Source organism: Actinokineospora sp. PR83 (genome assembly GCF_021056305.1).
In the GTDB taxonomy this organism is placed as follows: Bacteria; Actinomycetota; Actinomycetes; order Mycobacteriales; family Pseudonocardiaceae; genus Actinokineospora; species Actinokineospora spheciospongiae.
In genome coordinates this window covers 1-57,671 of sequence record NZ_JAJCXD010000044.1, presented here as the reverse complement: position 1 = coordinate 57,671, position 57,671 = coordinate 1, and the positions used below count along the sequence as shown (strand labels likewise).

At 68.3% G+C, this 57,671-nt stretch carries 44 protein-coding genes and 1 tRNA gene (1 of these 45 running past the window's edge); 14 read left to right on the top strand and 31 right to left on the bottom strand.

Annotated features, from left to right (window positions below):
- The 6 genes from urtC to L6E12_RS16590 all read right to left on the bottom strand — a co-directional run.
- On the bottom strand, nt 1-484 hold the beginning of the coding sequence (gene urtC, locus L6E12_RS16615) for an urea ABC transporter permease subunit UrtC (RefSeq protein ID WP_236228830.1). 608 nt of this gene lie to the left of the window's left edge; 484 of the gene's 1,092 nt are visible here — the first part of the coding sequence; the start codon lies at nt 482-484; the stop codon falls past the left edge of the window.
- Nucleotides 481-1,365 carry an urea ABC transporter permease subunit UrtB gene (gene urtB / locus L6E12_RS16610; RefSeq protein ID WP_236228829.1) on the bottom strand — a complete coding sequence of 295 codons (885 nt, stop codon included), beginning with the start codon at nt 1,363-1,365 and terminating at the stop codon, nt 481-483. The genes urtC and urtB overlap by 4 nt, the downstream gene beginning before the upstream one ends.
- 69 nt (nt 1,366-1,434) lie before the next feature.
- The gene (gene urtA / locus L6E12_RS16605) at nt 1,435-2,688 is read right to left on the bottom strand and encodes an urea ABC transporter substrate-binding protein (protein ID WP_236228828.1); all 1,254 of its coding nucleotides are present in this window, start codon (nt 2,686-2,688) and stop codon (nt 1,435-1,437) included.
- A 350-nt stretch (nt 2,689-3,038) separates the two neighbouring features.
- Nucleotides 3,039-5,036 (bottom strand): NADPH-dependent 2,4-dienoyl-CoA reductase, encoded by a 1,998-nt coding sequence (locus tag L6E12_RS16600; protein ID WP_236228827.1) that lies wholly within the window; start codon nt 5,034-5,036, stop codon nt 3,039-3,041.
- A complete protein-coding gene (locus L6E12_RS16595) occupies nt 5,033-5,575 on the bottom strand; it encodes a PadR family transcriptional regulator (RefSeq protein ID WP_236228826.1) in 543 nt (180 codons plus the stop codon). Before L6E12_RS16595 ends, L6E12_RS16600 begins: the two co-directional genes overlap by 4 nt.
- A gap of 37 nt (nt 5,576-5,612) precedes the next feature.
- Nucleotides 5,613-6,644 carry a DNA cytosine methyltransferase gene (locus L6E12_RS16590; RefSeq protein WP_236228825.1) on the bottom strand — a complete coding sequence of 344 codons (1,032 nt, stop codon included), beginning with the start codon at nt 6,642-6,644 and terminating at the stop codon, nt 5,613-5,615.
- Between the two features lie 103 nt (nt 6,645-6,747).
- On the opposite strand from L6E12_RS16590, the gene L6E12_RS16585 reads away from it, so the two are divergent.
- From L6E12_RS16585 to L6E12_RS16565, 5 genes are all read left to right on the top strand, one after another.
- Nucleotides 6,748-7,935 (top strand): Bcr/CflA family efflux MFS transporter, encoded by a 1,188-nt coding sequence (locus L6E12_RS16585; protein WP_236228824.1) that lies wholly within the window; start codon nt 6,748-6,750, stop codon nt 7,933-7,935.
- A complete protein-coding gene (locus L6E12_RS16580; protein WP_236228823.1) occupies nt 7,932-8,369 on the top strand; it encodes a YbaB/EbfC family nucleoid-associated protein in 438 nt (145 codons plus the stop codon). The genes L6E12_RS16585 and L6E12_RS16580 overlap by 4 nt, the downstream gene beginning before the upstream one ends.
- A gap of 18 nt (nt 8,370-8,387) precedes the next feature.
- The gene (locus L6E12_RS16575) at nt 8,388-9,227 is read left to right on the top strand and encodes a hypothetical protein (protein ID WP_236228822.1); all 840 of its coding nucleotides are present in this window, start codon (nt 8,388-8,390) and stop codon (nt 9,225-9,227) included.
- A complete protein-coding gene (locus tag L6E12_RS16570) occupies nt 9,227-12,853 on the top strand; it encodes a hypothetical protein (RefSeq protein ID WP_236228821.1) in 3,627 nt (1,208 codons plus the stop codon). Before L6E12_RS16575 ends, L6E12_RS16570 begins: the two co-directional genes overlap by 1 nt.
- 88 nt (nt 12,854-12,941) lie before the next feature.
- Complete coding sequence (locus L6E12_RS16565; protein WP_236228820.1) at nt 12,942-16,937, top strand: bifunctional nitrate reductase/sulfite reductase flavoprotein subunit alpha; 3,996 nt, start codon at nt 12,942-12,944, stop codon at nt 16,935-16,937.
- A gap of 340 nt (nt 16,938-17,277) precedes the next feature.
- Here the strand turns inward: L6E12_RS16565 and L6E12_RS35425 are convergent, their stop codons facing one another.
- The 5 genes from L6E12_RS35425 to queC form a co-directional block, all read right to left on the bottom strand.
- Entirely contained in the window at nt 17,278-17,802 is a 525-nt protein-coding gene (locus tag L6E12_RS35425; protein ID WP_236228819.1) for a VUT family protein, read from the bottom strand.
- Nucleotides 17,803-17,889: 87 nt separating this feature from the next.
- Complete coding sequence (locus L6E12_RS16555) at nt 17,890-18,657, bottom strand: GTP cyclohydrolase I FolE2 (protein WP_236228818.1); 768 nt, start codon at nt 18,655-18,657, stop codon at nt 17,890-17,892.
- A gap of 1 nt (nt 18,658) precedes the next feature.
- On the bottom strand, nt 18,659-19,015 hold the full coding sequence (gene queD / locus L6E12_RS16550) for a 6-carboxytetrahydropterin synthase QueD (protein ID WP_236228817.1): 357 nt from the start codon (nt 19,013-19,015) through the stop codon (nt 18,659-18,661).
- On the bottom strand, nt 19,015-19,650 hold the full coding sequence (queE, locus tag L6E12_RS16545; protein ID WP_236228816.1) for a 7-carboxy-7-deazaguanine synthase: 636 nt from the start codon (nt 19,648-19,650) through the stop codon (nt 19,015-19,017). Before queE ends, queD begins: the two co-directional genes overlap by 1 nt.
- The gene (queC, locus tag L6E12_RS16540; RefSeq protein WP_240013046.1) at nt 19,647-20,348 is read right to left on the bottom strand and encodes a 7-cyano-7-deazaguanine synthase QueC; all 702 of its coding nucleotides are present in this window, start codon (nt 20,346-20,348) and stop codon (nt 19,647-19,649) included. The genes queE and queC overlap by 4 nt, the downstream gene beginning before the upstream one ends.
- A gap of 307 nt (nt 20,349-20,655) precedes the next feature.
- Between queC and L6E12_RS16535 the strand changes: the two genes are divergently transcribed.
- The 4 genes from L6E12_RS16535 to dbpB (L6E12_RS16520) are packed head-to-tail and all read left to right on the top strand — an operon-like array spanning nt 20,656 to nt 24,844.
- Nucleotides 20,656-21,348, top strand: coding sequence for a hypothetical protein (locus L6E12_RS16535; protein WP_236228814.1), 693 nt, complete (start codon nt 20,656-20,658; stop codon nt 21,346-21,348).
- Nucleotides 21,345-22,469 (top strand): DGQHR domain-containing protein DpdB, encoded by a 1,125-nt coding sequence (dbpB, locus tag L6E12_RS16530; protein ID WP_236228813.1) that lies wholly within the window; start codon nt 21,345-21,347, stop codon nt 22,467-22,469. Before L6E12_RS16535 ends, dbpB (L6E12_RS16530) begins: the two co-directional genes overlap by 4 nt.
- Nucleotides 22,466-23,692 (top strand): tRNA-guanine transglycosylase DpdA, encoded by a 1,227-nt coding sequence (dpdA, locus tag L6E12_RS16525; protein WP_236228812.1) that lies wholly within the window; start codon nt 22,466-22,468, stop codon nt 23,690-23,692. The genes dbpB (L6E12_RS16530) and dpdA overlap by 4 nt, the downstream gene beginning before the upstream one ends.
- Nucleotides 23,693-23,731: 39 nt before the next feature.
- Nucleotides 23,732-24,844, top strand: coding sequence for a DGQHR domain-containing protein DpdB (dbpB, locus tag L6E12_RS16520; protein ID WP_236228811.1), 1,113 nt, complete (start codon nt 23,732-23,734; stop codon nt 24,842-24,844).
- 215 nt (nt 24,845-25,059) lie between these two features.
- On the opposite strand, the gene L6E12_RS16515 is transcribed toward dbpB (L6E12_RS16520), so the two are convergent.
- The 8 genes from L6E12_RS16515 to dpdE are packed head-to-tail and all read right to left on the bottom strand — an operon-like array spanning nt 25,060 to nt 42,455.
- Nucleotides 25,060-27,036 carry a DUF2325 domain-containing protein gene (locus L6E12_RS16515; RefSeq protein WP_236228810.1) on the bottom strand — a complete coding sequence of 659 codons (1,977 nt, stop codon included), beginning with the start codon at nt 27,034-27,036 and terminating at the stop codon, nt 25,060-25,062.
- Complete coding sequence (gene dpdK / locus L6E12_RS16510) at nt 27,033-27,557, bottom strand: phospholipase D-like domain-containing protein DpdK (protein WP_236228809.1); 525 nt, start codon at nt 27,555-27,557, stop codon at nt 27,033-27,035. The genes L6E12_RS16515 and dpdK overlap by 4 nt, the downstream gene beginning before the upstream one ends.
- Nucleotides 27,554-32,035, bottom strand: coding sequence for a protein DpdJ (gene dpdJ / locus L6E12_RS16505; protein ID WP_236228808.1), 4,482 nt, complete (start codon nt 32,033-32,035; stop codon nt 27,554-27,556). The genes dpdK and dpdJ overlap by 4 nt, the downstream gene beginning before the upstream one ends.
- A complete protein-coding gene (locus tag L6E12_RS16500) occupies nt 32,032-32,715 on the bottom strand; it encodes a hypothetical protein (protein ID WP_236228807.1) in 684 nt (227 codons plus the stop codon). The genes dpdJ and L6E12_RS16500 overlap by 4 nt, the downstream gene beginning before the upstream one ends.
- Nucleotides 32,712-35,720, bottom strand: coding sequence for a protein DpdH (dpdH, locus tag L6E12_RS16495; RefSeq protein WP_236228806.1), 3,009 nt, complete (start codon nt 35,718-35,720; stop codon nt 32,712-32,714). Before dpdH ends, L6E12_RS16500 begins: the two co-directional genes overlap by 4 nt.
- Nucleotides 35,713-36,594 carry a protein DpdG gene (gene dpdG, locus L6E12_RS16490; RefSeq protein ID WP_236228805.1) on the bottom strand — a complete coding sequence of 294 codons (882 nt, stop codon included), beginning with the start codon at nt 36,592-36,594 and terminating at the stop codon, nt 35,713-35,715. Before dpdG ends, dpdH begins: the two co-directional genes overlap by 8 nt.
- Before the next feature lies 1 nt (nt 36,595).
- Nucleotides 36,596-39,172: a protein DpdF gene (gene dpdF / locus L6E12_RS16485; protein ID WP_236228804.1), complete on the bottom strand. Its 2,577-nt coding sequence runs from the start codon at nt 39,170-39,172 to the stop codon at nt 36,596-36,598.
- Nucleotides 39,162-42,455, bottom strand: a complete 3,294-nt coding sequence (gene dpdE / locus L6E12_RS16480) for a protein DpdE (protein WP_236228803.1) — start codon at nt 42,453-42,455, stop codon at nt 39,162-39,164. Before dpdE ends, dpdF begins: the two co-directional genes overlap by 11 nt.
- Before the next feature lie 997 nt (nt 42,456-43,452).
- Here dpdE and L6E12_RS35420 point away from each other — a divergent pair.
- Nucleotides 43,453-44,046, top strand: coding sequence for an NUDIX hydrolase (locus tag L6E12_RS35420; protein ID WP_236228802.1), 594 nt, complete (start codon nt 43,453-43,455; stop codon nt 44,044-44,046).
- Here the strand turns inward: L6E12_RS35420 and L6E12_RS16470 are convergent.
- The 3 genes from L6E12_RS16470 to L6E12_RS16460 all read right to left on the bottom strand — a co-directional run bounded on the left by L6E12_RS16470 (nt 44,030) and on the right by L6E12_RS16460 (nt 45,805).
- Nucleotides 44,030-44,884 carry a tyrosine-type recombinase/integrase gene (locus L6E12_RS16470; protein ID WP_236228801.1) on the bottom strand — a complete coding sequence of 285 codons (855 nt, stop codon included), beginning with the start codon at nt 44,882-44,884 and terminating at the stop codon, nt 44,030-44,032. The two genes, L6E12_RS35420 and L6E12_RS16470, sit on opposite strands and share 17 nt — an antisense overlap.
- A gap of 15 nt (nt 44,885-44,899) precedes the next feature.
- Nucleotides 44,900-45,595, bottom strand: a complete 696-nt coding sequence (locus tag L6E12_RS16465) for a hypothetical protein (RefSeq protein ID WP_236228800.1) — start codon at nt 45,593-45,595, stop codon at nt 44,900-44,902.
- Between the two features lie 134 nt (nt 45,596-45,729).
- Nucleotides 45,730-45,805: transfer RNA gene (locus L6E12_RS16460), tRNA-Arg, on the bottom strand.
- Nucleotides 45,806-45,986: 181 nt separating this feature from the next.
- Between L6E12_RS16460 and L6E12_RS16455 the strand changes: the two genes are divergently transcribed.
- The 3 genes from L6E12_RS16455 to L6E12_RS16445 all read left to right on the top strand — a co-directional run bounded on the left by L6E12_RS16455 (nt 45,987) and on the right by L6E12_RS16445 (nt 48,995).
- On the top strand, nt 45,987-46,898 hold the full coding sequence (locus L6E12_RS16455; RefSeq protein WP_236228799.1) for an ABC transporter ATP-binding protein: 912 nt from the start codon (nt 45,987-45,989) through the stop codon (nt 46,896-46,898).
- 17 nt (nt 46,899-46,915) lie between these two features.
- The gene (locus L6E12_RS16450) at nt 46,916-48,103 is read left to right on the top strand and encodes an ABC transporter permease (protein WP_236228871.1); all 1,188 of its coding nucleotides are present in this window, start codon (nt 46,916-46,918) and stop codon (nt 48,101-48,103) included.
- 244 nt (nt 48,104-48,347) lie between these two features.
- A complete protein-coding gene (locus L6E12_RS16445; RefSeq protein WP_236228798.1) occupies nt 48,348-48,995 on the top strand; it encodes a response regulator transcription factor in 648 nt (215 codons plus the stop codon).
- 144 nt (nt 48,996-49,139) lie between these two features.
- Here the strand turns inward: L6E12_RS16445 and L6E12_RS16440 are convergent, their stop codons facing one another.
- The 6 genes from L6E12_RS16440 to L6E12_RS16415 all read right to left on the bottom strand — a co-directional run bounded on the left by L6E12_RS16440 (nt 49,140) and on the right by L6E12_RS16415 (nt 55,953).
- Nucleotides 49,140-50,630, bottom strand: a complete 1,491-nt coding sequence (locus L6E12_RS16440) for a trypsin-like peptidase domain-containing protein (protein ID WP_236228797.1) — start codon at nt 50,628-50,630, stop codon at nt 49,140-49,142.
- Nucleotides 50,631-50,694: 64 nt separating this feature from the next.
- Nucleotides 50,695-51,783: a galactose-1-phosphate uridylyltransferase gene (gene galT, locus L6E12_RS16435; protein WP_236228796.1), complete on the bottom strand. Its 1,089-nt coding sequence runs from the start codon at nt 51,781-51,783 to the stop codon at nt 50,695-50,697.
- Nucleotides 51,784-51,802: 19 nt separating this feature from the next.
- Entirely contained in the window at nt 51,803-53,215 is a 1,413-nt protein-coding gene (locus L6E12_RS16430; RefSeq protein WP_236228795.1) for a HAMP domain-containing sensor histidine kinase, read from the bottom strand.
- Entirely contained in the window at nt 53,212-53,913 is a 702-nt protein-coding gene (locus L6E12_RS16425) for a response regulator transcription factor (protein ID WP_236228794.1), read from the bottom strand. The genes L6E12_RS16430 and L6E12_RS16425 overlap by 4 nt, the downstream gene beginning before the upstream one ends.
- Nucleotides 53,914-53,956: 43 nt before the next feature.
- Nucleotides 53,957-55,105 carry an enhanced intracellular survival protein Eis gene (gene eis, locus L6E12_RS35415; protein ID WP_236228793.1) on the bottom strand — a complete coding sequence of 383 codons (1,149 nt, stop codon included), beginning with the start codon at nt 55,103-55,105 and terminating at the stop codon, nt 53,957-53,959.
- Nucleotides 55,102-55,953 carry a 3-hydroxyacyl-CoA dehydrogenase family protein gene (locus tag L6E12_RS16415; RefSeq protein ID WP_308074923.1) on the bottom strand — a complete coding sequence of 284 codons (852 nt, stop codon included), beginning with the start codon at nt 55,951-55,953 and terminating at the stop codon, nt 55,102-55,104. The genes eis and L6E12_RS16415 overlap by 4 nt, the downstream gene beginning before the upstream one ends.
- Before the next feature lie 66 nt (nt 55,954-56,019).
- Between L6E12_RS16415 and L6E12_RS16410 the strand changes: the two genes are divergently transcribed.
- A complete protein-coding gene (locus tag L6E12_RS16410) occupies nt 56,020-56,664 on the top strand; it encodes a histidine phosphatase family protein (protein ID WP_236228792.1) in 645 nt (214 codons plus the stop codon).
- A 36-nt stretch (nt 56,665-56,700) separates the two neighbouring features.
- Here L6E12_RS16410 and rpmF read toward each other — a convergent pair whose 3' ends face one another.
- From rpmF to L6E12_RS35410, 3 genes are all read right to left on the bottom strand, one after another.
- A complete protein-coding gene (gene rpmF, locus L6E12_RS16405; RefSeq protein WP_236228791.1) occupies nt 56,701-56,862 on the bottom strand; it encodes a 50S ribosomal protein L32 in 162 nt (53 codons plus the stop codon).
- Nucleotides 56,862-57,107 carry a type B 50S ribosomal protein L31 gene (locus L6E12_RS16400; protein ID WP_236228790.1) on the bottom strand — a complete coding sequence of 82 codons (246 nt, stop codon included), beginning with the start codon at nt 57,105-57,107 and terminating at the stop codon, nt 56,862-56,864. The genes rpmF and L6E12_RS16400 overlap by 1 nt, the downstream gene beginning before the upstream one ends.
- Nucleotides 57,104-57,671: GTP-binding protein (locus L6E12_RS35410; protein WP_236228789.1), on the bottom strand; the 568-nt coding region annotated here is incomplete at its 5' end. The genes L6E12_RS35410 and L6E12_RS16400, both read right to left, overlap by 4 nt.

The window sequence follows — 57,671 nt, the reverse complement described above, 5'->3', positions numbered from 1 at the left end:
ACAGGATCGCGAAGTACGCCCCGCGCACCCGGCGTCGGAAGATCGCCGCACCCAGGCCGAACGCGACCAGCGCCGGGATGGCCACGATGGCGACGACGGTGAAGACCGGCGAGCGGAACGGTTCCCACCAGCCGGGGACCTCGCCGCTGCCGTAGAGCTTCATGAAGTCCGGCACCCCACCCGCCCCCGCGTCGGCGAGCTTGAGGTGCATGGCCATCACGTACGCGCCGAGGCCGAAGAACACGCCCTGCCCCAGCGTCAGCATCCCGCCGCGGCCCCAGGCCAGGCCGATGCCCACGGCCACGATCGCGTAGCAGACGAACCGGCCCAGCAGCGCCAGCCGGAAGTCCGACAGCACCGCCGGGGCCAGCACCAGCAGCGCCAGGCCCAGGGCGATGAACCCGATGGCCGTGGGCAGCTCGCTCTTGCGCTTCGCCCTGGCGGGCGGGGGAGCGGTCTCGGTCTTGTCCTCGATCGTTGTCATGCCAGGCTCCTCGTCCGGATGCTGAAGATGCCCTGCGGCCGGATCTGCAAGAACACGACGATGACCGCGAAGACGGCCACCTTCGCGATGCTCGCCGTGGTGGAGTACTCGAACGTCGCCTGCAGGATGCCCAGGCCGAACGCGGCGATCACGGTGCCCTTGATCTGCCCGATGCCGCCCGCGACGACCACCAGGAACGCGTCGACGATGTAGTTGGTGCCCAGGGTCGGGCCGGTGGAACCGAGCAGGGTCAGCGCCACCCCGGCGATCCCGGCGAGCCCGGAGCCGATGAAGAAGGTGAGCCGGTCGGTGCCGCGGGTGGAGATGCCCGCGGTCTCGGCCAGGTCGCGGTTCTGCACGACACCGCGGATGCGCCTGCCCAGCGGGGTCTTGGTGAGCACCAGCGCCAGCCCGCCGACCGCCACCACCGACAGCACCAGGATGAACAGCCGCGACGCGGGCACCTCCGCCACGCCCAGGTCGACGCTGCCGGAGAGCCACGACGGCGAGCGGACGTCGACGTTCGGGGCGCCGAACACGTCGCGGGCGACCTGTTGCAGGATCAGCGCCACGCCCCAGGTGACCAGGAGCGTGTCCAGCGGCCGGTTGTACATGCGGTGGATGAGGGTCAGTTCCAGCAGCAGCCCGAGCAGGCCGCCGATGAGGAACCCGAGGGGGATCGACACCACGAGCGCGATCCCGGCGTCGGCGATGACGCCCTGCACGACGAACGCGGTGTAGGCGCCCGCCATCATGAACTCGCCGTGGGCCATGTTGATCACGCCCATCTGGCCGAAGGTGAGCGCGAGCCCGAGTGCCGCGAGCAGCAGCACCGACCCGAGCGACAGACCCGCGAAGAGCTGTCCGAACAGGGCTTCCATTGCCGGTGTTTCCCTTCTGGTGCAGGGGTTGCGCCGGGTCGCGCCCGGGAGCGCGACCCGGCGGCGGGATCAGCTCGACAGGCCCGCGGCCCAGGGGTAGCCCTTGAGGAAGGGGTCCGGCTCGATCGGCTGCGGCGAACTCCACTCGGTGTGGATCAGGCCGTCGGCGCCCACCTTGCCGATCAGCGCCGTCTTGGCGATGTGGTGGTTCTCGCCGTTGACGGTCACCTTGCCCTCGGGGGCGTCGTAGGCGGTCCCGCCCGCGGCCTTCTTGACGTCGTCGGGGGCGAAGGACTTGGCCTTGTCGACCATCGCCGCCCACAGGAACAGCGAGGTGTAGGAAGCCTCCATCGGGTCGGAGGTGACCCGGTTGGTGCCGTACTTGGCCTTGAACGCCTCGACGAACGACTTGTTCACCGGCGAGTCGACGGTCTGGTAGTAGTTCCACGCGGTGAGCTGGCCGACGAGGTTGTCGACACCGACGCCGCCGACCTCCTCCTCCGCGATCGACACCGACACCACGGGCATGGCGTCGGCGGTCAGGCCCGCGTTCTTGTACTCCTTGAAGAACGCCACGTTGGAGTCGCCGTTGAGGGTGTTGAACACCGCCCCGGCGCCCGCGCCCTTGACCTTGTTGACGATCGTGGCGAAGTCGGTGTGCCCGAGCGGGGCGTACTCCTCGCCCTTGACCTCGATGCCGTTGGCCTTGGCGTAGGCGTTGATGATCTTGTTGGCGGTGCGCGGGAAGACGTAGTCCGACCCGACCAGGAAGAGGGACTTGACGCCCTTCTCCTTGAGGTAGTCCAGCGCCGGGACGATCTGCTGGTTGGTGGTGGCGCCGGTGTAGAAGATGTTCGGCGAGGACTCCAGGCCCTCGTACTGCACCGGGTAGAACAACAGGGCGTTGGCGCCCTCGAACACCGGCAGCATCGCCTTGCGCGACGAGGACGTCCAGCCGCCGAACACCGCGGCCACGCAGTCCGAGCTGATGAGCTTGTTGGCCTTCTCGGCGAAGACAGTCGGTTCCGAGGCCCCGTCCTCGGTCACGATCTGGAGCTTCTTGCCGTTGACCCCGCCCTTGGCGTTGATCTGCTCCGCGGCCAGGTTCAGCGAGTCGTTGACCGTCTTCTCGCTGATGGCCATGGTGCCCGACAGCGAGTTCAGGAAACCGATCTTGACCGTGTCACCTGAGGTGTCCACGCAGGACGCGCCGGAGCCACCGGATGCGGTGTCGCCGGTGCGGCTGCCGCAGGCGGAGGCGCCCAGCGCCGCGATGGACAGCAGGGCGGCGAAGCGGACGAGGCGTCTGGGGGGTGTGCGCACGGGGAGCCTTTCGGGGAGTTCTTGCGTCTCGGGACGATCCGCGGACCGGGGTTCCGGGTGGCTGCGGGACGGCGTGGCCGGACGGTCCTGGTCGCGTGCGCCCCGATCGGCGACGAGCACGGTGTCGAACACCCCGCACCTCCCGCGTGACCTGCTGTATCCAGGACTGTCGACCGGTCTGTGTGCGACCGGTGCCAGCGGGAAAGCTAAGGAAGTGGTGTTTCCGGTCCGGCCTCGGTTGATGACGCGGACGTGTCCCGGTGTAACGGGGACGGCTGGTCTCCCGTAACACGACACGCCGGTGCCCGGGGCGCCCCCGTTGTCAAGGGTCCCCGGGCACCGGAAGGTCCTCAGATGGCCGCGGCCAGCCGGGTCCCCTGGTCGATGGCGCGCTTGGCGTCCAGCTCGCCCGCGTGGTCCGCGCCGCCGATGAGGTGGGTGGTGGTGCCCGCCGCGCGCAGGGCCTCGGCGAGGTCGCGCACCGGCTCCTGCCCCGCGCACACCACCACCGTGTCCACGGCCAGGGTGCGCGCCCCGCCGCGGTCCTTGCCGAAGGTGATGTGCAGGCCGTTGTCGTCGATGCGCTCGTAGTTGACCCCGCTGAGCTGCTCGACGCCCTTGGCCTTGAGCGCGGCCCGGTGGACCCAGCCGGTGGTCTTGCCCAGGGTCACCCCGATCCGGCCCTCCTTGCGCTGCAACAGGTAGACCTGGCGGGCGGGCGCGGCGGGGGTGGCTTCCACCAGGCTGCCGGACTCGCCGACACCCCACTCCGCCGCCCACGGGGTGTCGGTGTGCGTCAGGAACTCGCTGACGTCGACGCCGATGCCGCCCGCACCGATCACCGCCACCCGCGCCCCGACCGGCCTGCCGTGCCGCACGACGTCCACGTAGGACAGCACCGAGGGGTGGTCGATGCCCGGGATCGCGGGCACCCGCGGCGCCACGCCGGTCGCCAGCACCACCTCGTCGTACCCGCCGCCGACCAGCCGCTGCGCGTCCACCCGCGTCGACAGGTGCACCTTCACCCCGGTCAGCTCCAACTGGCGGGTGTAGTAGCGGATGGTCTCGGCGAACTCCTCCTTGCCCGGGATGCGCCGGGCGATGTCGAACTGCCCGCCCACCTCCGCCGCCGCCTCGAACAGGTCGACGTCGTGCCCGCGCCCGCCCAGCGCCACCGCCGCCGACAACCCCGCCGGACCGGCGCCCACCACCGCCACCCGCTTGGCGCGGCGGGTGGGCGACAGCGTCAGCACGGTCTCGCGGGCCGCCCGCGGGTTGACCATGCAGCTCGCCTTGCGGTTGGCGAAGACGTGGTCGAGGCAGGCCTGGTTGCAGGCGATGCAGGTGTTGATCTCGTCGTCGCGGCCCTCGGCGGCCTTGCGCACCCACTCCGGGTCGGCCAGGAACGGCCGCGCCATCGACACCAGGTCGGCGTCCCCGCGGGCCAGCACCTCCTCGGCGACCTGCGGCATGTTGATCCGGTTCGAGGTCACCACCGGGATCGACACGTGCGGCCGGAACGCGGCGGTGACCGAGGTGAACGCCGCGCGCGGCACCGAGGTCACGATGGTCGGCACCCGGGCCTCGTGCCAGCCGATACCGGTGTTGATGATCGTCGCCCCCGCCGCCTCGACCTCCTGGCCCAGGGCGACGATCTCCTCCCAGGTCTGCCCCTCGGGCACGAACTCGGCCATCGACAGCCGGTAGACGATGATGAAGTCCGGTCCCACCGCCGCCCGCGCCCGCCGCACGACCTCCACCGCCAGCCGCCGCCGGTTCTCCGGCGACCCGCCCCACCGGTCGGTCCGCCTGTTGGTGCGCGGGGCGAGGAACTGGTTGATGAAGTACCCCTCCGACCCCATGATCTCGACCCCGTCGTACCCGGCCTCGCGGGCGAGCACGGTGCAGCGCACGAACGCGTCGACCTGCGCCCGCACGCCCCGGTCGGACAGCGCGCGCGGGGTGAACGGGTTGATCGGCGCCTTGATCGCCGACGCGGAGACGCTGAACGGGTGGTAGGCGTAGCGGCCCGCGTGCAGCACCTGCAACGCGATCTTGCCGCCCGCCTCGTGCACGGCCCCGGTGACCTCCCGGTGCCGGACCGCCTCCGCGGGGGTGGTCAGCTTCGAGGCGAACGGCGAGAGCCACCCGGCCCGGTTCGGCGCGAACCCGCCGGTCACCATCAGGCCGACCCCGCCGCGCGCCCGCTCGGCGAAGTACGCGGCGAGCTTGGGGATGTCCCTGGCCCGGTCCTCCAGGCCGGTGTGCATGGAGCCCATCACGACCCGGTTGCGCAGGGTGGTGAAGCCCAGGTCGAGCGGGGACAGCAGGGTGGGGTACTCGCTCATCGCGCGCCTCTCTCCAGGGCTTGCAACACTTCCGTGCACCACGAGACGAACCCGTGCTCGGCGCTGATCCCCCCGCGCAGCACCAGGTACTGGTGCAGAGCCGGGCCGCGCAGCGCGTCGGCGTCGGGGAAGTCGCGGGCCTCGATCCCCCGGTAGACCGCCAGCCGCTCGGCGTGCCGGTCCCGGTGCCGCGCCACCTCTTTCAGCAGCGCGTCCAGGTCGCCGTGCGCGGCGCCGCGGATCTTCACCGCGAGGTCGTCGCGCATCTCCGAGGGTTCGCCGGGCTCGGCCAGCCACCGGGCCAGCTCGGCCCGCCCGGTGTCGCTGACGGTGTAGACCTTCTTGTCCGGCTTCCCGTCCTGCGGCACGTGCTCGACGGTGACCCAACCGGCGTCGTCCATCCGCTTGAGCACCCGGTAGATCTGCTGGTGGGTGGCCCGCCAGAAGAACCCGATCGACTTGTCGAAGCGCCGGGTCAGCTCGTAGCCGGAGCCGACCCGCTCCCCGAGCGACACCAGGATCGCGTGCTCCAACGCCATGCGCCCGAGGCTACTTATGCAACGAAGTGCAATGCAACTAGTTGCCTAGGTGATCCGCGACGCGCTCCGCGACCGCCCGCGCCAGCACCGGCGGCACCGCGTTCCCGATCTGCCGGGCGATCTCGATCTTCGTCCCGCACCACCGGAAGTCGTCCGGGAACGTCTGCAACCGCGCCGCCTCCCGGTGCGTGATCGGCCGGTGGTGCTCCGGGTGCAGGTACCGCCCCTTCTCCGGCTTGTAGAACTCGGTGCGGATGGTCAACGAGGGCTCGTCCCACCGCATCCGCCCCATGACGTCGGTCGTCCCGGTCTTCTTCTCCCGCCAACACCGGGGCAGCAACTCGTCCGGCAGGTCGAACCGCCCACCCCCGGGCGGGACCGCCCGGTACCGCGCCAGCGACAGCGCCGTCGGGTTGCGGCCCAGGTGCAACTCGTCCGCGCGGAAGCACCCGGGCACCCGCCTGCCGAACACCTCGGTCACCCGCTCCGGCAGCGAGGTCGACACGGGCACCTCGGGCAGGTCCGCGATGGCCGTCTTGACCCCGTTCCAGTGCCCCTTCGGGTGCGTGGGCTCCGGCAGCGCGACCGCCCCCACCCGCGACCCGACCACGAACGCCCGCTTCCGCCGCTGCGGCACCCCGAAGTCCGCGGCGAGCAACAACCCCCAGGTCAGGGTGTACCCGCTGGCCGCGGCCTCCCGGGCCAGCAACCCGAACTCGGCGGACCCCAGGAACCGGTCGACGTTCTCGATCACGAACACCCGGGGCCGCGCCCGGTGCACGAACCGGAAGTACTCCTTCCACAGCGCGTTCCGCGGATCGTCCACGTCCCGCGACCCCAGGCTGGAGAACCCCTGGCACGGCGGCCCGCCGATGATCACATCCGCCTCCGGGACCTCCCCGACCCCGGCGATGTCCCCCCAGTGCACGTGCCCGGCCCCGAAGTTCGCCGCGTAGGTGGCCGCCGCCGCCAGGTCGTGCTCGACCGCCAACACCGGCTCGAAGCCCGAGCGGAACCCCTCGCTCAGCCCACCGCAGCCCGCGAACAGGTCGATCACCGAATACCCCACACCCGTCAGGCTAGCCGGCCCCACCCCCACCACCCCGGCTCGCTCACCGACGACACGATTCCCGTTGGACCCCGCCCACCCCGGTCGCCCAGACTGGCCGGTCGTGCGCACCCCGTCGACCACCGCGCTGGTCCTCGTCACCGGCATCGGGCCGTTCGCCACCGACGCCTACATCGCCGGGTTGCCCGGGCTGCGCGCCGACCTGGGCACCAGCGCCACCGTCGCCCAGTTGACCCTGACCGCGTTCATCGTCGGTGTCGCCGTGGGGCAGTTGGTGCTCGGGCCGGTCAGCGACGCCACCGGCAGGCGGCGGGTCCTGCTCGGCGGCGCCGCCGTGTTCACCGCGCTCTCCCTGGTCTGCGCCGTCGCGCCCAGTGGGCCCGTGCTGGTGGCCGTGCGGTTGGTGCAGGGGGTCGCGGCGGGTGGGGGAGTGGTGGTCGGGCGGGCGGTGGTGACCGACGCGTACCGGGGGGACGCGGCGGCGCGGGTGTTCGGGACGCTGGCCTCGATCACCTTCCTGGGGCCGGTCGTGGCGCCGGTGGCCGGTGGGGTGCTGCTGGGGTTCGGCGGGTGGCGGGTGGTGTTCCTCGCCCTCGCCGGGCTGGGCGCCGCCATGACCGCCGCGGTGGCACTGGGGGTGCGCGAGACGCTGCCGGTCGAGCGCAGGCAGCCGCCCGGGTTCGCCGAGGTGGGGCGGCGGATGGCCGACCTGGTGGCGGACTGGGCGTTCCTGCGGCACGTGCTGGTCTACGCCGTGTCCGCCGCCGGGTTCTTCACCTACATCGGCGGCTCCGCGTTCGTCCTGCAGACGACCTTCGGCATCGGCCCCGACCGGTACTCGCTGGTCTTCGCCTCCAACGCCGCCGCGATGGCGGTGACCGGGCTCGCCTTCCGGCTCCTGATCACCCGGGTCGGCGCGAGCGGGCTGCGCGCGGTGGGGCTCACCGCCTCCACCCTCGCCGCGGCGGGGCTGCTGGTCGCCGACGGGCTGCCCGCCACCTGGGCGCTGCTGTGCGTCGTGGTCGGCGGGACCGGGCTGACCGTGCCCGCCACCACCGTCCTCGCCCAGGAAGCCGGGCGCCGCTCGGCGGGCGCGGCTGCCGCGGTGCAGGGCGGGCTCGGGTTCCTCGTCGGCGCCCTGGTCACCCCGCTCACCGGGTTCATCGGGTACGGCTCGACCCGGCCCATGGCGGTGGCGATGACCTGTTTCTACGGAGTCGCGTTCGTCCTGATGGCGGTCGCGGTACGCTCGCGCGGTATGGCTTCCGGGGGGAGGAACGGGCCGCGATGAAGACGCCCGACGAGTGGCTGCGCGATTTCGAGACGCGGGTGGCCGACGCGCGCGAGCGGTCGGTCCGGTTGCAGGAGGGGCTGGCCCAGGCCGACGGCGCGGCGTCCTCGGCGGATGGTGCGATCGCCGTGCGGGTGTCGCCGAACGGCGCGTTGCAGGACATCCGGCTCGGCCAGGCGTGCGCCGGGCGCTCCCCGGAGCGGCTGGCCGCGGAGATCATGGCCGTCGCCCGCCAGGCCCAGCGCGCCGCCGCGGCCAAGGTCGTCGAGGCGTTCGAGGCCGTCGGCGAGGGCGGGTCCGACACCCTCCGGGTGATCACCGACTACCTGCCGCCGCCCGAGGGCGACGACGACACCACCACCCCGCCGCCGTCCCCGCTGGACGACGACGGGGACTTCAGCGACGACTCCATCCTGCGTCGCGGCCGTCGCTGACCGGGGGGTCCGCACATCGTGAGTGAAGAACAGTCCACGACCACCTGGTCCACCGGGGCGGGCGCCGTCGACAGCGTGGCGGGGTTCGTCGACTCGCTGACCGCCGACGCCGAGGGGGAGGGGCCCGACGTCATCGACGTGGCCCTGGGCGGCGCGGGCGCCGTGGTCGACGTGGTGTCGTCGCTGGCCAACCCGCTGTCGGCGGTCGCCTCCGCGGGCGTGGGCTGGCTGCTCGAACACGTCGACTTCCTGCGCGAGCCGCTCGACGCCCTGCTGGGCGACCCCGACGAGATCAACGCCAACGTCGACCAGCTCAAGCAGGCGGCGCTGGAGATGAAGGTGATCGCCCAGGAGCACCGCGAGGACCTCGGCTCCGCCGCGGACTGGGGCGGCGAGTCCGGCGAGGCGTTCCACGGCAGCATGGACCGGTTGGCCGCCGAGTTCGAGGCCCTGGGCAAGACGATGGACGGCACGGCCTCGATCTACGCGCTGTCGGGGATGCTGGTGTGCGAACTGCGCTCGCTGGTGTTCGGCTGGATCTCCGACCTCATCGGCGAACTGGTCGCGGGCGCCCTCATCGCCGCCGCCTCCGCCGCCCCGACCTTCGGCGGCTCGATCGCCGCGTACGCCGGGTACGCGGGCGTCCGCGGCGCCACCATGGCCACGAAGATCGCGGGCAGGCTGGGCAAGCTCGGCTCGGCCATGGGCCGGATGGGCGGCAGGCTCACCGAGCTGGGCGCCAAGATGGACGAGCTGGCCAAGGGCCTGGAGCGCTTCGGCACGGTCGTCGAGGTGGGCGGCTACGCCAAGGGCGCCTACGACGCCGCCCAGCCGTACGACGTGCCGCCCCGGTCCTGATGCCGGAACCCGAGGTCCACCACGTGCCGCCGGTGGACGAGGAGCGGATCGAGACGGCCGCGGTGCCCCGCGGGAGGGACACGGGGCAGCCGCACGGCAGGCAGCGCGTGGTCGGCCTGTACGCCGGGTTCGCCGCCGGTGAGGCCGCCGCGGGCGGCGACGGCACGCTCACCGCCGCCCTGCTGCACGCCACCGACGCACTGGTCCGCGCCGCCGCCGACCGGTCGGACGCCGTCCGCGAGGCCGCCGTCGTGCGCCCGCCGGGCTGGCTGGACCCGTTGGCGCCCAAGGCGAACGCGGGCACCGAGGTCGCCGCGGTGCTGGCGGGTGTGGCCGCGGGCGTCGAGCGGGACCTGCGCGACGACCTGTGGGTCGGCTGGATCAGCGAGGTCGTCGACCGGGTGCTGGCCCGCCAGGACCAAGCCCTGCACACCGCCATCGGCGACCTGCACCCGACGATCGTCGAACTGCGCGGAACCCCGTTGCAGCAGCAGCTCGCCGAGGTGTCGACGACCTGGGAGCGGGCGCTGCTGATCGCGGCCCAGCTCGACCACGACCCGGCCGCCGCCCTCGCCGCACCCGGCGACCCGCTCACCGGTGCGCTCGTCGGTGCCCTGGTCGGCGCCCGGCACGGCGCACCCGCGATGCCGCCGACCCCGACCCGCGACCTGCTGGAGTGCGTGGCGGACACCGCGCACACCGCGTTCGACCCCGCGCTCGCGCCCACCCCCGACGTTCCCGGGGCGCCGTGGTGGCAGCCGGTCGCGGACCCCGAGTGGGACTTGGCGGCGTTCCCGGACTTGCCCGAGGCCGCTGTCCTCGGGTACGTCACGAACCAGGGCTTCCAGTGGAACGCCGCCCACCTGCCCGGTCCACAGTGGATCGGGCTGCCGCGGCCGGAGACGCCCGCGGAGAAGGCCATCGCCTACCACCGCTGCGGCTGGTTCCCCACCACCGAACCATTGCTGGACACCACCGTCCTGGTCGTCGAGGCGAGCGACCCGGCGCAGCCGTGGATCCGCGCGTTCAGCGCGTGGCGGCAACTGCCACCGGACACCCGCGCCTGGCGGGAGCTGCGCCTGCGCGACCTGCAAACGATCGCGGACCGGGAGGTCCTGGTCGACGACACGTACTCCTTCACCCCGGAACACGGGCTCGCGCACGACGGCCCACCCGGCGTGGAGGTCGTCTCCCCCGAGGTCGACGACGCCAACCGCGACGCCCTCGCGGAGCGGCTGACCGCGTTCGGCGCCACCGACCCGGTCCACGCCGCCGACCTGGCCGGGGAACAGGTCGGACAGTGGCTCGACGGCGTGCGCGCCAACGGGTTCTCGGTCACCCACGGCGAGTTCACCCGGGTGTGGACCGTGCTCGGCTGGGTCGCCGCCGACCGCCCCGGCTCACCGCCCCCGGGCGCGCGGGCGTGGTGGGACGCGACCGGCGAGCGGGTGTGGGAGGCGCCGACGTTCGGCAAGCACCCGCCCCGGCAGCACCCGGACGCGGCGCACGCCTGGCACCGGGTGGTGGGCGCCTACCTGGGGTTCGCCGCGGGCGAGGTCGCCGCGGGCGGCGACGGCACGCTCACCGCCGGGCTGCTGCACGCCACCGACGCCCTGCTGCGCGAACTGGCCGGGAACAACCCCGAACTGAGCCCGTCCGGCGACGGGACGACCCGCCCGGCCGGGTGGCTGGACCGCTGGGTCGCCCCGGTCGAGCCGGTGGCCGAGGCCCGCGCGCTGGTCGCCGCCGTCGCCTCCGACCTGGGCGCGGTCCTGCTCGGGGACCGGTGGGCACCCGACCTGAGCCCGGTCCTGGAGCGCGCGCTGCACCGGCACGCCCCGGCTACGCACCTGCTGCTGGCCGAGTCCGGCGGGTTCGGGCACCTGCTGGACCTGCGCGACCAGCGGCACGTGCCGGTCCACGCGCACCTGCCCGACCTGGCACCGCGCGAGCAGGCGCTGCTGATCGCGGCCGTGCTCGGCCACGACCAGGGCGCCGCCCTCGCCGCCGCACCCGACCCGGTCGTCGGGGCGGTCGTCGGCGCGCTGGTCGGCGCCCGCCACGGCGCCCCCGGCCTGCCCCCGGTCGCTTCCGCCGACCTGCTGGAGTGCCTGGCCACCGAGGTCCACGCGGTGCTCGCCCTGGCGCAGCCGTGGACGCCGGGCGTGCCCCGGTCCTGGCCGGACCCGCTGCCGGACGGCACGGTGGTCGACCAGGAGTGGGACAGCGCGGTGTTCGGACCGGCGCCGGAGGCCGCGGTGCTCGGGTGGCGGCGCGGCGACGACGTCAAGCGCAACCCGCGGTACCTCCCCGGCCCGTCGTGGCACGGCGCCCCGCCCCCGGACACCCTCGGCGACACGGTGCTCGCCCTCCTGGACTGCGGCTGGCTGTCGGACCCCGGCGCGTTCACCGACTTCCCGGTGCTGGTGACCTCGGAGTACCTGTTCGAGGAACTCGGCGGCGCCCGCACCTGGCAGGCCGCCTACACCTCGCCCCGGCACTTCCCGCTCGCGGACCGCGCGTGGCGGGAGGTGACCATGCGCGACCTGCTGGCCACCACCGGGGCGGACGGGGTCAAGCTCAACCCGGTCCACGGCGGCCGGTGGTTCGAGGCCACCGGCGGGGGTGGCCGGGCGGAGTTCGTCGAGCACCTGCCGTTCCACGACCGGCCGGAGCAGATCGCCGAGATCACCCGCGCCTGCCGCGACCTCGACGCCCCCGACGACGCGCCCGAGGCGATCCGCGCCCAGCTCCGCGCCTTCACCGTCGCCGCCAGGGCCCTGGGCCACGACGTCACCGGCGTCGAGTACTGGCAGCTCGCCACGGTCCTGCCCTGGACGCACAGCACCCGCACCAAGGCCCCGCCCGTGGGCACCCGGACCACCTGGTCCGCCGACGGCGAGCCCGTGCCGGAGGCCCCGACCTTCGGCAAGGTGCCGCGGGTCGACGCGGGCGCGCACCCCCACGCCTGGGACCGGGTACTCGGCGCGGTGGCGGGCTTCGCGCTCGGGGAGGCGAGCGCCGGGGGCGACGGCACGCTGATCGCGGGGCTGCTGCACGGCCTGGACACCCTCCGCGCCGCCGCGGCCGGACCGCTGCGCCCGGACGGCTGGCTCGGCTCGCTCATCCCGTACGCCGAACCGCTCGGCGAGGCGCGGGGCATCGCGGGTGCCGTGGCCGCCACCGCTGACCCGCAATGGTGGTCCGACGGGGTCACCCAGGTCTTCGGGGCGTTGTTCGCCAAGCGCCTGCCCGCGCCCGCCCTGCACCGGGTCCTCGCCGAACAGGGCCTGTACGGCCACCTCCTGGTCCTCCGCGGTCACCGCGAGACGCCGGTCGCCGAGCAGGTGGGGTGGCAGGGGCTGTGCTGGCACGGCGCGCTGCTGGTCGTCCTGCGCCTCGGCCACGACCCGGCCGCCGCGCTCGCCGCCGCGGGCGACCCGATCACCGCCGCCCTCGCCGGTGCCCTGCTCGGCGCCCGCCACGGCCTGCCCGGCCTGCCAGGTGAACCGCCGCACCGGGACCTCCTGGAGCAGGTCACCCTCGACGCGTACACCGCGTTCGGACCTGTGAACTCCGACTCAGTCGCGCACAGTGTGAAGCCCGGCAGCGCGAGCGCCATGTAACGCGCCCCCGGGGTGAAAGTCATCCGGGCGTAACGCGAAGTCCTTAACTTTCGGTGACAGGCGGTCGTGACCGAAGGGGGAAGGCGCGGTGGGCGGGACGTCGGTGCGCACGGTGTGCTCGTACTGCGGTGTGGGCTGCGGCATCGTGCTCGACATCGGGATCGGACCCGACGGCACCCGCACGGCGCTCAAGGCCGTCGGCGACAAGCAGCACCCCACCAACGCGGGCAGGCTCTGCACCAAGGGCGCCACCAGCGCCGACATGCTCGCCGCCGCCGACCGCCTCGACACCGCCCTGGTCCGCCCCGAGCGCGGCGCCGAACCCGTGCGCACCCCCGTCGACCAGGCCATCACCGACACCGCCCGCAGGCTGCGCGCCCTCCTCGACGAGCACGGCCCGGACGCGCTGTCGTTCTACGTGTCCGGGCAGATGACCCTGGAGGCGCAGTACCTGGCCAACAAGCTGGCCAAGGGGTTCATCGGCACCAACCAGATCGAGTCCAACTCGCGGCTGTGCATGGCCAGCGCGGGCACCGGCTACAAGCTGTCCCTGGGCGCCGACGGCCCCCCCGGCTCCTACGACGACTTCGACCGCGCCGACGTCTTCCTGGTCACCGGCGCCAACATGGCCGACTGCCACCCCATCCTGTTCCTGCGGATGATGGACCGGGTCAAGGCGGGCGCCAAGCTCATCGTGGTCGACCCGCGCCGCAGCGCCACCGCCGACAAGGCCGACCTGTTCCTGCGGATCGAACCCGGCACCGACCTGGCACTGCTCAACGGCCTGCTGCACCTGCTCGTGGAGAACGGCCACACCGACCCCGAGTTCATCGCCGCGCACACCGAGGGCTGGGAGGCCCTCCCCGACTTCCTCGCCGACTACACCCCCGCCGCCGTCGCCGAGACCACCGGCATCCCCGAGGCCGACCTGCGCCGCGCCGCCGAGCTGATCGGCACCGCCGGGGAGTGGATGAGCTGCTGGACCATGGGCCTCAACCAGAGCACCCACGGCACCTGGAACACCAACGCCCTGGTCAACCTGCACCTGGCCACCGGGGCGATCTGCCGCCCCGGCAGCGGCCCGTTCTCCCTCACCGGCCAGCCCAACGCCATGGGCGGCCGGGAGATGGGCTACATGGGCCCCGGGCTCCCCGGGCAGCGCAGCGTCCTCGCCGCCGCCGACCGCGCGTTCACCGAGGACGTGTGGGGCCTGCCGGAGGGGACCCTGCGCACCGAGGCGGGCACCGGCACCGTCGACATGTTCGCCAGGATGGCAGCGGGGGAGATCAAGGCCTGCTGGATCATCTGCACCAACCCGGTCGCGTCGGTGGCCAACCGCAGGACCGTGCTGGAGGGCCTGGAGCGGGCCGAGCTGGTCATCACCCAGGACGTGTTCGCCGCCACCGAGACCAACGCCTACGCCGACGTGGTGCTGCCCGCGGCGATGTGGGTCGAGGGGGAGGGGGTGATGATCAACTCCGAGCGGAACCTGACCCTGGTGCCGAAGTCGGTGAGCCCGCCGGGGGAGGCCCTGCCGGACTGGCTGATCATCGCCAGGGTCGCCCGCGAGATGGGCTTCGCCGACGCGTTCGACTACGACAGCGCCGAGGACGTGTTCGCCGAGATCACGCGCTTCCACAACCCGAAGACCGGCTACGACCTGCGCGGGGTCACCTACGACCGGCTCCGCGAGACCCCGGTGCAGTGGCCCAGCGCCCCGGCGGGCCCCGCGCGCAACCCCATCCGCTACCGCGACCTGGTCTTCCCCACCCCCAGCGGCAAGGCCCAGTTCTTCGCCCGCCCGCACCTGCCCGCCAGCGAGATGCCGGACGAGGACTACCCGTTCGTCCTCAACACCGGCCGGGTCCAGCACCACTGGCACACCCTGACCAAGACGGGCAAGGTCGCCAAGCTCACCAAGCTCAACCCGGGCCCGTTCGTGGAGCTGAACCCGGCGGACGCGGCGGCGCTGGGGGTCGTGGACGGCGACTCGGTGGAGGTGGCCTCCCGCCGCGGCCGGGCCGTGCTGCCCGCGGTGGTCACCGACCGGGTGCGGCCGGGCGCCCTGTTCGCCCCGTTCCACTGGAACGACCTGTTCGGCGAGTACCTGAGCATCAACGCGGTGACCAACGACGCGGTGGACCCGCTGTCGTTCCAGCCGGAGCTGAAGGTGTGCGCGGTGGCCCTGACCAAGGTCGCCTCGGTGACCCCGGCGCCCGACCCCGACTCCACCCTGGTCGCCGCCGCCCCCGAGGGCGGCCCCGCCACCCTCCTGGCCCAGGCCCTCGGCCTGCCCGCGCTCACCCCGCCCCCGCTGGGCGAGGCGGAGAAGACCTACCTGGCGGGCTTCCTGTCCGGGGTCGACGCGGCCACGAGCGCCCCCGGTGTGCCGGTGCTGCCCCCGGGGTCCCCGCTGTCGACCGAGCAGCAGCACTGGGTCAACGGCCTCCTGGCGGGTCTGTTCTCCCGCTCCACGCCGGGCCGCGAGGTCCTGGTCCTGTGGGCGTCGCAGACCGGCAACGCCGAGGAGGTCGCCGCGGCCGTCGCCGAGGCGGTGGCCGGGGCCGGGCACCGGGCCCGCGTCCTGTGCATGTCCGACGTCACCCCCCGCTCCCTGCCGAGGGAGTCGGACCTCCTGCTCATCAGCAGCACCTTCGGCGACGGCGACGCACCCGACAACGGCACCGACTTCTGGTCGGAGTTATCCACAGTGGACGCGACAGCGCTGACGGGCGTCCGCTACGCCGTCCTGGCCCTGGGCGACTCGAACTACGACAACTTCTGCGGCCACGGCAAGCGGCTCGACCAGCGCCTCGGCGAACTGGGCGCCCACCGCCTGGCCCCCAGGACCGACTGCGAACCCGACTACGAAACCCCAGCCCACCAGTGGCTCGACCGGGTCTTGGCCGCACTGGCGGGGTCGCCCGCCACCACCGCCGAGCGCACCGCCCCCGCCCCCACCGGCCGCGCCAAGCCCGACGTCCGCACGGTCACCCTCATCGGCAACCGCCTCCTGAGCCTCCCCGGCGCGCAGAAGGAAGTCCGCCAGTTCACCTTCGACCTCACCGACACCGACCTCACCTACGACGTGGGCGACGCCCTGGGCATCTGGCCCGACAACGACCCCCTCCTGGTCCAGGAGTGGCTCACCGTCACCGGCCTGGACCCCGACTCCACGGTGGACGTCAAGGGCATCGGCGAGGTCGCACTGGTGGAAGCCCTGACCCAACACCTGGAAATCGCCAAGGTCACCCCCAACCTCCTGCGCTTCCTGGCCGACCACACCCAGGACAAGGACCTCAAGATCCTCCTCCGCCAGGACGACCGCGACGCCCTGTCCAAGTGGGCCTGGGGAAGGCAGGCGGTGGACATCGCCGCCGAGTACCCCCTCCGAGCGAGCGCCCAGGACTGGGCCGACACCTTCAAGCGCCTGCAACCCCGCCAGTACTCGATCTCGTCGAGCCCCCTCACCGACCCCACCCGGGTCAGCCTCACGGTGTCGGTGGTCCGCTACGGAAACCCCCACGGCCGCCCCAGGACAGGCGTCTGCTCCGCCTACCTGGCCGACGCCGCCCCCGACACCAGGGTCCCCGTCTTCATCCAGCGATCCCCCCACTTCCGCCCCCCGGCCGACCCCACCACCCCCGCCATCATGGTCGGCCCCGGCACCGGCATAGCCCCCTTCAAGGGCTTCCTCGACCACCGCCAGGCCAGGGGCGACAAAGCCCCCAACTGGCTCTTCTTCGGTGAACAGAGGCAGTCCACGGACTTCTACTACCGCGAAGAACTGACCCACCACCACACCACAGGCACCCTCACCCGCCTCGACACGGCCTTCTCCCGAGACCAGAGGAACAAGGTCTACGTCCAAGACCGAATGCGAGAACAAGCCCCCACCCTCTGGACCTGGCTGGAACAAGGCGCCCACCTCTACATCTGCGGCGACGCCACCAGAATGGCCAAGGACGTCGACAAGGCCCTGCACGAGGTCATAGCCCACCAGGGCCACCTCACCCCAGAGGAGACCACGGCCTACGTCAAACGCCTCACCACCGAAAAACGCTACGTCCGCGACGTCTACTGACCCCCGGAACCACTGTCGTCCAAGGGTGAAGTAGCCGGGACTGGCCGCGGTGACGGCCAAGCCCTCACCGGTGTCGCCGATACCCTTGGCCGGGCCCGCACCGTTCGTTCGGCCAGCGGGACCGGCCAGGCCACCCCACTCCCCGCCTCCCGGCCATCCGGCGCTGGGCCTCGACGGGAACGCAAACTCATCGAAGACGCCGACCGCCTGCCGCTCCAGCGCCGAGCCAAGGCCTGGCGAATCCTGGACACCGGCTGTCGCAGACCGCTCACAACGTTGGTTTCGCCGCTTCGACCACTCTCGCGCTTGCCCGGCCGGTGGGGTCACCCCGTCGGGTTGGTCACTTGTCGCTGTGGACCAAATTCTTCCTACGGCCGAGCAACGCGAGGACGGCCACAGCGGCGACGGTCATCCACACCTTGCCGATGATTTGCCCTGGTAGGAATTCGAAGGAATCGAAGGCTATCTTGAGGAAGATCAGGCTGTCTGCCAGCAGGCCGACGATGTTCGAGCCGACCACGGCGACGATGAGTCCGCGCTTCCGCAACGGTTCGTACACCGCGAAGTCCAAGAGTTCCGCCACGATGAACGCAACGGTCGATGCGGTGGCGAGCGCTGGGTCGGCCAAGAGGTAAGACAAGGCGGTACCTACCACGATGACACCCAGGACGGCGCTGCGGCCGGCAACCTCACGTGCCAGGTCCCGGAGGACCAGAGCCAACCCGGCGAAGTAGACGGCAGCAGGAGCGCGGAAGCCGAACCCCACCGGAACAACGCCGAGATGGGTCACGACGAGGTTCGCCAACGGGATGGTGGCGATGTATGCGGCGAGCAGAATCACCCCGCTCGGAGTGAGCTTCTTCACGGATCCTCACTTCGGATCAGGTCGACTGGCTGACTTCGGAGAACGGCTTTGCGGACCGGTCGTGCGGAAGCGCTTGAGGGTATGCCGTCACCCGGTGATCAGAGCCACCGCGTCGTGGCTGTGAATGCTCTCGAGGTTGCGCACCCTGACCTCGTGGGTCAACTCTCGGACGCGGCACGTGAGCGAGATGTCGCGCGCCATGTCCTCGACGAACACGGGGTGGTCGTAGGCCTGCATCGTGAGCGTGCGCTCATCGATGCGTTTGACCAGCGGAACCACCGGAGCCGATCCGCTGTCGCGGATGATTCTGACCGCGTCCAGCACCGGTAGGGGATACAAGCGGTCTCCGTGGCCCGTGACCGCCAAGGTGACCTTGCTGCGCTGGTTGTGGGCACCGTAGTCGGAGATGCTCTTTGAACAGGGACACAAGCTCGTGACCTCGGACGTCACTGCCACGGTCACCCGGCAAGAGCCGTCCTGCCAGGTACCGGTCACTTCTACGTCGTGGACCGACACGGATTCCAACCCGCTCGTGGGCGCGGACGTCAGCTCCGAGATCGGCATGTTGAGGACTACCGAAATGCCAGGGGCGTCCAGTTCAGCCGCACCAGCTTTTAGCACTTGGGCCATCTCGCGGGGGTCGAATTCCTGTAAGCGTTCGTGGACGAGGGCGACCATCCGACTCATGTGCGTGCCACGGCGGTCCGCCTGCAGTTGGACGGTGACCGAGATCTCGGCGATGCTCCGCTGGTTGGTGACGCCATCCTCGAACACCACCGGGTACCGCAGCCCGGCAATGCCGACCTGGTCGACCTCGATGCCCCGAGGATCCACTTCTGCCTGGATGTCGTGCACGTCACCGTCCTCGATAAGTGCAACCGGAAGTGCAGGTCTCTCGGACCGTTACAGCGGATACCTCAGGCAATCGCGGCACCAAGCGGTCCCAGATCCACACGGCCAGGTTTTCGCTGGTGGGGTTCTCCAAACCCTCGACCTCGTTGAGGTACCGGTGGTCGAGCTGCTCTTCAAGGGGCTTGAACGCGGCCTTCACGTCGCCGAAGTCCATCACCCAGCCGGCGCGGCGGTCGACAAGCCCCTCCACGTGCACCGTCACGCGGTAGGAGTGGCCGTGCAGGCGGGCGCACTTGTGTCCCTCCGGCACCTCGGGAAGCCGATGAGCAGCCTCGAAGGTGAACTCTCGGAAGATCTCCATCAGCGGATCCCCAAGTACTTGTGCGTTTGCAAGGACAGCGACCAGCGCGGGTTCTTCATGCAATATTCCAGCGCGGCCTCTGTGTGGCTCTCCCTCTCCTGGTCATCGAGAGGCTGGAGCCGGAATGAGTGGAAGTCCAAGTGCTCGAACTGCGCCGGATCGCCGCCCGCTTGGGGGTAGACCAACTTCAACTCGTCACCGGAGGTCACCACGAGGTCAGCTCCGATCTTCGGGCTGACGCAGAGCCAGTCCACTCCCTCGGGGGGCACGCGGGTGCCGTTCGTTTCCACAGCAACTTCAAACCCGCGGTGGTGGAAAGCCGCGATAGCCGCTGTGTCCAACTGCAGCAGTGGTTCCCCGCCAGTGCACACCACGAAGCGGTTGAGCCTGGCCTCCGACGGCCATGCTCCTTCGACGGCGTCAGCGAGTTCATCGGGCGTGGCAAATCGCCCACCCCCGGTGCCATCGGTGCCGACGAAGTCCGTGTCGCAGAACTTGCAGATGGCTCGATACCGGTCCTTCTCCAGACCCGTCCAGAGGTTGCACCGGGAAAAGCGGCAAAAGACGGCCGGCCGGCCGGCTTGGCTGCCCTCACCCTGCAGGGTGTAGAAGATCTCTTTGATCAGGTAGGTCATGTGCTCGCGTTTCGGTACGTCACGGGATCGGTGACACCGGCCTCGGAGAAGCCCTTGAGCCGCAGCAGGCAGGTGTCGCAACGACCACACGCCAACCCCTGGTCGTCGGGGTCGTAGCAACTCGATGTGATCGAGTAGTCGACCCCGAGGCGAAGGCCTTGGCGGATGATGTCGGCCTTGGACATCTCGATGAGCGGTGAGTGGAGGCGGAGCGGGGTTCCTCCCTCGACACCGGCCCTGGTGGCGAGGTTGGCCATCCGCTCGTATGCCGCCATGTACTCCGGCCGGCAATCCGGGTAGCCGCTGTAGTCGACCGCGGTCACACCGGTGAAGATGTCCGTCGCCCCGACCACCTCGGCGTACGCTAGCGCGAACGACAGGAAGATGGTGTTGCGCGCCGGCACGTAGGTCACCGGGATGCTGCTCGCGTCGACCTCGTCGAGGCTGTCGTGCTTGGGCACCGAGATGTCCGACGTGAGCGCCGAACCGCCGAAGACGCGGAGGTCGATGTCGGCGGTCACATGCCCGGCTGCGCCCAGCGCCTTGGCGACACGTTCAGCCGCCTCCAGTTCGATGCTGTGGCGCTGCCCGTACCGAAAACTGAGCGCGTGTGGGGCAAAGCCCTGGTCCTTCGCCACGGCCAGTACCGTCGTTGAGTCAAGACCGCCGCTGAGCAGTACGATCGCCGGTCGTCCCATCGGCGTCACCCCTTCAACTGGTGGACAACTAGGTGAGATCATCGATCTAACTAGGCTGTAGAGTAAACCCCATCTGATGCGAGTTAGGGTCCAAGGGAGCCGGCGAGGCGTGAAGAAACTATCCGTGATAGTGACCTGCACGGACCGTAAGATGTTCACCCCGCCTTCAACTCTCCGTGTGGGCTCACTTCCGGCGGGCACGGTTGGCAGTCGGCTCGGAACGTGGACGGACCGGATACGTGACGAGACTTGCCGCGCTCCCCTGAAGGACCTGTACAAGGGCGAGCACTGGCTCCAGGCGCACGCCGTGGTCGATGCGGCCGTTCGAGCGGGGTTCACGGCCGAGTTGTGGGTTGTGTCCGCGGGACTGGGTCTGCAGCCTGCGACCGCTTCGTTCCCGGCGTACGCGGCCACGTTCAACACCGCTCACGAGGACAGTGTCGCATCGACCCGTGTGGACCGGCGGCTGTGGTGGAAAGGCCTTCAGGACCGCATGGGCGCGTCGACCTTGGTCGAACTAGGCTCCCGTGGCCCTGTCCTTCTGGTGCTGTCCGAGCTCTACGGGAGTGCTCTGACAGCGGAACTACGCGAACTCGGCAACGCGGGAACCGATGTCCTGCTCGTCGGAGGTGCCGAAGAAATTTCGGGTGTGTATCGCGTGCCGGCCAACGGATCGCTTCGCAAAGTGCTGGGCGGTACGCTTACCGGGCTGAACGCGCGGATGGCCGTTTCCTGGTTGGCGCACTGCGAGGATGGTGTGCTGACGTCACCTGCCACGACGGAGTCGTGGGCACGTTGGGTCGAGCGTTCAGCACATCGTGAGACCTACAACCGCACGTCCATGACGGATGCGGAGATTAAGAAGTTCATCCGAGTTTCGGTAGCCGAGCAACACGACATCTCACGGACCAGGTTGCACCGGTTGCTCAGAGACAGCGGCAGGGCGTGCGAGCAGAAGAGGTTCGCCAACCTGTACTCCGAGACGATGGGGGAGCGGTGAGCCTCAAGCGCAGGGCGTTGAAGGTGCACCAGCACCCGACGATCCCCCTCTACGTCTTCACGCTCGCGGCAGAGGAAGTCGCCCTGATCTCGGACGTGGCGCGAATCTCCCGGGATGAGGCGGGCCGCCTCCTGGGGTACCAGCGCCCTGAGAAGAAGCAGCACGTCAACCAGATCCTCGAGTACCTCGACAGCGGCGAGGTGTTGTTCCCCAATGGCTTGATCATGGCACTGCCGGACTCGGTTCGCTTCCGTTCCAGTCCAGGTCCGTCGGCCTCCGATGGTCTGGCCACCAGCGGCACGATCGAGATCCCGCTCCCACAGACTCTGGACGAGCCGCGCCCGGCGTGGATCGTGGACGGCCAGCAGCGGAGCCTGGCCCTCGCGCGGACGAAGCGAACCCGCTTGCCCGTGACGGTCGCCGCTTTCGTGGCCGAGGACATCGCCACCCAGCGCGACCAGTTCCTGAGGGTGAACACGGTGTCCCCGTTGCCCGCCAACCTCGTGTCGGAACTGCTGCCCGAGGTGGGTACGGCACTGCCTGCGAAGCTGTCCGCGCGCAAGTTGCCATCCGCCCTGGTCACGATGCTCAACCAGGATTCGGATTCGCCCTTCCGCGGGCTGATCAAGCGACCGTCGACCAGCTTGGAACAGCGCGGTACCGCCGTCGTCACCGACAACAGCCTCACGGCTGCGGTCGAGGAGTCCCTCAACTCGTCCGCAGGCATCCTGTTCCTCTATCGCAACCTTTCGAACAGCACCATAGACACGGGCGCGATACGCAAGATCCTGGTCTCCTACTGGACCGCTGTGCAGCACACCTTTCCTGAAGCCTGGGGTCTGCCGCCGACCAAGAGCAGGTTGATGCACGGTGTCGGGATCAGGGCCATGGGGCGACTCATGGACAAGATCGTCCCGAACGTGGACCTGGAAGCGGCGGATGTCGTCGAGCAGATGAGGAAGGAGTTGACATTGATCGCGGACTACTGTCACTGGACCAAGGGACGGTGGGGTGAGTTGAACATAGCCTGGAACGAACTGCAGAACACCCCGCGACACATCAGTGTCCTGTCCAACTTCATCATCCGCGTCTACGTCAAGTCCCGGGTGAACCCGTCGTGAAGTTCTACTTCCCTGACAGCCAAGACCTGGTCAGCCCGACGTATGACTTTCTCAACGACGAGTACTTGCCCACACGGGTTCGTCAGCGCGACGACGTGTACGCGCACGAAGTGGTCACACCGTCCCCTTACGATGGTGTCCTCGTCAGCAAGGCGATCGTCGACGGTTCGGTGAAGGGGGCGGGCAAGTACGCCGCACCGCAGCGCGCCAGGCTATACCGCTTGGGAGTGCGCAAATTCTTCAGGCTGCCACCGGAAACCGTCAGCCTCGGCGACTGTGGCGCCTTCAACTACGCCGACGAGGAGTACCCGCCATACTCGGTCGACGAAGTCCTCGACTTCTACGACGAGTGCGGGTTCGACTCGGGCATCAGCATCGACCACGTCATCTTCGGGTACCTCCCGGAGGCCGGCGAGGACGACGTGGACCCGGCCTGGGTGAAGCGGCGGCGCATCTCCCTGGACCTGGCCGAGAAGTTCCTCGCCGCCGTGGAGGCGCGGGAAAGCCCGGTTGAACCTGTCGGCGCGGCGCAGGGGTGGAGTCCCGCCAGTTACGTGGATAGCGTGGCCCACTTGCAGGAGATGGGGTACCGGAGAATTGCGCTCGGCGGCATGGTGCCGCTCAAGACTCATGAGATCCTGGCGTGTCTCGAGCAGATCTTCGTCATCCTGCGGTCGGATACGCAACTGCACCTGCTGGGGATCACCCGGGTGGAGAGCATGGAGCGCTTCGCCGAACTCGGGGTGACCAGCTTCGACAGCACATCGGCTTTCCGGCAGTCATTCATGGACGACCGGAACAACTACCACACCGCCGATGGCGCCTACACGGCTGTGCGCGTTCCCCAAGTCGATGGCAACCCCGCGCTGAAGCGGTCGATCCTGTCGGGAGCAGTGTCCCAACGCGATGCCGTCCTTGCCGAACGAGAGTGCCTGAGTGCCCTGCGGGGTTACGACCAGGGCGCCGTCGACATCGAGGACGTCATGGCGGCCTTGGCCGCTTATGAGACGCTCGTCTTGGGTGACAACCAGGCGAAGAAGAAGAGTTACCTCGTGCAATACCGGAGAACGCTGGAAGCGTGTCCCTGGAAAACTTGTCCTTGCGCGTTGTGCAAGGAGCACGGTATCGAAATAGCGATCTTCCGCGGTACAGAGCGAAACAAGCGGCGAGGGTTTCACAATTTGACCGTTTTGGAGGCTAAAATGCGCAAGGTCGTCACGTGACCGGTCGCAGTGAGATCGTCCCCTCAACTAGGAGAGAAAGTGGCTGACAGGTACACCCTGCGACTCCCGGCCCTCGAGGTCCGGCAGGGTCGTCGACGGATCTACTGCTTCGCCGTCGACGGCAAGAAACTGCATAGCTTCGCAGCGGTGTCGCGCATCCGCCGTGACGATGGCGAGCAGTTGCACGGTTACCAGCGTCCGGAGGTGCTCAGTCACATCCGCGGTATTCGCAAGTACCTCGAGTCGGGCGGGGCGATGCTGCCCAACGCGATCGTCGTCGCCTTCGACGGGCGCGTGCAGTTCACCCCTTCGTTGATGATCTCGTCGGACACCGCCGACTACTCGGTCCCAGGGGAACTCATCATACCGGTGGACGAGAGTTTGTCCGAGGCCGAGAAGCCCGCCTGGCTCGTCGATGGTCAGCAGCGCAGCGCCGCGATCCGCGATGCCGACGTCGCCGAGTTCCCCGTTGCGGTCGTGGGCTTCATCACCGACTCCGAAGAGGAGCAACGTTCGCAGTTCATCCTGGTCAACTCCACCAGGGCGTTGCCCAAGGGCCTCATCCACGAGTTGCTGCCCGACACCATCGGCCACCTGCCTGACGCGTACGTGCGCCGCCGCCTGCCTGCGCAGTTGATGACGCGTTTGAATGGCAAGCGCGAAAGCCCATTCTTTCGCATCATCGCATCACCGACCGCACCTGATGGCTACATCAAGGACAACAGCGTCCTGAAGATGGTCGAGCACAGTCTCTTCGAGGGGGCGCTGTATCAATATCGCAACCCCGTTGACGGCACTGGTGACGTGGAGCGGATGCTCGCCCACCTGATCGGCTTCTGGTCGGTCGTGCGCGAGGTCTTCCCCGAGGAGTGGAGCAAGCCCCCGCGTAATTCGCGTCTCACTCACGGTGTCGGCATCCAGGCGCTCGGCTTCGTCATGGACACGCTGACAGAGGACCTGCCAGCCGAGGGCGTGAAAACCGTAAAACTCCGAGAGGCGCTGGAGAGTCTGCGTCCTCGCGTGGCCTGGACGTCCGGCACCTGGAAGTTCAGTGACGGTGAACGGCGTTGGAATAACCTGCAGAACACGCCGAACGATGTCCGTCAATTGACCACTTACCTTCTGAAGTTGTTGCGCAAGCAGGCGCGATAATTTATATCGAAAATGCGGCGCAAATGTTTGCGACAATTTTATTCGAGAAGTCGATCGAAGTGTTGTGTTCGTGCGTCGCGTAGACCTCAGGCACGTCGAGTCAACTGATTTGAAGGGTGGTGCTGGGATACCTCGAGAACACGTCCAATGATGTGTGGTAGTTGACGGCTCATTTGCTGTGCGTGCTCAAGAAGCGGTCGATCGTCCACTCCGGCTCACCGGGTGGCCTCCCTGACGCCCCGCACTGCCGCGCGGAGCAGGGAGGCCGACCCGCTGCCATCCGCGTACTCCACCCTCGTCGATCGCCTCTTGTTCTCGATGATGAAGCCCGTTGCGGCGTGCTTGGCGCATCGGGTGGCGAGGACGACGACATCGGCGTTGCGCGACTTCTGCTTCAGCGAGTCCGTCCCCACCTTGTCGTGTGACAGGAATACCTTGAGATCCTTCGCCTGCCGTGTCAGTTCGTCGGACACTCTGGCCAGTACAGCTTCATCCAGGGAGTAGAGCAGCACTGACAGAGCAGGCGCCTCGGCGAGTGTGAAGCCATGCTCCTCCGAATTGAGTTCAGGCCATTCGAGCGGCACGCCCAGTTCGCCGCATAACCGTTGAGCGAGGGCGGCGTCCTCCGATTCAAGCCGCCTGTGGTTGCGGTGCAGCGGCTCCAGCAGTGCGATCGCTGCTGCGGTTCTTGCCGTGTCATCGGGGCACGCGGCGACGACCAACCGGTCGGCGAAGTCCAAGGCGATGTCGCTCGTCAGCGCACCTGCCCACTGCCTAGCCGACGAACTAACGATGTCCAGCAGTTCGATGTACTTGGTCCTGCTCGGAGACGAACGCAAGAAGATCTCGGTCAGAGCGTAGAGCGACAGCAGGTCTCCGCGGCTGAGCCGGTCGACTGACAGAGCTGCCGCCAGCAATTCCTCGGTTGTCTGCGGTGCTTCACCATGGTCTTCCAGCGCTTCGATGAGCACGCCGACCACCTGCCACACCTCCATCCACTCCTGGTCGCTGAGGGTGGTGAGCAGTTCGCGAATCCTCGAGTCCTGGCTCCCGAGCGAGGGCCAGGAACGCCAGATCTCATCACGGATGACAACGGAGATGGCGCGGTCCTGGTTTGCTGCCGCCTGGAAGAAGCCGATCCAGTCCCCAGGCAGTGCGATCTCAGCGGGTAGGTTCTCGCCTGAGGCCGGGGTTGTCGCCGCAGGGGCGGCGCCCCCCACCGCGGCAGAGATAACCTTCCACAGGACTGCGGGCAATTCGTCTGCCCAGGGGGTGCCGCGGAGAGCCAGTGCGCGTCGCAGGGGCTCCGGGTCCTCTCGTCCGATGGCTGCCACCAGCAGCACACCGGCAGCTTGGGTGCCGTACAGATCGACTGCATCGTGCCAGGGGAGTGTCAGAGCCGGGTCGAGGTCCCGTAGGCGTTCGCAGGCGGTCTCGACATCGTTGCTCTCCAGGTGCGGTGCGAGCACGGTCTGGAAGACGGCTTTGAGAACCGATTCACGCACGCGGATCGGGGGGGACTGCGCAAGTACGCCCGGCAGTTCGCGCATCCTCAGCAGTTCGCCCCCCAGGCCGAGGCGGTCAAGGCGCTTGATCCGCAGGTGGATGAGATTACTGGCAGTCAACCCACCTCTGCGCACGATCTGGTTCAGCACCTCTGCTGAGGTCGCTTCCCCTCCTGTCGACAGCGCGGCCTCGAATTCACCCAGCAGGCGCCCGATGGGCTTGACGAGCCGCAGTTCGCGACGAGGACGCCTGGATACGGCACGTTGCATTCGCTCGAGCGCGTTGCGCAGCCTTCGCCTGTGAAGTGGGTTCTTGCCCGCACTCAACACGTAGACCGGGGTGTCCGGGCCATAGCGGGCAATGACCGCAGCCTCAACGGCGTCGTCTGGGCTCATCACCGATGGCACGATGTCGGCTGTCTTGCAATAAGTCGGACCCGCGAACGCGTTGATGAGCTCGGGGATGTGCGGGGCCAGGACAGGGTCATTGGCGATCACGTACATCGTCGCGTCCTGCGTGCGCGTGCTGAATCGCGGCAGCACGACCGGACTTTCTCCCCGTATCACGACCGGTTCGTAGCTCTGCAGGACGCCGGAGAACGATGCCGCGTCGTTTCCCGGCCCAAAGAACGCTTTGATGAACGCCGTGGCCCGGGCGAGTTCATCCTCGGTCGTCTCGGGGATCACCTGGGACCACCCCACCGTGCAGCGAAGTCGAGGCGGGCCTGAGCGACCTCCGCCACGTCGATCACGTAGCGCACGGACTCCTCGTTGTTGCCCAACCCGTTGGCTGTGAAGTTCATCGACCCGCTGATCATCCACCCGTTCCCGCACACCGTCTTCTCGTGCTCGATCGGATCGAAAATGACTGACAGCCCAGGGTGGGGTCCGAGGTTGGAGTTCAATTGGTTGATGAAGAGGTTGTTGTGCGGGGTCGGGCGGGTCGCGACCCACACCTTGCTACCTGACCGGGCCAACTTCGCGAGAATATCTGCGAGCCGGTACCTGCTGACGTTTTCTTCTCCGAAGAGCGCGTCAAACATGCCTTGGGTGTTGTCCAAAACCTCGACATCGCTGATCCACGCGGAGATCACCCATAATTCCGGTCCCGGGGACACAAGTTCGGAGAGCAGTGCGTCAGCGAGGATCGCATTGGCGGACAACCCCAACCGTGGGCCGGTCCGCACCGTTCGTTCAAGTGCGCTCATCGCCCGCTCTCCCGCAGTTCCACTCGAATCTGGAGGCTTCCCGCATCGCGGACCGCTTCGGTGACGGTTCCGTACACGCGCAGTACATCACGGTCGACTGGGAGGGCTGGGACCTTGCGAATCGCGGTCCCCAATTGGTGGCGTTCGCCCACCGGGCACGTGAGCCAAACCGCTCCGGACTTCGGCAGTTCAGCGGCGTAGCGGACCTCCCAGCCGCTTTCCACCACGGAGATGACCGGAAGATCCTCGCATTGGGCAGCGGCCACCAGCAGTCTGTCCAACACAGGAGGTCGGTCATACGGTAGGTAGGGCTGGTAGCTCATGAGGTGCTGGTTGCGAACTTGGCTCCCTCGGGGCCACAGCAGGCTGAAGATCTGGTCCGCTTGCAGCCTGGTTCCGCTTGCGGTGCTCACACGCCCTGAGCCGACCGCGTACGCCAAAACCCGGACATCGATCTCCACCCCTAATCTGGATTCGAAATCCGACCACAGGGCGATCAGTTCAGCCGCGTTGCGGTCTGTGTGGACCGAACTGCCGGGGCGGAGGAGGCGGACCGAGAGTGCCGCCACGACCGCGTGCGTGACAGGCCCGTCCAAGGCGGTCATCGCTTCTCGAAGAGTCGCCAGCGCCTTTTCGGTTTCGTGCGCTGATCGAGCCGTTCGCATGGCCTCAACAGCGCGGGCCACATCGCCGTTCGGTTGCTCGGACAAGTTCTCGACGAGCGCGGATAACGTCGTGTCGGTGCTCTCGAATTCATTGGGTCGGAGAGACGTGGTCACCTGAGCCCAGAAGCGCACCGGGTCTTGGGCGTAGACTTCAGCGAGCCGCTCGACGAGTCCTGTGCCCCCGATACCTGTCTCGGTCATCCACACGGTGGCAGGGGATTCATCGTTCTGACCGGGGACGACGTCGACTATCAGATCCTGCTCGTTCGCGTTTCCGCAGACCCGGAACGCCGTGTCGAGGACAGCAGCGGCCACCGTGTCGAAATATGCCCGACGTGCCAATCTGACTGTTCGCACGTCCACGTCGTCGGCGTGCAGGAGTTCGCCTGCTTCATTGAGCACCCGGATGACCACTTCGTCGCGGCTCAGAGCGGTCAGTTCCTGTTGGATCTGGCTGAGGCCCTGGGATTGTCCGCCAACCCCTAGCGGGTCGTCGCGGTAGAGGACAGCCAGCACGCGGCCCAGGTCATCGCGCCAGGAGCCGTCGCGGAGTTGCGTCCACAACTCCGTTGGCGATTGCTCCGTTTCCATGCCGGCGAGCGCATAACTGGTGAGGTAACCGAGGACCAGCCAGGTCCGCTGGAAGTATGTGGCCTTCTCCGCCAAGGCGGGGTGTTCTGTCACCGCTCGCTGGAAGGCAATCCACCGCCACTTCGGGGAAAGCAGGTGCTCGCGCACTGCGCTCGCGGTCACATCGAGGTGCGCGATTTCCAACCGCATCCCGTCGACATCGAGTTCGAACCCCAAGGCCGCAGGTTCGCCACCGTGTCGGTAGAGCACACGGTGACGTTCCGTTTCGTTGGACCTCCGCACTTCGCACTCAGCACCGTAGGTCATCCTCCGCAACAGGAGTGGGTTCCCCGCCACGTGCGACGCGAAGGCGACAGATAGCACCTGGTTGGCCCAAGGTCCGGTCTGCGGCGCATCCACTTCCGGCATCCCGTGAGTCGACGGCACCACCTGGGAGCCCCATAGGGGATAGCCCTGTGAACTGTTCTTCACGTCGACGTCAGGGAGGCTGAGAACGAGTCGGGTGGGGCGTAGAACGCGATAGCTCCCTTCGCCGGGCACCCAGGAGGTCCACGAACCCACCATTCCCGCATCCGGGGCGAAAGTGACGGGGTCGATCTCGGTCGCTCCACCCGCGGGTACCGGAACCCATGTGCGGTCGTCGTCGTTCTGGTAGCCGTACCGCAGGCTCACCCGGCCTGGCACGGCCTCACGCAGTGCCTTGGCAATGGGCAGGTGCTCGTCCTTGTCGGTGGCGAACGGCAGGGTGAACGTCACCTCGGGCAAGTTCAACGGCTCGAACAGCGCGCGGGTCACGAACTCGGGGAGGTAACTCCTGGGTTCTTTGCCCGGGTCTGTGCGCAGCGAGACCCACTTGCTCTCCAGCCTGCGCTGCACCGTAGGCACCACTGACAAGAGCAAAGACCGTGGTTGCTCCCACAGCAGCGCTTGGACCGATGCTTCGTCGATCTTCAACGCGTGCTTGAGGTGTTGGGCCAACCTGTCCTGCAGCTCATCATCGATCAGCAAGTTCTCCAAGTGTTCGGCGAGCCAGTTCCAGGCCGGCGCTCTGCTCTCCGCGGCGCGCTCCGAAGCCGGGGCCTCGAGAACTCGCCGAAGATCCCAGCGGGGAAATTTCTTCCGGAAGGAGCGACCCACCCAGTCGAACATCGCTTGCGTGGCTTGCACCTTCTGCACGTGCCGGTTGCCGAGGGGCAAGCCCCGGGCCGGGACGATGGGTGCAAAGAGCGTGTCATATGCCTGGTAAGCCAGTCGGTCCCTTCCGTACTCGGAGAGCACTACCACGGTGATTGGGCGAGTACCTCGTCGTCTCCCGGCCCGTCCGCGGCGTTGGATGAAGGATGAGGTGTCGTATGGAGCCTTGTGCTGGAGGACCAAGCCGACGCGCGGATCGTTGAAACCCACTTCGAGCGACGCGGTGGCGACAATCAGCGCCGCACGCGAGTCGACGCCCGTGTCCTGCGAAGTCGTGCGCGCGATCGTCAACGGACGTGTCGCACCGCTATCCTTGCCCAGCACGTGGCCGATGCTCTCCACCAGGTCCCACGACTGCGCCTCGGCGTACCTGGCGCTGTGCTGCGGGTAGTCCGCCGCGCGCAGACCCGCCAGCACCGGTTTGCGCCCTGCTGTGCCTGAGCGGTACTGCCCACCTTCCGCATCGCGGAGGTTGTTGTAGAAGCGGTTGGTGACATCCAGGTCATCGGTGAACAGGAATCCTGTGGACCCGAACGGTGATGGGCTGTTGTCGTCCGCCTCGAGTACTCGTCCGAAGAGCATTGCAGTCTGGATTGAGGTGGACAGGACGCTCACGCCGGAGGTCGGGTCGCTGCGCACCGCGATCGCGTACTCCCGTCCTTCCTCTTCCATGTCTTCAGAGCGCGGCTCGATGTGGGTGACGTGGTCGTCGGGCAGGCCCACCAGTTCCGCGAAGAACGCTCCCGCGTCGCGGAGGGTCGCGCTCAGCCCGACGAAGGTCGTCGCCGACCGGCTGGCGTGCTGCCAGCGCCGCAGCAGCAGGCCCACCTGGGCCCCGTGTGAACCGCTGTAAGTGTGCACCTCGTCCAGCAGGACCAGGTCGGGTCCGTTCCCCATCCACCCGAGCAGCGCGCCCATGTTGGGGTCAGCGCTGGTCCTGTTGAGCATCTCCGTGGTGGTGAACAGCAGGTCGGGTGGCTGCCGTTGTATCGACTGCCTGGTCAGGGCCAGCCGCCCGGGTGCGATTCGGTGAGGGCAGGATTGGCATTGCAACGCCTCGATTTGCTTCCTGCGGTCTTCGTCTGCCCACAGGAGCTTGCCGCGTTCGCAGGAAGGGCAGATCAGGAACGGGCAGATGCGACCTCTGGAAACGGTTCGCCAACTCTTCGTGTGGTGGCTTCGCAGATTGTCCAGGTCATCGGCTGCCTGTGGCGTTTCTCCGTAGAGCACACCGACACGCAACGCCCGCTTGGGCTGGACGCCGTGTTCGGCGGCATCAAGGCTGACGAGAGCGTCGCGCAGTTGGTCGCGCAGCAGTTCGGTCCTCGGGTACAGGGCCAGAGTGTGCACGCGCCGGTTGCTGCTGCCGGACGTCGACTGGCGGATCGCGGTGATCGCGGGCAAGTAGAAGGCGAGTGTCTTCCCGCTGCCAGTGCCCGCCCCGATGACGACGCCGCGAACCCTGCCGGATCGCAGGGCGGTCAGGACCGCTGATGTCGCGTCCACCTGGAAACGAGCGAGAGCACGGGAACCCACCTGGGACCTCGTGGTTGTTTCGGCGACAGCGTCCCACCCCGGGGTTTTCGACAGTTCCGCCATAGCCGAGTCGAGGTCGATGTCGCGCTTGGGGTAGCGGCGGTTGCTCACGTGCAGGCGGTAATCGGCCACCAGTGGCCTGCCTTGCTGCCACCACGGCGAGGAGTCGGCGTCGGTCTTCGCGCTGTGGAAGAGTTGGCGCAAGTGGGCCATCAGGCGCAATGCCTCGGCCATCCTGGTCCGGTAAGCAGGGGGATTGCTGCCCGGAATCAAGGTGAGGAGGCCTCGGGTAAGCATGTGTTGGAGGACCTGAGACCCGGGTAGATCGCCAGGGGATCGAGGGTGGGTGGCCAGGGCGGTCTCGATCGACTCGACCACTTCGTCCTGCGACAGCGCGCCATCGGTCACACCCCAGGACAGCAGTGGCAGTTCCCGGTTCTCCAACTCGTTGAGCAGGTCTCCGACGAACACGCCGCCGGGGTCGAGGTTCACCCCTGCACCCTCCTGATCTCGATCCCGCCATCCATGCCGTGCTCGCGGAGCAGGGCGATGTCAGAGTCGGTTATATCGCGAAGCGTGAGGACGCGGCTGTCGAACCTCGCCAACAGCGCCAGCAGTTCCTCCGGTGCGTCAGCCGCGGCCGCCAGGTGATCGAGCACAGTCCCGTGCTTCCCGCTGAACTCGTTGACATCGGTCGCTGAAGGCGTCGAGCGCTTGCGCAGCACGTTGAGTTCGGTCAATGCCGCTTGGACCGCTCGCTGCTTCGCTCGGTCGAGGCCCGCCATCCGATTCAGCGGGAGGCTGTCCACCGCCGATGCCGTCCAGGTCCGCCACGTCTGCTGCGCTCGCTGCGCCAAGTCCTCGGTTGCGGCGCGCACTTTTTTGCGCGCGGTGTTAAACGCCTGGTCAGCAGGCAGACCGGTGGACGCCTTGCGTCGCAGTTCGTCCAACCCACTGTGAACGTCGCCGAGCGGGAGCGGCACACCGGAGCAGCGTGCCAGAGCACGGGCCAGGCTCACCTGCGCCGTGAGGTCGGCCAGCGCCGACCTCAACTCCTGTATCCGTTGAGTGGCGCTGCGCGCGGCCTGCTCCGCAGAAGCGCCCTCGTCGATGCGCCGGACTTCGGCCCTGAACCGCTCAGCTTTTTCCAGCAGGGACCCGGCGTCGTTCATGATCCGCCCTCCTCGGCTCCGATGGTCGACCAGTCCGCGAGAACGTCCTGCACAGCTCTGGCTGTGGCATCGCCTTCCGTGGATTTCCTGTTGGTCGCCTCCGCCAGGCTGGGGGTCAGCCAGCGATCCGCCGCGATCAAGAACTCCAGAGCGACATCGAGGTGCTGCCCGCGATCGATCGCGGCGACCTTCAAGGTGGACATTCGATGCTTGTGCGGGTCAGCTTCCAACTCGTCGAGTTTGCGCAAGTCGGAAGCGAGGCTGGTGACCGATCGCCAGTCGACCTCCCCTACGGCGTCGAGCAGGTCGCGGAGTCGGGTGCCGTCCTCCCGGGTGGGGCTCAGGCCGACTCGCGGTGCCTCGTCCAACGCCGCGCGCACTGTGCTCACCGTGCCTGGACCGCTCACGGACTCCGGGAGGAACTTCCTGATCGCGTCGAGCCTGGAGCGCAGGCTAAACACCTGTGTTGTTGCCCAGTTGTCAAAGTTGCTGAAACCGAGGACCCCTCTGACCCACTTGGGTGTGGACTCGGGTTGCCAGCGCCAGTCCGAGGCGGCTCGGCGTACGAGGGGAAGCGCGCGCGCGGCGTCGATCAGCCGCACCTCGCCCGTCCCCTGGGCGACGCCCAGAGTGGTCATCATGACATGGACAAGGTCGGCCCTGGCTTCCAAATGGCGCTCAAGCGCTTCGCGCCACGCTTGTGTCCGTGATCTGGCATCTCGGCGCACCCAGTCTCGACCGCTGTCGAGGACCACCGGCAGCAAATCGGTTTCAGCCATGCCGGGCCATGCGCGCCCCGCAAGGGCGGTGCCGAGCAGGAGCGCCCGCATGCCAGTGATCAATTGCTCGTCGGAGGTCTCACTCTGGCGGGCGATGGCACTGGCGAAGTGGGTCGCGTTCGACTCGGCGATCGTGGCAAGTTTCCTGGCGTCCGTCGCGCGCAACCGGTCGCGCATCAACCCCTGAAAGAATTGGCTGTTCGCTGCCTTGCGCTCAAAGACGATCGGTGCCGACTCGCCGATCTTCTCGGAGGCTCCTTCGATCGAGATTACACGGGAGTTGACTGGCCATGGCCCCTTGAGTTCTCCCTTGGTCCACTCGCGCGTCGGCGGATCCAGCCACAAGTACCTGCGCAATACCGCTTCGTTGATGACGCTGCGAATCTTGCTGGCGACTCGTTGGTCGAGGACGTCCCCCCGTGCTGCCCATGCCTCGATCATCGCCGAATCCCTGGACGCCGGCGTCGATGCCTCTCGTCGAGCGACAGTTGCCTGCTGGGGCTGAACCTGCTTTTCCTGCCCCTTCTGCGATGCTGGGAATGAGTTGACTTGCTTGACGCTGATCGGGTTCAGGCCCAGTGTGCGCAGCAAGTTCTCGTCCACGGCGTGCAGTGAATTCGGTGCGTTGCCCCATTGTTCAACGACGAACTTGTACCTTTCGGGTTCTGCTTCGTCGTGCTGGTCGATCATCGTCACCACTTCGGTGCTCAAGGCTGCATCCAGAGGGGACAATTTGAAACGGGCGCGGGCCGTCGAATCTGGAAATTTGCATTCCCGCAGGGACTGTGCGTGGTCGATCAGGATCGGGCGAACGACCTTTCCCAGAACGGCGCGTGGGACGAATGCGCCTGGTTTGTCCGCAGTCGAGTGCACCATCCTGACCAGTGCTGATCTGTTGAACGGGTAAAGGCCGTATCCCTCGGGCGACGCCCCGAAGATGTCGTGGCACTGCGTCCGGAATTGACAGCCTTCGCACTGGTTCTTCGTCAACTCGGCCTTGGTGGGCGGTGCGTCCTCGGCCGGTACCCGGGCGACGTTGAGGTACCGCCCCGTGAACGACGCGATCTGGTTGGCCTCGTCGGTCTTCTCGTTGAAGGTCACGTCCAAGCGGAATACCCGACCACCGCTCGCGGCGCCGATGCGGGTCAATGCCGTCTCGGGGAGCATGTCGGTGAAGTAACCGGTGGTCACCGCCATCAGCGTCCTGATCGGTGCCAGCAGCGCCTCACCCTCGCGGACCGCGGGTTCGGTCAACGCGTCGAGCAGTTCGCGCTGCACCCCCTGGATGAGTGCGAAGTCCTCGATGAGCAGCAGTATCTCCCGGCCCTGTGCTGCGTAGACCTTGCGGACCTTGAGGAACGCATCGGAGAGTCTGCCCACCGCGAGGTTCGCCGCTGACCGCAGCGCGGATTCCAAGTGCTCGTTCAACAGGCCGATGGACAGTTCCTGCAACCGAGACTTAGAGTTGATCAAACCGACCAGGCGTTGGGCCTTGTGCGCAGCGTGCTGGACATCTCTGACCTTGAACGGCAGGTCGTCGGCGGTGAAGCCCGAGGACCGCTCGGAGAACTCGGGTCCGCTGTCTTGGAGCAGTTGCTGAGCGAGTTGCGAGATGAATCCGCCTGGCTTGAGCAGATAGCCCTGGAACAGCGGGTCTTGGAGGACGACAGCCAGTCCATCGGGTCCGACCAAGCCGCGGACCTCGGCCGGGGCGCTCGTCCTCGGGATTCCCGCGAGCGTCTCGTTGAGCGAGTTCACGATCCTGCGCGCGAGCATGGCAGCGTCGACCGAGGAACTGAAGACGGAAATTTCGCTTTTCAAGCTGTCCAGGGATGGGTCTTCGACATCCGAGAGCAGGCTTTCCAAGACTGCTTTGAGACTGGTTTTCGTCTTCTCGAGGTAGATGACCTTCTGGTGCGGTCCCGGGTTCAAGTGTTCGCGCACCCAGCGCACGAGGTGCGATTTCCCTGATCCCGACTCCCCAACCAACGGCATCATCAGCGCTCCGCTGTCGGTACGGCGCGTGATGAACTCCGCGAGCACCGCGTGCTCATCAACCGGGTCTTCGGAGTCGACCAGACTACGTTGCACCAGACGGGCTCGGCTGATCCGCAGCGGCGTGTGCGTGGCCAAGAACAGTGCGGAGGACGGGATCACCGCTTCGGTGCTGATGCGGGAGACAGCGGCCTCTGGGGTCCAGCACAGGTAGCCAGACAGGTCAGCCACGGGGCACCTCCAGAACGGTGATCGAGCTGAAAGTCCGGGGGAAATCGGGTTGATCCGGATCGTGCAGGTGCAGTAGGTGGCGCGCGTCGTCGTCCTGCTCGAGCCGCAACCACTTCTCGTCGTGCCCCCGCAGCAAGGCGAACGACAGCGATGGTCCCGCGTAGTTGGGGCCGGGCGATTCGATCCCAATCTCGGTCGAGTAGCGGCCACCGGGGAGCACGGGAAGCGCCTCGCGGAGTTCACCCAGAGCGGAAAGGGGTTCTACGGAGTCGCCTGCCCGCCAGAGGATTCGGACTGTTCTGCGCACCGCTGTGGTGCAGTCGGACATCAGCCTCGCTGCAGTCGAGCCGTCGCGGGCCATCAGCGCTGGTGTACAGAAGCCGAGTGCGCTCGACCACGAGCAGAAGGGGTTCCACCGCGTGTCGTTGACAATGGGATCCCCGAGACCGGACTTGATCGAACCGGGCTGGCGCTGCTGCACGTCCGACCAACCCAGGACATCGTTTACCGGGTCCAAGGTCAAGTACCAGCAGAGGGCTCTCACCAGGTCGCGTGGGCCGGTCTGCGCCGAGTTCTCGCCCAGGCCGGTGTTGTTCTCCGATGCGAGAACGGCCGACCGCAAGTTGTCGACTATCGAATCGGTGTCGGTGTTCGACTTCACCGCGAGACTGATGTCCGTGCCCGATCGTTGGGCCAAACCCAGTTCGACCAGCGTATCCACGCAAGAGTCGAACACCTTCTGGTCTTTCGTACCCGGAGGGCACAGCACGGCTCTGAACTGGTCGACGCCGATCGGCTTGCCGACGTGCGCGAGGTACCTCACCGCGACGAGCAGGTACTGGGGGTAGGAGTTCCCGGCGTTCAACAGGCTCACGTCACAGAGCCCTTCCTGCTACTTCGACCGAGATGCTGGCCGTGTGGATGTTCCGGAACGGGCTGGGTCTGTGGGGGTGCCGGAGTTCGACGGGATGGATTAGGTACGTCACGACGGAGCCGTCCAGTCGCGCCTCGACGGCTGGATCCCAGAGATCACTGCTGTCCGCCACCCAGACCAGAGGTACTTCGCCCGCGACCGCCAGAGTTCCGTCCGCATCGACGATGACCGGGTGGGGAGACGCGGCTTCCTGAATCCTGCGGGCTTCGTCGGAGGTTAGGCCCGGCCCGCCGATGATGGACATCCCGGCCCTGCACAGCTTGGCTATCAGGCCTGTTACGAGGTGCTTTCGCTCTTGGGCGTCGTTCCAGTAGATGCCCAGCAACGAGGTGCCCGCGGATCGGAACGTCTTCAGCGGCTCTGCGTGCGGTGGTGGCTGCCAGGCGAGGTCTGGCGCGGGGTCCCACGGCGTGCGGTAGAGACCGAACTCCGCAGGACCCTCTCGCCTGCAGTGGGGGCAACCCCTGCACGCTGCCGCCGTGTTCAACGTCTCCTCGCCGAAGGAGGCCGTGTAGTAATCTGCCAAGTCCTCGCCGATGCAACTCTGGCCTGTCATCGACCGCCGCAACCTGCTCAGGGCATTCCACTGGGCATTGATCATGACTGTTCGCGTCGCCTCGATCCGCTCCCGGAAGTGGTTCGGATCGTTGGTCCTGGGTTCCAACGAAACACGAACGTGGGTGGTGATCCAGGCATAGTAGTCACCGAGGCGCCGGAACCACTGCTCGTTCGTCTCCGCTTCCTCTCTGACGAGGGGAGCAGCAGGGTGAATCCGCGCCAGTCCCGCACGGACCATGAGGTTGAGGGTGCGCAGGTTCCAGAGGCGGTTCTTTGCGCCTGTCTCCGGCAACCTGGGAGGTCGGGCATCAAGGTCGAGGTCGTAGTGGGCGGGGTCGTCGCGAGGACTCCCGCGGAACATGGTTGTCCACCGTTCCCACGCCTTGGGGGAGCCGATGATGGCCTGGCTGTTCAACTTCTGCGCGATCGGATCGTCGATGACGCCTGCTGTGGCGAGGTAGGCCAGCGACGGCCTTCCATCCCGTCCACCCCGGCCGACTTCCTGGTAGTAGCGGTCCACTGTCTCGGGCAGACAGGCGTGCACGACGCTCCGCACATCGGGTAGGTCCACGCCCAGTCCGAACGCCGAGGTACCTACGATCACGTCATAGGTGGTGCTTCGCGGCCCGGAGGCGGTTTGCCCACTCCACCCCTCCAGTGCCTCACGACGACCGCTCGGGGTCGAATCCCCCGTGACGGAGGAAACACGCTGGAACCCCGACTTGCGCAGTTCGGCGGTCCACCTCCGCGCGTCATCGATCTTCGAGACGTACAGGGCCAGCGGGCGCGGAAGCATGGTCACTGCGCGGGACACCGCCGCGTCGCGTTCGGCCGCCGAGTGGAACCGGTCGACGTAGAGGCTCGGTTCGGTCCGGATCTGCGCCGCCCAGACGATCTTGGTTGAGTCCGACTCCCCGAACAGTTGCGCGATGGTCTCCAGTTGGAGGCCGGTGAGCGTCGCGCTCATGGCGAGCACTCGCGGCTCGGTGCCGGTGGGTGCCGTTCGCCGCCAATTCCGCAATTGGCTGGCAATCGTCTGGTACTCAGGTCGGAAGTTGTTCCCCCACTGTTCGATCAAGTGCGCCTCGTCGAGGACGAGGCTGCGCAGCAGTCCAGCCTCAGCTGCCTGTTGCAGCGGCTGCGCCAGGCTGGCGGCGACTGCCTCCGGTGAGGTGAACACCACGCGCTGGCGGCCGAAGCGGATGGCGTCGACGATCTCGCGCCGGGATTCTTCGCGGCCGTCTTCGGGGCTGGTGTACGCGAACCAGGAGTCGCTGTTTGTCATGGACCGCAGGCGCCGCTCCATGTCGATGGCCAAGACCACCGTCGGGACCACGACGAGGGTCAGACCTCGACCTCCCAAAAGACTTGCGGCAAGGGCGGTCTCGGTCTTGCCATGGCCGGTGGGTAGGCAGATGATGGTTGTGCTCTTGGCGGGGGCGAGCACCACGGACCGCGCTGCTTGCTGTTGTCCCCACGACCGGTAGTGGGTGTACTGCTCTCCCAGTGCGGCTGTCCAGAACGGATCTGCCGGGATGTAGTGGAGTTGCCTGCACAACGCGGATTCCAACCCCAGGTGGACCTCCTGCAGATCAGCGCGGGCTGCCTCGCGTTCCGCCTCCGTGCTGTCGCTCCCGATCGGGGCCCACGACACGGGCCAGACCCGCAACTTCTTCCCGGACACAGGTAGGGTTGCGCACCCTCCCACCTCCCAGTGAATCCGTCCTGGGAGTCGCTCGTCGACCGGAACGACGAGCGCGCCGGCGTTGCCCCGCGCTTCCGCTTCGAGAAGAACCTGCCTGGTCAGTGCGACGACGTCGAGCAGTCCGGCGGATCCGTTCGAAAGACCGGCGAGGGCGTCTGCGAGCCGCCGCGCCGTTGCAGTGGTGCTGTCGTTCTTGAATGGTTCCGGCCAGGAGTCGAACAGCCGTTGTGCGGCACTCCACTGCTCATCGGACACGAGTCGTCCCCGGCACCCGCACCAGGCAGATCGCAGCCACCAACCGCGCGCTGGGGCTCGACAACCCGCTGATGAGGGCATTGGTGACGTCGGTGTCAAGAAGGTAACTCTGTGCGTCACCGACGAGGTGCCCTGCCGCACTACGCGCTCGGGCTTGAGCGCGTGCGATCGCCAACCGCTGCTCAGCGACCTCTCGTGCTTCGTCGCACAGACGCTGGAGGTCAGTAACGGCTCTCATGTGTTCCCTGCTCGCTGCTTCCGCTCTTGCTGTGGCTGATTGGAACTTGTCAGCCCCGCCGAACAGCGCGAAGAGTTCATCCACGCGCTTGTCGCTGTAGTTGCGGTCATGGAGCCGCACCTTGTCGTACGGCTGGTCCAACCACTGCTTCTGCGCCGGGTGGGTCACGGGCGTCTCGCTCAACGCGGGCATCCACACGCGGACTGTGAAAGGAACCAGAATCCTGTCCGCCTGTCGACGCAGAGCCCGTTCCGCCTCGACCTGTTCTGAGACGAGTGAGATGGCTTCCTTCGTGTCCGCTTCGATCAGGTAGTCGAAGCCGAAGTACGGTTCAGCACCCCCGACTTGATGGACATAGGGCCTGCTGAAGGCGGTTGCCTGTCCGCGGTCGTCGTTCCATGCCCAGTTCGCGAGTGCGTCGGTCAGGGGGTTTCCCGGTCGGAACAGGCGGGTGCCGACTGACCTCAGCGAGTACGAACGGTTGAAGGCCGCTTTTGCCGCCGGAGGGGCGACCTTGGTGACCGTACGCATCCACTGCCTCGGATCGACCAGGGGCCGGGACCTCGCGATGTCGAAATGAACCACGCGGTCCGATTCAGATGGCTTGCGCTTGAGGTGGATTCCTCCCTCGCTTTCCGAAGCGAAAGCCAGCAGCGCCTCTTGCCACCCCTTCCATCTCTCCTCGAACCGGTTCAACTCTGGGGCGATGCTCCTCGTTCGGGACACGGTGTGATGGATGGATTCGAGCATGTCCATCTTCTCGATCGCTTCACGTGCATCGACGAGCTTCGACCTGACGAAAGCGGTCTTCGCCCGGATGCCCGCAGGACCCGTTGTGGCGGCCTGCGCCCACACACTCTCGGTTGCCTCGGCAATGGCGTCCTGCAGCGTCGAGACTGAGTCGTCGAAAAGACCATAACCGCTGACCAGCAGTTCGGTCCACGCGTCATTGAGTGTTTCATCACCCTCGGTGGACGAAACCCGGTACTGCGCGGCAGGCATTGACTGGCCGATCGCGTCGACGCTCCGGTAGCGGTCCAACCTACCCATGCGCTGTTCCAGTTGATTGGGGGACCAAGGGAATCGGAGATGGAAAGCCGCTTCTGCGACCTGCAGGTTCAAGCCGTCCTCGCCTGTGCCGTCCATGATCAGGATACGGCGACCTTGCCCCGGTTTCGCCCACTCGCGTACCGCGTCGTGCGACGCCTGCTGATCGACTGTGTTCGTGTGCTCTCCCACCCTGACATTGGGGAACTTCGCACGGAAGTGCTGGACCAGTAGCGAGGCCAACTGCCCGGGGCCGCAGAAGATCACCGAGCGCTGATACTTCTTCAACTCGGATACTAGTGCCGAGGTGAGTGAATGCAAGGCCGAGAACTTGTCCTGTGTGGAGAGGTGGTTCGTCTCGAGGTCCGACAGCAGTCCTGCCTCGAACGCCATGACCGGAGCGGTGGTGAGCGCACGTCGTTCATGCTCGGAGAGTTGAGCCCGATTGGCGGCTGCGCTGTCTGATCGAACCCGCCACCGGAGAGCATCGACGAGGTCGTCGACGATGACCCCACTGCGCGTCGCCAGAACCTTGATCGCGGCGCCCAGTCCTGCTGCCTGCTCAGCTGTCGGCTCTGAGTGCTCGTCAACCGCCTTATAGTACCAATTCAGAACCCCGGTCTCGGCGTGGTCGTGTGCGAGGGAGTCGAGGCCGAGAACGGACGGAGCCTTCCTTCCGCGAACTTCATAGCTGGGGAACTCGGCGTCCGGACTCTCCTGCAGCACCGTCGCACGACGGTTTCGGATGACTCGTCGATGTAGGCGGTAGGTTTCGCTGATGTGCGCGCGGAGTTCTTCAACCCGGGTGCTCAACTCCGAGTCGGTTACCTCCGGTCGGGGCTCGTCGTTCTCGTCGAGCAGGTTGAGCACGGCTTGGCTCAGAAGTTCGAACTGCGTGTCCTCGGCACCGATAAGCTCGCGGATGTCGCCAATCGAGGTCGCCAGGTACATGGAGAACTGCGGGTCGAGGCTGTAGATGCAATCAGCCAGTTCCGCCCGGCGCTTGTACCGCTCTTCGAATCTGGAGGCGTCCTCCCAGGGGTACAGCTTCGGATCCAGGAGGTGCAACATGCCCAAATGCGTCTTGAAGTAGGACGTCGTCGGTGTAGCCGAAAGTAGCAGCACTTTATTGATGGAATGCGCCAGGGCGCGAAGTTCGGGGTAAGCACTTTCTGAAGGACTTTCAACCTGAGTCAGGCGGTGCGCCTCATCTACGACCAGCAGGTCCCATACTCGGTGGCTGGACCACGTTTCGGGTGATTCGTGGGATCGGAACTTAATTTGCGCGTCCCGGAACTCGTCGATGAAAAACTTGGACACCAGTTCTTCCGCCCACTGCCTGCGCAGTTTGTCGGGGGTGAGCACAATGATGCGCGCGGATGGAGTGTCGATAAGCGTTTGACGGATGACGTAACCGGCTTGCACGGTCTTGCCGAGGCCGACCTCGTCGGCGAGCAGGTACCGCTGCACCGGGTCTGAGAGCACAGTGAGCGCGGAATCAACCTGATGGGAATAAATCTCCACTGCGGAAGATAGAAATCCGGAGGTATTGGCGCTTGCTCCCCGTAGTGCAACCAATTCGCGAAGGAATGGAAGGCGGGTGTTGCGAAAATATCCGGACTCATGAGCTCCTACGCCCAGCACTGCCGCCGGGTCGGTGTGCTCCCCGTCCCATCGAGTGCGCAGTTGGTCCGAGGGAATGGGGAAGTCGTACGTATAATTGGGAAATGTGACATAATAGCGGTTGTCGATCCTGCTGCTCACCCTTCCTGGTCGCCATTTCCCATTGTCGGGGTTGCGCCAGTAGACCCGAGTGGTCGGGTCGAGAGGTGCGGGTCTGCACGAGTTGGCGGGCACCCAGTTGGACTCGACCACGGGTACCGCCACCGAAGCGAAGAAGTCCACTCTGGCCTCGCCTCCGGCGAGTTCACTCACCGATCCGACCCCGGGGCTTCCGGGATAAGTGACAGGATCGCCGATGGCCAGTGACTGCTTCATTCGATCACCCCAGGCAATGCGTTGGTGTTGCTCGTTGCTCGCTACGCTCAGCGCGCACCGGTGCGGGCCGTCATGAGCCGCGAGTCGACCTGTCGTACACGCTACCGGTGGCGCTGTGCCCCTGCCTGACTGCGGGAGGACCAAGGGCTCGCAGGGGATGGATCGGCCCGACACGTGGTTGTGTTACTGCGGTGATTGTACCCGTTAGCAACGTGACGCCCGGTAGATGGTTTGGGTAAGGGTTTCCTCATCCGCTGCGTCTGCATCGGCACCGAGATTGAACACCGCCTCAAACGCGCAGGGTCTAACTGTTGGCCGCTGACGAATCGTTCTCTCGCCTCGCCGAAATCTGTGCCCGCAAGTAGTTCGGAGGCCAACTCGCCGACATCGAACGGTCAGCCTTTTCATCGTGATCGGTGCCAGGTTTCGACGTCGTCGAGGGCGATGGCGAGATTGGCGATGTCGCCGAGGGTGAGCCTGCCGGTGAGAGTGGCTGAGAGGAGGTGGTCGGGGAAGACGATGAGGTTGCCGGAGAGGTAGGGCGTTTGGGTGGGTGGTTCTGGAGCTGAGTGGCAAGGATGCGATGGCATGTGTCGAGAATCCGGGGTGTGAGGGTTTCGAGGCGTTCGACCTCATGAGGGTTGATCCCGTGCATTTCAAGGGCGTAGCGGATCTGAGAGGCGGTGGTGCTCATCGCCTGAAGTTGGGAGATGAGGGCGGTCAAGTCCGTGGTGTTCATGGGCTGAGACTCCTGATCCCTCCTGCTTCTCGTTGGATGGCGTGTCCTCCACGAGGCATGGGAGACTGAAATCAACCCTGCCATTGACCCTGGTGGGGAGGGGACGACCAACGGACGACATCCACGCGCCGCAAGGCGGACCTACGGGATCTGGCAGGAGGGGTTCGAGTAGCATCGGCGGGCGCGTCACCCAAGCGCGGGACCCGGACGCTGCTGGAGCAGCGAATCCGAGAGCGCAACCTCACCTACGATGAGTTCGTGGAGTACGCGGAAAGATTTGCCAGGGAGACCAATGAACCTGGCACGCTGAGCTTGCGCCACCTACAACGTCTGGCATCGGGCGAACGGTCGGGTCGTTCTATTTCGGTTCGACCAGTCACCGCTAGGCTGCTGGAACGGATTTTTCAAACCTATATAGACGAGCTCCTGCAAGCCCCGACGGGGTTGAGGAAACCTGACGCGCTTCTATTGCGTCTAGCTGTGGCTATTGTGATGCGCGGTGACGACGTCTTGGTTGTCTGTCGACGTGGAGATGATGCAGGGCTGTACTGGCAATTTCCGGCAGGTATGGTCAAGCATGGTCGCTCGGCGGAAGCGGTGGCAGTTAGAGAAACCCTTGCGGAGACTGGCGTTCACTGTGTCGTGGCGGAGTCTCTTGGAAGCCGGTTGCATCCGGTGACCAACGTCCATTGCGACTATGTGTTGTGCACCTATGTTGCTGGAGACGCGGTAAATCTGGACCCGATGGAGAACGAGAGTGTTCTCTGGGTTGGGCGGGATGAACTTACCAGGCTCATCCCGCCCGATCAGATATTTGCGCCGGTTGTCAGTGCGCTTACGCTTTGCGTTTAGTGTGCAACGAGATGACTGGCGCAACATCGCTCGGAACTGTGCTGATCACGGTTGTTCGCTTTCCGCGACTAGCTTTTACCAGTCCTGCTTCTTCGAGTATCTGTATCGCGCGGTGAACTGTACTGTTTGCGACATTGTGCTTGCGGGCGATCGTGGCAATAGTCGGGAGTGTTTCGCCCGCCTTGATCGCGTCGCACAGGATCGCTCCTCGAAGGTGAGCGGCGATTACTTCGTAGGGATGCTTTGCGTCCTTCTCGGTGGACGACTTCGGTAGCCCGTCACTAGCGAAGGCGATAGGCGGTGTGGGCATGTGAGTCGTCAAGTTGGCCGCCGCGCGCTGGTCGGCCTCTGCTGACCATGCCGCATACACCTTCAAGGTGGTGGTGCCACCGCCACCGTGTCCCAGTCGACTGGCAACTGTTCGGATGTCCACACCCGCTGAGATCAACTCGGTTGCGGAGTAGTGGCGCAACTGGTGAATGTGCATGTCCCAGCCGAGTCGTGCGCACATCCTGCGGTACCGTTGCGTGACGGTGCTCGGTTTGATCCACTGCGAATGGCGGATGTCCGGGGAGAATATCCGTCCCTTCAGGTCCAAGGTTGCGCCTACCGATTTGGCTTGGCTTACGCAGTGCTGCTTGTACCCTTGAAGGATGGCAACCGTGGTTTCGTCAAGGGCTATTCGGCGTTGCTGGTGAGCCTTGGTGTCCTTTTCCCAGGTCTTGGAGTTTTTCTGTGCGACGCTGGTTCGGATTGTGATGACACTCTTGTCGAAGTCGAGCAAGTCCCAGCGCATTGCGCAAATCTCGCCGCGCCGTGCTCCTGTCACCATCGCCATCCACACGAGTACGCCCTAATCGAGGTCGAGGAAAGCGGCGTTGATGATCGAAGCCGCTTCCGCTGCCGTCGGAGGGTGCGGGTCCGCTTTCGGTGCTTTGGGCGTCTCGGCGCGTTCGAGCGGGTTGACTGCGATCCAGTTCCATTTCTGAGCCCGTGACAGTGCGCCACTGAGGCATCCGTGGATCTGGCGGATGGAGGAAGCAGCGAGTGGCTTGCAGGTGTGCGGCTTGTATTTCGCTGAGCACTCGTGCGGGCCTTCCTTGGCGTGCTCGGTGAACTTTCGTCCGTCGCAGTGCTTCCGGCATCGGCGAAGAACGGCATAGAACGAGTCGAGTGTTTCCCCGTCTAGCTTGCCGACCTGAATCCGCCCCAGTAGAGGGCGGATGTGGTTCTCGATGTAGCCCTCGTAGCCGCTGCGAGTGGTCTTCTCGACATTGATGAGGTCTAGGTACCTGTCCATGAGTTTGTTTACGGTGGCGCGCGTGCGAGGTGCGCGTTTCTCGTCAACGCGGGACAGCAAGCGGGTCAACGCCCGCTCGGCTTCCTTCTGCTGCTGCGGGTGATTAGGGCCGATCGTCTCCGTCAGGTAGACGCGCTTGCCGGAGAGCGGGTCAACGCCGCTGTACACGCGGGCGCGCAGAGCGCCGCTCGGCAAGGCTTGGATCGTTCCTCGCTGGCGGTTGCTGCCCCGCTTCCTGGGCGCCCTCATGACGCGACCGTACGCCGGTCGCACCACGCACGGCACCACGCCGAGTGCGAAGAGGCGTGGAGTGGAGTCGTCTGCCGATGCGTTGATCGGTGCGTTTGCCCTGGTGAGCGGCCTACCGAGTGGTCATTTCTTGCTGGTGCCCCCGGCAGGATTCGAACCTGCGACGCACGGTTTAGGAAACCGATGCTCTATCCCCTGAGCTACGAGGGCCTACGCCGGGACACCTTACCGGGTCCTCCCGCAGGCTGATGCAGGAGCACACCCCCACCTGCTCCACTAGGGGCGATCCCGGATGTCCCCAACCTGCCGACCGGGCAGGCTGCGCAGTGGGTTTGTCCCCGGCTGCCCGGGGGCAAATGGGGTGTAAGCGCAGGTGAGAGGGGAGCCAGGGGTGACTGACGGGGTGTTGGAGATCGACTCGATCTCCAAGAGGTACGGGGATGTGGTGGCTTTGGCAGGCATGTCCTTCGACGTCCGGGCGGGGGAGTTGTTCGGGTTCGTCGGGTCGAACGGGGCGGGGAAGACGACCACGATGCGGATCGCGCTCGGGGTGCTCTCGGCTGACTCGGGGGAGGTGCGGTGGGGTGGGGCGCCCATCACCGCGGAGACCCGGCGGTGGATCGGGTACATGCCGGAGGAGCGGGGGCTCTACCCGAAGATGAAGGTGGGGGAGCAGCTCATTTACCTCGCCCGGTTGCACGGGCTTTCCGCCGGGCGGGCGAAGCGGGCCGTGGAGGAGTGGGCGGAGCGGCTCGGGGTGGCCCAGCGGTTGGGGGACGAGGTGCAGAAGCTTTCGCTGGGCAACCAGCAGCGGGTGCAGTTGGCCGCCGCGCTGGTGCACGAGCCGCGGATCCTGGTGCTCGACGAGCCGTTCTCCGGGTTGGACCCGGTGGCCGTGGACGTGATGAGCCAGGTGCTGGTGGACAAGGCGCGGCAGGGGGTGCCGGTGGTGTTCTCCAGCCACCAGTTGGACTTGGTGGAGCGGTTGTGCGACCGGGTGGGGATCGTTCGCAGTGGACGGATGGTGGCGTGCGACCGGGTCGACGCGCTGCGGGAAGGGGGACGGGTGCGGTTGGTCGTCGAGGCTCCCGGGGCTCCCCCGGGGTGGGCGGATCGGGTGCCCGGTGTGACCGTGGCGGAGCACGTGGGGGCGCAGACCGTCCTGGAGCTCGGGGAGGGGGCTGACGACCAGGAGGTCCTCCGGGCGGCGTTGGCCACCGGGCCGGTGACCGGGTTCTCCCGGCGGCGGCAGTCGCTCACCGAGCTGTTCCGCAACGTGGTGTCCGAGGAGGTGGCGGCGTGAGCGGGCCGGACGTGCGGATGGGGAACTGGGGCGCGGTCGGGCTGGTCGCCGGGCGGGAGGTCGGGACCCGGTTGCGGTCGAAGGCTTTCCAGGCGACGACCGCGGTGACCCTGCTCCTGCTGGTCGGGTTCACGTTGGTCATGAAGTTCACCAGCGGTGACGGCGCCGACGCGACCGTCGGGTTCACCAGCGCGTCGGCCGCGTTGGAGGCGCCGCTGAAGAGCACCGCCACTGCCGTCGGGCAGGACATCGACACCCGGGCGGTCGCCGACGAGGCCGAGGGGCGGCGGTTGGTCGAGGACGGCTCGCTCGACGCCCTGCTGGTGGGGGACGGGTCGAAGCTCGTGGTGGTGGTCAAGAAGGAGATCGACTCCTCCCTGGAGAGCGCGGTCAACGTGCTGGCGGGGCAGTTGGCGCTCAACCAGCAGATCACCCGGCTCGGCGGTGACCCCGCCGAGGTGAACCAGCGGGTCAGTGGGGCCACCGCCGAGGTGCGGCCGTTGGAGGCGCCCTACGACTACAACGGGCAGCAGCTTGTCATCGGCATGATCGCCGGGATCCTGATCTACATGTCGCTGATGATCAACGGGCAGTCGGTGGCCCAGGGCGTGGTCGAGGAGAAGTCCAGCCGGGTGGTCGAGCTGCTCCTGGCCACCATCCGGCCGTGGCAGTTGATGGCGGGCAAGGTGCTGGGCATCGGCGCGGTCGGGCTGCTCCAGATGGTCATCATCGGCGGGGTCGGGTTGGGCGTCGGGTTGGGGCTGGGGGTGCTGGACGTCTCCGTGTCGACCGCCGTGGGGACGGTGGTCTGGCTGGTGGTGTGGTTCCTGCTCGGGTTCGTCGCCTACTCGCTGGTGTTCGCCGCGCTCGGGGCGCTGGTCTCCCGGCAGGAGGACGTCGGCGGGGTGATCACGCCGCCGCTGCTGTTCGTGATCCTCGGGTACGTGCTGGGCATCTCGATCCTGCCCTCCGACCCGGGCAACCAGCTCGTGGAGGTGCTGTCGGTGGTGCCGCTGTTCGCCCCCACCCTGATGCCGATGCGGCTGGCCATGGGCGGGGTGCCGTTCTGGGAGGCCGGGCTCGCGGTGGTGCTGATGCTGGCGCTCATCCCGGCCCTGGTGTGGCTCTCCGGGCGGATCTACCGCAACGCCGTCATGCGCAGCGGTGCGAAGGTCAGGCTCAGGGACGCCCTGCGCGCGAGCTGACACCGTTCGGACGAGGGCCCCACCGCCTCGGCGGTGGGGCCCTTCGTCGTGTGGGTCGACTCCCGGTCCGGGGCGGGTTGGGGCGGCCCGGGAGCCGGGTGCCGGTGAGGAGAACACCGGGGCGAGGAGCCGCGGCGGGGTAGCATCCGAGCGAGTCCGACCTGGTCGGCGCACCCGGGGCGGGTGCGGTGCCGGGCAGCCACGAGGCCCCCGCCGGGGCCGAGGACGCCAGTCGGGAGGCGTTGTGATCAAGGTGATGGTCGCGGACGACGAGGACCTCGTCCGCTCCGGGCTGCGGACCATCCTGTCCAGCGCCGGGGACATCGAGGTGGTCGCCGAGTGCGACGACGGCTCCCACGTCGCCGACCTGGCCCGGCAGCACCGCCCGCACGTGGTGCTGCTCGACATCCGGATGGGCGCCTCCGACGGGATCGCCGCGCTGCGCAGGCTGGTGGCGCTGCCGGAACCGCCCTCGGTCTCGATGCTGACCACCTTCGACGTGGACGAGTACGTGCAGCTCGCGCTGCGGATCGGCGCCCAGGGGTTCCTGCTCAAGGACACCGAGCCCGCCCACCTGATCAAGGCGGTGCGCGACCTGGCCCGCGGCGGCGCGGTGCTGGACCCCAAGGTGGCGGCGCGGGTGGTGTCGGCGGTGGCCGACGGGGAGCGGGCCGCCGAGCCCGCCCGGCGGCTGCTGTCGTCGCTGTCGGAGCGGGAGCTGGAGGTCGTCGGCCTGATCGGGCAGGGGATGTCGAACGCGGAGATCGGGGCGGCGCTGCACCTGTCCGAGGCCACGGTGAAGGGGTACGTGTCCGCCGTGCTGGGCAAGATCGGTGCGGCGAACCGGGTCCAGGCCGCGCTGGTCGCCTACCGCGGCGGGCTCATCGCCTGACCGGCAGCAGGTGTGACAGAGCCGCGAGCGGGGGACCAAGGGGAGGGTCCCCCGCTCGCGGCTCGTGTCTGCTCCGGGGATGGAGCGCCGGTCCGGGGGCAGCGGACCGGGGTTGGTCTGGGCCGTCTCCCGACGGCCCAGCGTCTACTTGAGTTCCACCGGCTGCCCGCCCAGGGTCACCGGGACGGTGTTGTTCGCGCCGACGACCAGCTTCACGGTGTCGTTCGGGGCGTGCGAGCGGACCGCGGCCACCAGGGCGTCGGCGGAGTCGATGCGGCGGTCGTCGAGCCGGGTGACCACGTCGCCCTGCTTGAGGCCCGCCTTCTCGCCGGGGCCGCCCGCCACGACCTCGGCGACGAGCGCGCCGCCGCCGTCGGCGTTGTCGCGGACCGAGACGCCCAGGACGGTCTGGGTGGCCTTGCCGGTCTTGACGATCTCGTCGGCGGTGCGCCGGGCCTGGTTGATCGGGATGGCGAAGCCGATGCCGACCGAACCGCCCTGGGCGCTGGCGCTCGACGACGGGCTGTAGATCGCCGAGTTGATGCCGATGATCTGCCCGGCCATGTTCACCAGCGGGCCGCCGGAGTTGCCCGGGTTGATCGCCGCGTCGGTCTGGATGGCGTCCATGACCGTGGCCTGGCTGCCGTTCTCCCCGCCCGCCCTGGTAGGGCGCTGCAACGAGCTGACGATGCCGGAGGTCACCGTGCCTGCCAGCTCGAACGGGGAGCCGATGGCCACCACGGGCTGGCCGACCCTGAGGTCGTCGGAGCGGCCCAGCTCCGCCACCGGCAGGTCGGTCACGCCCTGGGCGCGGACCACCGCCAGGTCGGATGTGGGGTCGCGGCCGACGATGGTGGCCTTGGCGGTGCGGCCGTCCTGGAACACGGCCTCGATCTGCCCGCCGGAGGCGGCGACCTCGACCACGTGGTTGTTGGTGACGATCAGGCCGTCGCCGCTGATCACGAACCCGGAACCCTCGCCAGCCGAGGACGGGCCGCGCACCTGCAACTGCACGACGCTGGGCAGCACCTTCGCCGCCACCGCCTCCACCGAGCCCGCCGGGGCCGACCCGGTCTGCTGGGCGGTCGGCGGCGTGTTCAGCGCGGTCGCCGCGGGGCTGCCGGTGTCGTTGTCCTGGGCCACCAGGTAGCCGCCCGCGGCACCGGCGCCGCCGCCGACGAGCAGCGCCAGCACCGTCATGCCCGCGACCAAGCCGCCCGCGCGGCGCCGCTGCTCGGGCTGCGCGGTCTGGTGCTGTCCGAGCTGGTGCTGCTGGTAGGGCGCGGCGGCGGGCTGGCCCGGGTAGCCGGGGTGCTGCGCGGCCGAGCCGTAGAGCACGCCCTGGGCACCCGTGGCGGGCTGGTGCTGCTGCGCCCCGCCCGCGGCCCACGGGGACCACTGGGCGGAATGGGAGTAGGCGGAGTTTCCGGCCCCCGGCGTCGCGGGGCCCTGCTCCCCGGTCGCGCGGGGGCCGGACTCCTGTCGGTCGGGGCCCTGTTCCCCGGCCGATGCCCGATCACTCGACTCCGACGCCCCCTGCGACGTCGAGGCGGCCCCTGCTGCCGCCTGCGCCGACCACGGGTTGACGTCGCCGGTTCCCTGTCCGGTCACGGCGTCGGGGTTGTTCTCGGTCATGTGACCACCTTGAACCTCTCGACTGAGAAGGACCTGAGACGTGCCTGTGCGCTCGCCGAGGAAATCAGCGGCCGTAGCGGGCGGGGGCCGCGCGCAGCCGGGCGGCGAGGTCTTCCGGTGTGACGTCGTTGATCCACACCGCCATGCCGGACTCCGACCCCGCCAGGTACTTGAGCTTGTCCGCCGTGCGCAGCACGGAGAACACCTCCAGGTGCAGCCAGGCGAGGTCGCGCCCGGTCGACACCGGAGCCTGGTGCCAGGCGGCGATGTAGGGAAGCTGCCGGTCGTAGAGGCCGTCGAGCCTGCCCAGGACCCGCAGGTACAGCTCGGCGAAGTCGTCGCGCTCCTCCTCGGTCAACGCGGGCAGGTCCGGCACCTGCCGGTGCGGCACCACGTGCACCTCCACCGGCCACCTGGCCGCCGCGGGCACGAACGCCGTCCAGTGCTCGGACTCGAACAGCACCCGGGTACCCGCGGAGCGCTCCATTTCCACCACGTCCCCCATCACGGGGCGCCCGTGCTGGGCCAGGTACGCCTCGGCGGTGGAGAGCATGAGGGCCGTGCGCGGGGTGACGAACGGGTAGCCGTAGACCTGCCCGTGCGGGTGGCTCAGCGTCACCCCGATCTCGTCGCCCCGGTTCTCGAACGGGAAGACCTGTTGCACCCCTGGCAACGCCCCCAGGGCCGCGGTGCGGTCGGCCAGCGCGTCCACGACCGTGCGCACCCGGCTCGGGGGCAGCTCCCCGAACGACGTCGTGTGCCGGTCGGTGAAGCACACCACCTCGCACCGCCCCAGCCCCGGGCCGACCGGCACCAGACCGGGCTGCACCGGGCCGGTGGCGTGCTGGGAGAACGACGGGAAGCGGTTCTCGAACACCACCACGTCGTAGCTCGACTCCGGCACCTCGGTCGGCTTGCCCGGCGCCGACGGGCACAGCGGGCACAGCCCGGCGGGCGGCTTGTACGTGCGGGTCTGCCGGTGCGCGGCCAGCGCCACCCACTCCCCGGTCAGCGGGTCGCGCCGGATCTGCGAGGCGGTCTCGTTGCGGGGCAGGTCCCGGGTGTCGACGGCGGTTCTGCCCGGGGCGTCCGGGCGGTCGTCGAAGTACAGGATCTCGCGGCCGTCGGCCAGGTTCCGGACTGTGCGCCTCACACCGGCAGTCTAGGAACGCTCAGCCCGGGGCGCCGGGCAGCCGCATCGCCATCAGCGCCCCGCCGTCGGCCGAGCGGCTGGCGAACACCGAACCGCCGTGCCGCTCCGCGGCCTGCTTCACGATCGCCAGGCCCAACCCGGAACCGGGCAGCGTGCGGGCCTCCTCCGAGCGGTAGAACCGGTCGAACACGTGCGGCAGGTCGCTGTCGCTGATCCCCGGCCCGGCGTCGGCGACCTGCACGAACGCGTACCCGTCGCCCGCGTCGCGCAGCTCGACCCGCACCACACCACCCGGTGGGCTGAACTTCACCGCGTTGTCCAGCAGGTTCAGCACCGCCCGCTCCAGCGACGCGGCGTGCCCGATCAGGTGCCAGGGCTCCAGCCGCACCTCGAAGGTCACCTCGCCCGCCCGCCGCCGGGCCCGGTCCAGGGCGGCGTCGACCACCTCGACCAGCTCCACGTGCTCGCGCACGGTCGGCGCGGCGTCCTCGCGGGCCAGTTCCACCAGGTCGCCGATGAGCTGGGTCAGCTCGTCGAGCTGGGCGCGCAGGTCCACCTGGATGTCGGCCTTGTCCTGCGGCGCCAGCGCGGGCGCCCCCGGCGCCTCGGAGGCCAGCATCAGCTCCAGGTTGGTGCGCAGCGAGGTCAGCGGCGTCCGCAGCTCGTGGCCCGCGTCCGCCACCAGCCTGCGCTGCCGCTCCTGCGACTCGGCGACGGCGCCGAGCATGGTGTTGAAGCTGTCGGTGAGCCGGGACAGCTCGTCGTCGCCGGACACCGGGATCGGCCGCAGGTCACCGGTGCGGGTCACCCGTTCGGTGGCGGCGGTGAGCCGCTGCACGGGCAGCAGGCCGCCCCGGGCCACCGCCGTGCCCGCCAGCGCCGCGACGATGATGCCGGACCCGCCGATGACGATGAGGACCACCGCGAGCTTCGCCAGCGTGCTCTTGGTGGTGTCCAGTGGCTGCGCGAGCACCAGCGCGGTGTTGTCCAGGAACGGGTACGGCCGGGCCAGGATGCGGGTGTCGGTGCTCGCCTCGGTGCGGATCGAGATCGGCGTCAGCCCCTGGGCGACCTTCAGCTCCTCCGGGCCGACCCTGGGGTGCTCGACGGTCATGCCCAGCGCGGACTGCCCGTTGCCGTCGACCACGTCGAACTGGATGTCGGTCAGCTCCAGGAACACCCTGGGGATCTCCGCGCGGGTGGAGGTGATCGCCTGGGTGTTGCGCAGCAGCGCCGTGGCCCGCTCGTTCAGGCTGTCGTCCACCTGCTGGTACAGGCCCCGGTAGACGGTGAAGTAGGCGCCGAGGGAGACCAGCGCCACCGCCCCGCCCACGCACAGCGCGGCGAGCAGGGTGATCCGGGAGCGCAGCGACACCCGCTCCCGGGGCTGGAGCGGGGCGGGCCGGGTGTCCTCGTCGACGACCGCGGTCACGGCGGGGTCTCGCGGAGCACGTAGCCCACCCCGCGGACCGTGTGCAGCAACCTCGGTTCGCCGTCCGCCTCGGTCTTGCGGCGCAGGTACCCGACGTAGACCTCCAGCGCGTTGCCGGAGGTCGGGAAGTCGTAGCCCCACACCTCCTCCAGGATGCGGCCGCGGGTCAGCACCTGCTTGGGGTGCGACAGCAGCAGCTCCAGCAGGGCGAACTCGGTGCGGGTCAGGCTGATCTCGCGCGCGCCGCGGCGGACCTCCCTGGTGCCGGGGTCCATCTCCAGGTCGGCGTAGCGCAGCGGGGCCGACTGCGGGGAGCCCGACTGCTCCGGGGTGGCCCGGCGCAGCAGCGCGCGCAGCCGGGCCAGCAGCTCCTCCAGGGCGAACGGCTTGGGCAGGTAGTCGTCGGCGCCCGCGTCGAGCCCGGCGACCCGGTCGGACACCAGGTCGCGCGCGGTGAGCACCAGGATCGGCAGGTCGTCGCCGACGCCGCGCAGCCGCCTGCACACCTCCAGCCCGTCCAGCCGGGGCATCATCACGTCCAGCACCATCGCGTCCGGGCGGGAGCTGTCGGCGCCCAGGACGGAGTCCAGCGCCTGCCTGCCGTCGCTGGCGAGGTCTACCTGGTAGCCGTTGAACTGCAACGAGCGCCGGAGGGACTCGCGCACGGCCCGATCGTCGTCGACCACGAGGATGCGCATGCCACCAGTGTGTCCTGTCGGGCTGAGACGCGCCTGAGAGCGCTCAGAACGCGTCGGCCGTCCGGGGCCTGCCGGGGGCGCCGGTCAGCAGGTCCAGCGCGCGCGCCGCGGCCGGGTCGCCGTCGAGCAGACCGGCGCGGCGCAGTTCCGCGGTGGTCGACGCGCCGCTGTACCAGGGGCCCAGCGCCCGCGCGGCCATCCGGGCGGTGCCGTCGCCGCCGCGTTCGCAGTGGACGGTGCCGCCTGCGGCGGTCAGCCGCCAGCGGCCCGCGTTCCACGGGGCGTGCCGGTCGGTGACGTCGAGGTCGACGGTCAGGTCCGGGGCGTGCGGCCAGCCGCGGTCGGCCAGGGCGGTGGGCAGGTCGACCACCCGCAGCATCCACGTCTCCACGTGGCTGCCCCTGGTCACCGCACCGGGGATGAGCAGGTCGAACAGGGCGGTGTCGAGCACGCGCACCGTCGCAGCCGCGGTGTGCCCGGCCCAGGAGGCCAGTTGGTGCAGGAGGGCGTTGGCGGTGTCGGCGTCGTCGGCGACGAAGTCGTGGACGTGCAGGCTCTCGCCGTCGGGGCGGGTGGCGGAGAGGTAGCCGGTGATGCCGTCCGGTCCGGGGACGACAGTGAGCAGGTCCAGGTCGAGGGCGTGCTCCGGGGTGAACGCCGGAGTCCCTCGATCGAGTGGGCCGTCGATCGTGCTCGCCGTGCGCAGGTACGCCCGGTGCACCCCGCCGAGGTCGGCCGCGGTGGCGGGCCGCACCTCCCGGGTGCTGCGCGGCACCACCGCCAGGCCCGCCAGCGGAACGGTCGCCCGCTCGAACGTCCCCGCGTGCTCCCAACCGCGCTGCCGGTACGGGCGCACGACGTAGGGGAACAGCGTCGAGATCCCCTGCCCCGCCTCCCGCATCAGCGGCAGCGTCTCGTCGAGCAGCGCGCCCGCCACCCCCCGCCCACGCGCGTGCGCGGCCACCGCCACGCCGGCGATGCCACCCATCGGCACCGCCCGACCGCCGAAGAACTGGCGGTACTCCCAGATCCGGGCGAACCCGACCCGCTGCCCGCCCAGCTCCGCGGTCAGCCCGGTCCACCCCGGCGTGCCCGCCCAGTCCGGGTCGACCTCCCGGGGTCCGCCGAAGGCCAGCCTGCGCAGGCGGTACGCGTCGTCGGCGTCGGAGGTCCGGAAGGGACGGACGGTCACCACCGGAAGAAGCCCCGCCCGGTCTTGCGCCCCAGCTCGCCGCGCGCCACCTTCGCCCGCAGCAGCTCGGGCGGGGCGAACCGCGGCCCCAGCTCGCGCTCCAGGTGCTCGGCGATGGACAGCCGGACGTCCAGGCCCACCAGGTCGGTGAGCCGCAGCGGCCCCATCGGCCACGCGTACCCCAACCGCATCCCGGTGTCGATGTCCTCCGCCGAGGCCACCCCCTCCTCCAGCATCCGGATCGCCTCCAGCCCGACCGCCACGCCCAGCCGGGACGTGGCGAAGCCGGGGGAGTCGCGCACCTCGATGACGGTCTTGCCCAGCGCCTCCGCCCACCCGCGCACGTCCGCCCGCACCCGCTCGGGCAGCCCCGCGTGGTGCACCAGCTCCACCAGCGCCTGCACCGGCACGGGGTTGAAGAAGTGCATCCCGACCACCCGGTCGGCGGGCAGCCCCTCGGCCAGCCGGGTGATCGACAGCGACGACGTGTTCGACGCCAGCACCGCCCGCGGGCAGGCCGAGGCGACCTCGGTGAACACCGCCCGCTTGAGCGCGAGGTCCTCCGGGACGGCCTCGACGGCCAGCGCGGTGTCCGGCGGCAGGTCGCCCAGCCGCTCGACCGTGCTCAGGTTCGCCAGCAGGTCGGCGGCGGTGGTCCCCTCCGGGAGCTTGCCGCGCTCCTCGGCCTTGGTCACCGAGGCGGTCACGTTCGCCACCCCCTGCGCGGCCCGCCCGGCGTCGGCCTCGGCGAGCACGACGGAACTGCCCGCGGCGAGGAAGACGTGCGCGATCCCCGCCCCCATCGTGCCGCCGCCGATGACCGCCACGGTTGCCGGTACGCCGCCCACTGAAGTCCTCCTCCGTCGACCGGAGTCCTTCTTAGCAGTCGCGCGCGGGCGTGTGACGATGCCGGTATGCGGATCATCCTGTTGCGCCACGGCGAGAGCCTCGGCAACGTCGACGAGCTGGCGTACTGCCGCACCCCCGACCACTCGCTGCCGCTGACCGCGCTCGGCGAGGCGCAGGCGGCGCGGGCGGGCGCCGACCTGCGGGCCCTGCTCGGCGACGAACCCGTCGCCGCCTACGTCAGCCCGTACGTGCGCACGGTCGGCACGTTCCGGCTGCTCGACCTGCCCGCGGTGCAGCGGTGCGTGCCGGAGCCGCGGCTGCGCGAGCAGGACTGGGGCAACCTGCAGGACCCGGACGAGCAGCAGGTGCAGAAGCGGCTGCGGCACGAGTTCGGCCACTTCTTCTACCGGCTCCCGCACGGCGAGTCCGGCGCGGACGTCGACGACCGGGTGGCCAGCTTCCTGTCCGAGCTGGAGCACCGGGTGGCCCGCGACCCGCACCACCCGGACACCGCGGTGGTCGTCTCGCACGGCCTCACCGTCCGGCTGCTGTGCCGCCGGGCGTTCTCCTGGAGCATCGACCTGTTCGAGTCCCTGTCGAACCCGGCCCACTGCGACCCGCGCGTCCTGACCCGGGTGGGGGACGCCTGGACCCTGGATAGGCCGTTCGAGCAGTGGCGTCCCTCACCGGATGGGACGCACCAGGTGTGACGCGCCCGCCCGACGGCCGTCGGGCGGGCGGACCGCCTACAGGTAGCCGCGCCGGTACGCCGCGACCAGGCGGCGCGGCACCAGCAGCTCCCGCCCGTCCGGCGTGGTGATCGGCACCAGGTCCGGCGCGGTGGCCTTCCACTGCGCCCGGCGGGAACGGGTGTTGGAGCGCGAGGTCTTGCGCTTCGGGACGGCCATCAGCGCTTCCCGTAGCGGCGGTGGAACCGCTCGACCCGGCCCGCGGTGTCCATGACCCGCTGGTTGCCGGTCCAGAACGGGTACGAATCGGCGGTGATGTCGACCACGAGCAGCGGGTAGGTGTTGCCGTCCTCCCACTCGACCGTCCGGTCGGAGGTGGCGGTGGACCGGGTCAGGAACTGCTTGCCGGTGGACTGGTCCCGGAAGACCACCGGGTGGTAGTCGGGGTGGATTCCTGGTTTCACAGCGCGATCTCCTCCTGGATCAGTGCCGCGGTGAACGCGGCGGTCAACGTCTCGGGGTCGGCGGCGTGGGAGAGGATCACCAGCTCCTGCACGCGGTCGCCCCACACCGGGTCCCAGTCCAGCGCCGCGCGGGCCCGGCGCTCGGGGGACACGGCGTCCCAGTCGTCGGAGGCGGCCAGCCAGGTGCCGCCGGGGCCCACGCACACGCCCCCGCCTGCGGACTCCAGCAGCAGCACCTCGTCCGGGCGCCCGGCCACCCACACCCTCCCGCGCGCCCGCACCACGCCGTCGAGCAGCACGTCCAGCGCGTCGACCAGCCGGTCCTGGTCGAACGGCCTGCGCTCGCGGAACACCGTCAGCCCGACCCCGCACTCCGGTCGCAGCGGCGGCTGCCCGCGCAGCAGCGGGCCGAACACCTCGTCGACCTCGCCGCCGTCCCGGCGCACGGCCCGCAGCAGCGCGGGCCCGGCCTCGGCCAGCGGCACCCGGGGGGCCGGGGCGGCGAGCCGGTCGAGCACGGCGGTGGTGCGCGCGTCCGGGGCGCCGGTCAGCACCAGCGCGTCG

Excerpts from the sequence above, each read along its gene's own strand:
- L6E12_RS16570 (WP_236228821.1), top strand. The coding sequence starts at position 9,227 with ATGCCGGAACCCGAGGTCCACCACGTGCCGCCGGTGGACGAGGAGCGG.
- queC (WP_240013046.1), bottom strand. The coding sequence starts at position 20,348 with ATGGGACGACCGGCGATCGTACTGCTCAGCGGCGGTCTTGACTCAACG.
- queE (WP_236228816.1), bottom strand. The coding sequence starts at position 19,650 with ATGACCTACCTGATCAAAGAGATCTTCTACACCCTGCAGGGTGAGGGC.
- L6E12_RS16450 (WP_236228871.1), top strand. The coding sequence starts at position 46,916 with ATGGGGAACTGGGGCGCGGTCGGGCTGGTCGCCGGGCGGGAGGTCGGG.
- L6E12_RS16410 (WP_236228792.1), top strand. The coding sequence starts at position 56,020 with ATGCGGATCATCCTGTTGCGCCACGGCGAGAGCCTCGGCAACGTCGAC.
- L6E12_RS16470 (WP_236228801.1), bottom strand. The coding sequence starts at position 44,884 with ATGGCGATGGTGACAGGAGCACGGCGCGGCGAGATTTGCGCAATGCGC.
- queD (WP_236228817.1), bottom strand. The coding sequence starts at position 19,015 with ATGGAGATCTTCCGAGAGTTCACCTTCGAGGCTGCTCATCGGCTTCCC.
- dpdK (WP_236228809.1), bottom strand. The coding sequence starts at position 27,557 with ATGAGCGCACTTGAACGAACGGTGCGGACCGGCCCACGGTTGGGGTTG.
- L6E12_RS16595 (WP_236228826.1), bottom strand. The coding sequence starts at position 5,575 with ATGGCGTTGGAGCACGCGATCCTGGTGTCGCTCGGGGAGCGGGTCGGC.
- L6E12_RS16425 (WP_236228794.1), bottom strand. The coding sequence starts at position 53,913 with ATGCGCATCCTCGTGGTCGACGACGATCGGGCCGTGCGCGAGTCCCTC.
- L6E12_RS16600 (WP_236228827.1), bottom strand. The coding sequence starts at position 5,036 with ATGAGCGAGTACCCCACCCTGCTGTCCCCGCTCGACCTGGGCTTCACC.
- L6E12_RS16465 (WP_236228800.1), bottom strand. The coding sequence starts at position 45,595 with ATGAGGGCGCCCAGGAAGCGGGGCAGCAACCGCCAGCGAGGAACGATC.
- L6E12_RS16440 (WP_236228797.1), bottom strand. The coding sequence starts at position 50,630 with ATGACCGAGAACAACCCCGACGCCGTGACCGGACAGGGAACCGGCGAC.
- rpmF (WP_236228791.1), bottom strand. The coding sequence starts at position 56,862 with ATGGCCGTCCCGAAGCGCAAGACCTCGCGCTCCAACACCCGTTCCCGC.
- L6E12_RS16500 (WP_236228807.1), bottom strand. The coding sequence starts at position 32,715 with ATGAACGACGCCGGGTCCCTGCTGGAAAAAGCTGAGCGGTTCAGGGCC.
- urtB (WP_236228829.1), bottom strand. The coding sequence starts at position 1,365 with ATGGAAGCCCTGTTCGGACAGCTCTTCGCGGGTCTGTCGCTCGGGTCG.
- dpdE (WP_236228803.1), bottom strand. The coding sequence starts at position 42,455 with ATGAAGCAGTCACTGGCCATCGGCGATCCTGTCACTTATCCCGGAAGC.
- L6E12_RS16580 (WP_236228823.1), top strand. The coding sequence starts at position 7,932 with ATGAAGACGCCCGACGAGTGGCTGCGCGATTTCGAGACGCGGGTGGCC.